The sequence below is a fragment of the Tabrizicola flagellatus genome (genome assembly GCF_008271465.1).
Taxonomy (GTDB): Bacteria; Pseudomonadota; Alphaproteobacteria; order Rhodobacterales; family Rhodobacteraceae; genus Tabrizicola; species Tabrizicola flagellata.
Genome location: NZ_VMDU01000001.1, coordinates 390345 through 448015, shown reverse-complemented (window position 1 = coordinate 448015; position 57671 = coordinate 390345). Strand labels below are relative to the sequence as shown.

At 67.2% G+C, this 57671-nt stretch carries 47 protein-coding genes, 2 tRNA genes, 2 pseudogenes and 1 other annotated feature (1 of these 52 only partly in view); of the genes and pseudogenes, 27 read left to right on the top strand and 24 right to left on the bottom strand.

Features of this window, described 5'->3' with window-relative positions; genetic code table 11:
* Window positions 1–38 precede the first annotated feature (38 nt).
* Window positions 39–254, bottom strand: coding sequence for a hypothetical protein (locus tag FL625_RS02145; protein ID WP_149586974.1), 216 nt, complete (start codon window positions 252–254; stop codon window positions 39–41).
* Between the two features lie 144 nt (window positions 255–398).
* Here FL625_RS02145 and FL625_RS02140 point away from each other — a divergent pair, with 144 nt between their 5' ends.
* Window positions 399–653, top strand: a complete 255-nt coding sequence (locus FL625_RS02140; protein ID WP_149586973.1) for a DUF2312 domain-containing protein — start codon at window positions 399–401, stop codon at window positions 651–653.
* Here the strand turns inward: FL625_RS02140 and FL625_RS02135 are convergent, their stop codons facing one another.
* Window positions 654–1526, bottom strand: a complete 873-nt coding sequence (locus tag FL625_RS02135) for a hypothetical protein (protein ID WP_149586972.1) — start codon at window positions 1524–1526, stop codon at window positions 654–656. It abuts the gene before it with no gap.
* A 99-nt stretch (window positions 1527–1625) separates the two neighbouring features.
* Here FL625_RS02135 and FL625_RS02130 point away from each other — a divergent pair, with 99 nt between their 5' ends.
* The 3 genes and pseudogenes from FL625_RS02130 to FL625_RS18635 all read left to right on the top strand — a co-directional run.
* The gene (locus FL625_RS02130; RefSeq protein ID WP_149586971.1) at window positions 1626–3284 is read left to right on the top strand and encodes an ABC transporter permease; all 1659 of its coding nucleotides are present in this window, start codon (window positions 1626–1628) and stop codon (window positions 3282–3284) included.
* A gap of 42 nt (window positions 3285–3326) precedes the next feature.
* Window positions 3327–3402, top strand: a tRNA-Thr gene (locus FL625_RS02125).
* 43 nt (window positions 3403–3445) lie between these two features.
* Window positions 3446–3556: pseudogene (locus tag FL625_RS18635) on the top strand (DUF6538 domain-containing protein); the annotation flags it as partial.
* On the opposite strand, the pseudogene FL625_RS02120 reads toward FL625_RS18635, so the two are convergent.
* Window positions 3514–4850 (bottom strand): annotated as a pseudogene (locus tag FL625_RS02120) (IS3 family transposase). The pseudogenes FL625_RS18635 and FL625_RS02120 overlap by 43 nt on opposite strands.
* Window positions 4411–4568, bottom strand: a sequence feature (AL1L pseudoknot). Its footprint overlaps the pseudogene before it by 158 nt.
* A gap of 444 nt (window positions 4851–5294) precedes the next feature.
* On the opposite strand from FL625_RS02120, the gene FL625_RS02115 reads away from it, so the two are divergent.
* The 6 genes from FL625_RS02115 (at window position 5295) to FL625_RS02090 (ending at window position 20520) form a co-directional block, all read left to right on the top strand.
* Window positions 5295–5537, top strand: coding sequence for a hypothetical protein (locus FL625_RS02115; RefSeq protein WP_149586970.1), 243 nt, complete (start codon window positions 5295–5297; stop codon window positions 5535–5537).
* 96 nt (window positions 5538–5633) lie between these two features.
* Window positions 5634–12404 (top strand): DUF7507 domain-containing protein, encoded by a 6771-nt coding sequence (locus FL625_RS02110; protein WP_354001244.1) that lies wholly within the window; start codon window positions 5634–5636, stop codon window positions 12402–12404.
* 10 nt (window positions 12405–12414) lie between these two features.
* Entirely contained in the window at window positions 12415–15993 is a 3579-nt protein-coding gene (locus FL625_RS02105; RefSeq protein ID WP_149586968.1) for a transporter, read from the top strand.
* 259 nt (window positions 15994–16252) lie between these two features.
* Complete coding sequence (locus FL625_RS02100) at window positions 16253–16969, top strand: ABC transporter ATP-binding protein (RefSeq protein ID WP_149586967.1); 717 nt, start codon at window positions 16253–16255, stop codon at window positions 16967–16969.
* Window positions 16963–19329 (top strand): ABC transporter permease, encoded by a 2367-nt coding sequence (locus FL625_RS02095; protein ID WP_200833853.1) that lies wholly within the window; start codon window positions 16963–16965, stop codon window positions 19327–19329. Before FL625_RS02100 ends, FL625_RS02095 begins: the two co-directional genes overlap by 7 nt.
* Window positions 19330–19332: 3 nt before the next feature.
* Window positions 19333–20520 carry an efflux RND transporter periplasmic adaptor subunit gene (locus FL625_RS02090; protein WP_149586966.1) on the top strand — a complete coding sequence of 396 codons (1188 nt, stop codon included), beginning with the start codon at window positions 19333–19335 and terminating at the stop codon, window positions 20518–20520.
* A gap of 70 nt (window positions 20521–20590) precedes the next feature.
* Here the strand turns inward: FL625_RS02090 and FL625_RS02085 are convergent, their stop codons facing one another.
* Both FL625_RS02085 and FL625_RS02080 read right to left on the bottom strand, forming a co-directional pair.
* Complete coding sequence (locus FL625_RS02085) at window positions 20591–22309, bottom strand: cation:proton antiporter (RefSeq protein ID WP_200833852.1); 1719 nt, start codon at window positions 22307–22309, stop codon at window positions 20591–20593.
* The gene (locus FL625_RS02080; protein ID WP_235019279.1) at window positions 22300–22587 is read right to left on the bottom strand and encodes a helix-turn-helix domain-containing protein; all 288 of its coding nucleotides are present in this window, start codon (window positions 22585–22587) and stop codon (window positions 22300–22302) included. Before FL625_RS02080 ends, FL625_RS02085 begins: the two co-directional genes overlap by 10 nt.
* 107 nt (window positions 22588–22694) lie before the next feature.
* On the opposite strand from FL625_RS02080, the gene FL625_RS02075 reads away from it, so the two are divergent.
* Window positions 22695–23531, top strand: a complete 837-nt coding sequence (locus FL625_RS02075; RefSeq protein ID WP_149586965.1) for a universal stress protein — start codon at window positions 22695–22697, stop codon at window positions 23529–23531.
* 9 nt (window positions 23532–23540) lie between these two features.
* Here the strand turns inward: FL625_RS02075 and FL625_RS02070 are convergent, their stop codons facing one another.
* Together FL625_RS02070 and FL625_RS18465 are read right to left on the bottom strand one after the other, a co-directional pair.
* Entirely contained in the window at window positions 23541–23879 is a 339-nt protein-coding gene (locus FL625_RS02070; RefSeq protein WP_149586964.1) for a TfoX/Sxy family protein, read from the bottom strand.
* An 80-nt stretch (window positions 23880–23959) separates the two neighbouring features.
* Complete coding sequence (locus FL625_RS18465) at window positions 23960–24091, bottom strand: hypothetical protein (RefSeq protein WP_268815753.1); 132 nt, start codon at window positions 24089–24091, stop codon at window positions 23960–23962.
* A gap of 208 nt (window positions 24092–24299) precedes the next feature.
* Between FL625_RS18465 and FL625_RS02065 the strand changes: the two genes are divergently transcribed.
* The 5 genes from FL625_RS02065 to FL625_RS02045 all read left to right on the top strand — a co-directional run bounded on the left by FL625_RS02065 (window position 24300) and on the right by FL625_RS02045 (window position 32824).
* Window positions 24300–25466: a M20 aminoacylase family protein gene (locus FL625_RS02065; protein ID WP_149586963.1), complete on the top strand. Its 1167-nt coding sequence runs from the start codon at window positions 24300–24302 to the stop codon at window positions 25464–25466.
* Complete coding sequence (locus tag FL625_RS02060) at window positions 25463–25822, top strand: DUF1304 domain-containing protein (RefSeq protein ID WP_149586962.1); 360 nt, start codon at window positions 25463–25465, stop codon at window positions 25820–25822. Before FL625_RS02065 ends, FL625_RS02060 begins: the two co-directional genes overlap by 4 nt.
* A gap of 86 nt (window positions 25823–25908) precedes the next feature.
* On the top strand, window positions 25909–27576 hold the full coding sequence (locus FL625_RS02055) for a DUF1800 domain-containing protein (protein ID WP_149586961.1): 1668 nt from the start codon (window positions 25909–25911) through the stop codon (window positions 27574–27576).
* Window positions 27577–27584: 8 nt separating this feature from the next.
* A complete protein-coding gene (locus FL625_RS02050) occupies window positions 27585–28739 on the top strand; it encodes a DUF1501 domain-containing protein (protein ID WP_149586960.1) in 1155 nt (384 codons plus the stop codon).
* A gap of 101 nt (window positions 28740–28840) precedes the next feature.
* Complete coding sequence (locus FL625_RS02045; protein ID WP_160147712.1) at window positions 28841–32824, top strand: PAS domain-containing protein; 3984 nt, start codon at window positions 28841–28843, stop codon at window positions 32822–32824.
* Between the two features lie 12 nt (window positions 32825–32836).
* Here FL625_RS02045 and rsmA read toward each other — a convergent pair whose 3' ends face one another.
* The 7 genes from rsmA to FL625_RS02015 form a co-directional block, all read right to left on the bottom strand.
* On the bottom strand, window positions 32837–33679 hold the full coding sequence (gene rsmA, locus FL625_RS02040; RefSeq protein ID WP_149586958.1) for a 16S rRNA (adenine(1518)-N(6)/adenine(1519)-N(6))-dimethyltransferase RsmA: 843 nt from the start codon (window positions 33677–33679) through the stop codon (window positions 32837–32839).
* A gap of 60 nt (window positions 33680–33739) precedes the next feature.
* Window positions 33740–34426 (bottom strand): M48 family metallopeptidase, encoded by a 687-nt coding sequence (locus tag FL625_RS02035; RefSeq protein ID WP_149586957.1) that lies wholly within the window; start codon window positions 34424–34426, stop codon window positions 33740–33742.
* A gap of 13 nt (window positions 34427–34439) precedes the next feature.
* Window positions 34440–35054 carry a DedA family protein gene (locus tag FL625_RS02030; protein WP_149586956.1) on the bottom strand — a complete coding sequence of 205 codons (615 nt, stop codon included), beginning with the start codon at window positions 35052–35054 and terminating at the stop codon, window positions 34440–34442.
* Window positions 35051–35404 (bottom strand): hypothetical protein, encoded by a 354-nt coding sequence (locus FL625_RS02025; protein WP_149586955.1) that lies wholly within the window; start codon window positions 35402–35404, stop codon window positions 35051–35053. Before FL625_RS02025 ends, FL625_RS02030 begins: the two co-directional genes overlap by 4 nt.
* Window positions 35401–36582 (bottom strand): vWA domain-containing protein, encoded by a 1182-nt coding sequence (locus FL625_RS02020; protein WP_149586954.1) that lies wholly within the window; start codon window positions 36580–36582, stop codon window positions 35401–35403. Before FL625_RS02020 ends, FL625_RS02025 begins: the two co-directional genes overlap by 4 nt.
* 92 nt (window positions 36583–36674) lie before the next feature.
* Window positions 36675–36845: a hypothetical protein gene (locus FL625_RS18190; RefSeq protein WP_200833851.1), complete on the bottom strand. Its 171-nt coding sequence runs from the start codon at window positions 36843–36845 to the stop codon at window positions 36675–36677.
* Window positions 36846–36884: 39 nt separating this feature from the next.
* A complete protein-coding gene (locus FL625_RS02015) occupies window positions 36885–38201 on the bottom strand; it encodes a DUF2927 domain-containing protein (protein WP_149586953.1) in 1317 nt (438 codons plus the stop codon).
* A gap of 287 nt (window positions 38202–38488) precedes the next feature.
* Between FL625_RS02015 and FL625_RS02010 the strand changes: the two genes are divergently transcribed.
* The 4 genes from FL625_RS02010 to FL625_RS01995 are packed head-to-tail and all read left to right on the top strand — an operon-like array spanning window position 38489 to window position 40422.
* Window positions 38489–38833: an ArsR/SmtB family transcription factor gene (locus FL625_RS02010; protein WP_149586952.1), complete on the top strand. Its 345-nt coding sequence runs from the start codon at window positions 38489–38491 to the stop codon at window positions 38831–38833.
* On the top strand, window positions 38820–39365 hold the full coding sequence (locus FL625_RS02005) for an SRPBCC family protein (protein WP_149586951.1): 546 nt from the start codon (window positions 38820–38822) through the stop codon (window positions 39363–39365). Before FL625_RS02010 ends, FL625_RS02005 begins: the two co-directional genes overlap by 14 nt.
* Entirely contained in the window at window positions 39362–39907 is a 546-nt protein-coding gene (locus tag FL625_RS02000; RefSeq protein ID WP_149586950.1) for an SRPBCC family protein, read from the top strand. The genes FL625_RS02005 and FL625_RS02000 overlap by 4 nt, the downstream gene beginning before the upstream one ends.
* Window positions 39904–40422, top strand: a complete 519-nt coding sequence (locus tag FL625_RS01995) for a GyrI-like domain-containing protein (RefSeq protein ID WP_149586949.1) — start codon at window positions 39904–39906, stop codon at window positions 40420–40422. The genes FL625_RS02000 and FL625_RS01995 overlap by 4 nt, the downstream gene beginning before the upstream one ends.
* Here the strand turns inward: FL625_RS01995 and FL625_RS01990 are convergent.
* Window positions 40419–41258, bottom strand: a complete 840-nt coding sequence (locus FL625_RS01990) for an AAA family ATPase (RefSeq protein WP_149586948.1) — start codon at window positions 41256–41258, stop codon at window positions 40419–40421. The genes FL625_RS01995 and FL625_RS01990 overlap by 4 nt on opposite strands.
* 173 nt (window positions 41259–41431) lie before the next feature.
* Between FL625_RS01990 and dksA the strand changes: the two genes are divergently transcribed.
* Window positions 41432–41854 (top strand): RNA polymerase-binding protein DksA, encoded by a 423-nt coding sequence (gene dksA, locus FL625_RS01985; RefSeq protein ID WP_200833862.1) that lies wholly within the window; start codon window positions 41432–41434, stop codon window positions 41852–41854.
* Between the two features lie 67 nt (window positions 41855–41921).
* Window positions 41922–43112 carry an FAD-dependent monooxygenase gene (locus FL625_RS01980; protein ID WP_149586946.1) on the top strand — a complete coding sequence of 397 codons (1191 nt, stop codon included), beginning with the start codon at window positions 41922–41924 and terminating at the stop codon, window positions 43110–43112.
* A 281-nt stretch (window positions 43113–43393) separates the two neighbouring features.
* Here FL625_RS01980 and xth read toward each other — a convergent pair whose 3' ends face one another.
* From xth to FL625_RS01965, 3 genes are all read right to left on the bottom strand, one after another.
* Window positions 43394–44173, bottom strand: coding sequence for an exodeoxyribonuclease III (gene xth / locus FL625_RS01975; RefSeq protein ID WP_149586945.1), 780 nt, complete (start codon window positions 44171–44173; stop codon window positions 43394–43396).
* Between the two features lie 48 nt (window positions 44174–44221).
* Window positions 44222–44938 (bottom strand): hypothetical protein, encoded by a 717-nt coding sequence (locus FL625_RS01970; RefSeq protein ID WP_149586944.1) that lies wholly within the window; start codon window positions 44936–44938, stop codon window positions 44222–44224.
* A 62-nt stretch (window positions 44939–45000) separates the two neighbouring features.
* Window positions 45001–45333, bottom strand: a complete 333-nt coding sequence (locus FL625_RS01965) for a HesB/IscA family protein (protein WP_149586943.1) — start codon at window positions 45331–45333, stop codon at window positions 45001–45003.
* 70 nt (window positions 45334–45403) lie between these two features.
* Between FL625_RS01965 and FL625_RS01960 the strand changes: the two genes are divergently transcribed.
* A complete protein-coding gene (locus FL625_RS01960) occupies window positions 45404–46585 on the top strand; it encodes a deoxyguanosinetriphosphate triphosphohydrolase (protein ID WP_149586942.1) in 1182 nt (393 codons plus the stop codon).
* 90 nt (window positions 46586–46675) lie between these two features.
* On the opposite strand, the gene FL625_RS01955 is transcribed toward FL625_RS01960, so the two are convergent.
* A complete protein-coding gene (locus FL625_RS01955) occupies window positions 46676–47137 on the bottom strand; it encodes a disulfide bond formation protein B (RefSeq protein ID WP_149587155.1) in 462 nt (153 codons plus the stop codon).
* Window positions 47138–47391: 254 nt separating this feature from the next.
* Here FL625_RS01955 and ypfJ point away from each other — a divergent pair, with 254 nt between their 5' ends.
* The 4 genes from ypfJ to FL625_RS01935 all read left to right on the top strand — a co-directional run bounded on the left by ypfJ (window position 47392) and on the right by FL625_RS01935 (window position 52083).
* Window positions 47392–48249, top strand: coding sequence for a KPN_02809 family neutral zinc metallopeptidase (gene ypfJ, locus FL625_RS01950; protein WP_149586941.1), 858 nt, complete (start codon window positions 47392–47394; stop codon window positions 48247–48249).
* A 44-nt stretch (window positions 48250–48293) separates the two neighbouring features.
* Window positions 48294–48377 (top strand) — tRNA-Leu (locus FL625_RS01945).
* A gap of 462 nt (window positions 48378–48839) precedes the next feature.
* Window positions 48840–49490 carry a Hint domain-containing protein gene (locus FL625_RS01940; RefSeq protein WP_149586940.1) on the top strand — a complete coding sequence of 217 codons (651 nt, stop codon included), beginning with the start codon at window positions 48840–48842 and terminating at the stop codon, window positions 49488–49490.
* A 166-nt stretch (window positions 49491–49656) separates the two neighbouring features.
* On the top strand, window positions 49657–52083 hold the full coding sequence (locus FL625_RS01935) for a Hint domain-containing protein (protein ID WP_149586939.1): 2427 nt from the start codon (window positions 49657–49659) through the stop codon (window positions 52081–52083).
* Here FL625_RS01935 and FL625_RS01930 read toward each other — a convergent pair whose 3' ends face one another.
* From FL625_RS01930 to FL625_RS01910, 5 genes are all read right to left on the bottom strand, one after another.
* Complete coding sequence (locus FL625_RS01930) at window positions 52084–52695, bottom strand: nucleotidyltransferase family protein (RefSeq protein ID WP_149586938.1); 612 nt, start codon at window positions 52693–52695, stop codon at window positions 52084–52086.
* A gap of 42 nt (window positions 52696–52737) precedes the next feature.
* The gene (locus tag FL625_RS01925; RefSeq protein ID WP_149586937.1) at window positions 52738–55158 is read right to left on the bottom strand and encodes a GcvT family protein; all 2421 of its coding nucleotides are present in this window, start codon (window positions 55156–55158) and stop codon (window positions 52738–52740) included.
* Window positions 55159–55270: 112 nt separating this feature from the next.
* Window positions 55271–56575 carry a branched-chain amino acid ABC transporter permease gene (locus FL625_RS01920; RefSeq protein WP_149586936.1) on the bottom strand — a complete coding sequence of 435 codons (1305 nt, stop codon included), beginning with the start codon at window positions 56573–56575 and terminating at the stop codon, window positions 55271–55273.
* Window position 56576: 1 nt separating this feature from the next.
* Window positions 56577–57581 carry a branched-chain amino acid ABC transporter permease gene (locus FL625_RS01915; protein WP_149586935.1) on the bottom strand — a complete coding sequence of 335 codons (1005 nt, stop codon included), beginning with the start codon at window positions 57579–57581 and terminating at the stop codon, window positions 56577–56579.
* A gap of 38 nt (window positions 57582–57619) precedes the next feature.
* Window positions 57620–57671, bottom strand: partial view of a hypothetical protein gene (locus FL625_RS01910; RefSeq protein WP_149586934.1) — the 3' end only. 314 nt of this gene lie beyond the right edge of the window; 52 of the gene's 366 nt are visible here — the last part of the coding sequence; its start codon lies beyond the right edge, outside the window; it ends in the stop codon at window positions 57620–57622.

Here is a 57671-nt window from a genome sequence, read left to right as displayed (position 1 = left end):
TCCGGTCACCCCGGCGACCGCGGCTCCGGGGGTGCGCCTCAGCCCAGCAGGATCCCGGCGATCACCGCCGCAAGCCCCAGCGCCGACACGCCGACCGCCGCCAGGTTCAGCGTGACCACCCGCTGCAAGGCAGCGCGCATCGCCGCGTCGTCCAGCCCCGCCCGGCGCGCCCTGGTCGCGGCCAGGATACAATAGCCCAGCCCCGCGACCCCCAGAAGTGTCAGCGCCGCCCCTGCCCAGATCAGACCCTGCATGCCTGTCCCCTTCCTTGTATCCGCGCTAGCTAGCCGCATCCCGCCGGTCGCGCAAGCAAGGCGCGCGCCGGCGCCGATCGCGCCTTGAACCCCGGGGCCGGGGCAGGGTAGGAACGCCCGACCCATCCCGACCCGGAGAGACCCATGGCCGACGCGACCGATCCCTATGCCGTCACCGCCGACGAGCTGCGCCAGTTCATCGAACGCTACGAGCAGCTGGAAGCCGAAAAGAAGGACGTGACCGAGCAGCAGAAGGAGCTGATGGCCGAGGCCAAGGGGCGTGGCTACGACACCAAGGTAATGCGCAAGCTGATCGCGCTGCGCAAGCGCAAGCCTGACGAACTGGCCGAGGAAGAAGCCGTGCTGGAGGTCTACAAGTCCGCCCTTGGCATGGCGTGATCAGGCCTCCAGAAGCCGCACCCCCGGCATCTGGGCGATGCGTTCGACATCGGCCAGATAGGCCTGGGTCAGCTCTTCGACCAGTTCTCCGGTCCAGCCCGGGATCTCGATCGGCATTTCGATCTGCTCGGGCCGGCCGAACTTTTCGAGGAAGGCCGTGACGATCCGGCGGCGCTGCGAAACGGACTGCGGCGGATGCTCGCGGCAGTAGGCGTGAAAGCGCGCCAGACCGATGTCGGTCAGCAAGAGGCCCAGAAGCTCGTCGGCATCCTCCAGCACCGTGCCGGTCGCGTGCCCCGAGACCACCGCCAGCACCTCGGGCCAGATCAGCGGCGTGTCCTCGTCGCACCAGACCGTCAGCGGCACGCCGGGGTTGTGATCCAGGATCCCGCGCACCGCCCGTGACCAGCGCAGGGTCAGCGGATCGACGCCATCCAGAATGTCCTCGTGCCCCTTCTGCCGGGCGCGCGCGCGCAGGTCGGGCAGGAAGGTCGCGGGGTTGCGGATCGCCAGGCAGAACTCTGCCTCGATGTCCGGGAAGATCCGGGTGAAGGCGCGCAGCCTCTCGCCGCCCTGGGCGTACAGGCCGCCCGACAAGGCATAGGCAGGAAAGCTGAGGAAGCTGCTCCAGGACAGGATCAGCCGGTCGGCGGCGGGCTCGTCCATGATCTGGTCGAGGATCATCGCCTCGGTCTCCTCCGAGGCGGCCGCACCCCGAAGCTGTGTCGCCGTGTCCCGCAAAAGCTTGCGATACCGGGTGGGGGCGGGCACCACGATTCCCTGTTCGGCCAACCTGGCCCGGTTCTTCAGAAGGCAGCGGACCAGCCGGTCGTCATCGGTGCAATGGGCACCAAGGTGGTAGACAATGCGCATCGGTCCTGACTTTGCGGCGCGGGCAACCCTCGCCCGACGGCGCGACTATACGGGCTTTTCTGGACAGTTAAACCGCTTTCCTGTAACCGCCACATCAGGATGTCCGACCGTTTCGCTCAACTTGACTTTCGCCGCTTCCGGCTGGTCCCGGACCGCTGGACGCTGGGCGCGCTTGCCATTGCGGCGATCGTGCTGGCGCCGATCCTCTCGATCCTGTGGCTGGCGCTGACGGCCACCGGCAACATCTGGCCGCATCTGATGGCGACGGTGCTCCCGCGCTATCTGGGCACGACGCTGGTGCTGATGGCCGGCGTCGCCGTCCTGACCGCTGCGATGGGGACCGGCGCGGCCTGGCTGGTCAGCCAGTACCGCTTTCCGGGCCGCGACTGGCTTGCGCATGCGCTGCTGTTTCCCCTGGCCATCCCGGCCTTCGTGGCGGCCTATGCGCTGGTGGACCTGACGGACTATGCCGGCCCGGTCCAGTCGGCCCTGCGCGCGACCTTCGGCTGGACCTCGGCACGCGACTACTGGTTTCCGCAGATGCGCTCGCTGCCCGGCGCGATCCTGGTCCTGTCCTTTGCGTTGTATCCCTATGTCTACCTTCTCGCCCGCGCGGCCTACCGCGAACAGTCGGGCCGCGCCTACGAGGTTGCGCGCTCGCTGGGCTGCGGGCCCTGGGGGCTGTTCCTGCGGCTCGGCTGGCCGCTGGCCCGCCCGGCGATCGCGGCCGGGGTGGCGCTGGCGCTGATGGAGACGGTGGCCGACTACGGCACTGTCCTGCATTTCGGCGTGCAGACCCTGACCACGGGGGTGTTCTCGACCTGGCTCAACGGCGGCAATGCCGGGGGGGCAGCGCAGATCGCTCTGGTGATTCTGGCCTTGATCCTGCTTCTGGTCGGACTCGAGCGGGCAGGGCGCGGTGGCGCCCGGTTCCACCGGCTTGGCCGGGCAGCCCAGAGCGTCGAACCCCATCCGATCGCCGGTCGCAAGCGCTGGTACGCGACGATCCTGTGCCTGATCCCGTTCGCCGGAGGCTTCGTGCTGCCCGTCACGGTTATGCTGGTCCATGCCGCAGCCGCGCCCGCGGGCTGGCTGGCGCCGGGCCTGTTCGAGGCGCTGCGGAACACGCTGGTCGTTGCCGGCCTCGCGGCGCTGGCCACGGTGTCGGCGGCGGTGTTCCTCGTCTATGCGCTGCGCATGAAGGGCTCGCGCGGGGCGCAATGGCTCTTGCCCCTGACCTTGATCGGCTATGCCGCGCCGGGGGCGGTGCTGGCGCTGGGACTGCTTCTGCCGCTGGCGGCACTGGACCACCGGCTGGCCGACGGGATCCTGGCACTGACCGGCTGGGACCCGGGGCTGATGATCACCGGTACCGCCTTTGCCCTTGGCCTGGCCTACATGGTGCGTTTCTTCGGCATCGCGCAGGGTGCGGTCGATGCGGCCTTCGGGCGCGTCTCGCCAAGCCTGGCCATGGCCGCCCGTTCGCTGGGCCGCTCGGCTGCCGGGACGCTGGGTGCGGTCTATCTGCCGCTGATCCGGGGGTCGGTCCTGACGGCGCTCCTGGTCGTCTTCGTCGATTGCGTGAAGGAACTGCCTGCGACACTCCTCTTGCGGCCGTTCAACTACAACACGCTTTCGACCCGCGTCTTCGAGCTTGCCAGCCTGGAACGCCTGTCCGAGGCAGCCCCGGCCGCGCTGTTGGTGATGGCGGTGGGGCTTGTCGCCGTCGCGATCCTGGCCCGGGACCAGCGGGACTGAACCCTTGCACCGCCCCGTCGTCGCCTGTATCTGAAGGGCGTGGCCCCTATAGCTCAGCTGGTAGAGCATCTGATTTGTAATCAGAGGGTCGGGGGTTCGAGTCCCTCTGGGGGCACCACGCCGTCAGTCAAGCCATTGAATAGCCTCAGCCTTATCGAAGGATGGAGCTGGCGCAGAACATGGCGGAGAAAAAGGCTGCACCGCACTTATTTGTGAAGGACGGCATCTACTACTTCTGCAGGCGCGTCCCGAATGACCTGCGGCACCACCTTGAACCGACCCGGGTTTGCCGGAGACTTAACTCTTTAAGTCGCGCGGCCATGGGTTCAGTTTCCAGAGTGACGCCGACGCTGGCCTCGACCTCTGCCGGCGGGATGTTCCCGATGGGCTCGAGGAGCCGTCGGTTGCTGAACCAGTCGACCCATTCCAGCGTTGCATAATCGACAACCTCGAGGCTGCGTCATGGGCCATGGCGGTGGATGACCTCTGCCTTGAACAGTCCATTGATCGTCTCGGCCAAGGCATTGTCATAACTGTCGCCGACGCTGCCGACCGAGGGTTCGATACCTGCGTCTGCGAGGCGTTCCGTGTAACGGATGGACAGATACTGGCTGCCCCTGTCGCTATGGTGAACCAGTCCCATGCCCTTTCCAGGGCGGCGATCATGCACCGCCTGTTCCAAGGCATCGAGGACGAAACCCGCATGGGCCGAAGTGCTGACCCGCCAGCCCACGATGTGTCGGGCATAGGCGTCGATGACGAAGCCTCTCCAGGTGGCGACATAGGTGAAGTCGCTGACCCACAGCCTGTTCGGCGCAGGCACCCGGAACTGGCGGTTCACCTTGTCCAGCGGGTACGGTGCCTTGTTGTCCGGGATCGTCCTCCGGTGCGGCTTTCCCCGGATAACACCCTGAATCCCCATGCTCTTCATCAGCCGCGCCACCCTGCATCGCGCGACATCGAAGCCCTCGCGGCAAAGCTGCCGCCAGATCTTCCGGACGCCATAGACCCGCCAGTTCTCTTCGAAGACCCGAAGGATCTCGGGGCGCAGGGCCTCGTCCCGGCGCGCATGATCCGACAGCCGCGCCGGATCGGCCCTCTTGGCCAGATGTTCATGATAGGTGGACGGGGCGATCGGCAGCACGCCGCAGATCGGCCTTCGCCATCGGGCTCGAACCGGTGGCGCCGCGATGGGTCAGACCCGTGCGCATCGCGATGCGCGTCGATGAAACCCACCATCACTTCGACCGGCGGTCGAGCTCCGCCATCGCAAAAAAATACGCTGAAGCCTTGCGAAGGATCTCGTTGGCCTGGCGCAACTCGTGGTTCTCCCGCTCGAGCGCCTTCATCCTCTCGGCCATCTCGGTCGGAATGCCCGCTCGCTTGCCACTATCCACCTCCGCCTTCTTCACCCACTCGTTCAGCGTCTGGGCAGAACAGCCGATCTTCGCGGAAATCGACACGATTGCCTGCCAGCGCGACCCATGCTGACCCACGCTATCGAACACCAGCCGCACTGCACGTTCACGCACTTCAGGGGTAAAACTCGTTCGTGGTATTGCTCATGATGCTCCATCCTGCTCAAGAGCCGGAGCCTCCGGCAAACCCGGAGCGGTTCATTACCACCCCTACCAGTTGTGTGGCTTGCCGGGCACATTCGGCAGATTTCGTGCGGAAATCCGAAGCGATCCGAGTTGTCCAGATGAAATAATCTTGATCGGCGCGTGACCTGTAATCCAAATGCGGGAAAAAATGGGGCTTCGGACATACTGCCCCTCAGCCGCAGTCCATGTGTCCTTTCCCTGCGAGGGCAACGTGTGTCCTGATGCACTGGGGGCGGCAAGCGGTCGGGAACCCATCACAACAAGGACGAGCCGAGGCGCGCTGAGAAGCGCCGTAGCCGCGAGTGTGGAGCGTGTTATGATTTCGAGTGACGGTGCAGTAGGCGAGCGCTTCAATCGGACGGATGCATCTCTCAGGTCCTGCAAGCCGCAGCGGCGTCTCGGAGCAGTGGTCGCCTTTCTGGCCATGCTGCTTGTGGCGAGTCTGGGCGCAAGCCAGGCAACTGCACAGGATCTGCTGGTTAACATCACGGACGCAGGGTCCGATCCGACGCCGGCAGGTGGCACCATCAGCTACACGGTGGCGGTGTCGAACAACGATTTCGTCACGTCTTCGCCCGCAACGACTCTGACGCTGACGGTCAATGCCGGAACGACGCTGACGAGTGCGACCGGAACGATCACGGGCTGAACGCCGGTTCCGGCTGCCGGCCCTGCGACGGTGACCTGTGCCGTGCCTCCCCTGGCGGCAGGCGCGTCGGCATCGCTGGTGGCGCTGGTACGGACAATGGCTTCGGGCCTCTACGACTTCGGCGCTTCCGTGCCGGTGCTTCCTGGAGATACCGACCCGGCAAACAACAGCTTGACAGAGTCAACCACGGTCACGGCCGGAGCGGACATGTCGTTGAGCCTCAGCGGGCCGATGACAGCTGCAGCGGGGTCTGTGATCTCCTACACTTTCGCGGCCACCAACAACGGCCCTGATCCGGTGTCGAATGTGGTGGTGCAGTTCCCTGTGCCGACCGGGATCATCAATGTCGTGCCGCCCGCCGGATGCGTTCTGAGCGGCAGCGTCTACAACTGCACCGTAGCTGGTCCCGTCGCCGTCGGAGCGAGCGTCCCCCTGATCTTCGAGGGGCAGATCTCGGCTGGGTCAGGGTCGACCATATCGGCTGTCGGGTCGGTTGGCGGCGGAACGCCTGTCGATCCGATTTCGACCAATAACAGTGCAACACTCAGCACGGCCGTGACTGCGGGCAGCGATCTGAGGATCACGAAGGCACGCAGCCCGTCGGGTTCCCTTCTGGTCGGAAATTCCGTGACCTTCACGCTGACCCCGACCTACACCGGGGACTCGCCCAGCGGCATCGTCGTGCGCGATACGATCCCGGCGAATTATTCCTTCACGCTTGCCAATGTCACGGCACCGGGCTGGACCTGCACGGTCACGGGCCAGGTACTCGAATGCACCCGGCCGAGCGGCAGCGGATCGGGTGCGAACGTGCCGCTCGGACCGATCACCATCGCCACGACCGTCGCCTCGTCGGGCAGCCCGACGAACACCGCCGAAATTTCGGCTGCCGGTCCGGTGGATCCGAATCCCGGCAACAATATCGCGACCGACGGCGGCGCGACCATTCTCGACCCGACCATCGACCTGCGGGCGAACAAGAGCGGGCCGGTTCCGCCGCTGGCCGTGGTTGGAAATACCTACAGCTTCTCGATCAGCACCTCGAACATCGGCAATGCCGCCTTCTTCGGCACGGTCGTGATGACCGACACCCTGCCCGCCGGCCTGGAGGTCACATCCTACGGCCTGAACGGATGGAGCTGTTCTCCCGCAGCGCCTGTCGTCGGGCCGGCATCCATCACCTGTACGCGCGACTACACGGCAGCGGCTCCATTGGCTGCCGGGGCGACGACGCCAGCGGTCGTCCTGACGACGCGGGTGACTGCGGCCGGGTCGATCGTGAACGGACTGGAAGTCGGTTCGCCGAACCCGAACCTGCCGGACCTGAACCTGCCGAACAACGTGATCACCTATGGTGTCACGGGCAGCGACCCGACCGACTCGGCCGATATCTCGGTGTCGAAATCGGCCAGCCTCGCGACGGTCCCTGCGGGCGAGGTGCAGACGTTTACCCTCGAGGTCAGGAATGCCGGACCGACGACATCAACCAATGTGACCCTGACCGACAACCTTCTGAGCCTCATCAACAGCGGTGTCGGGCCGACCGGATCGGGTCTGGTCAGCGTGGTTGCCACTCCGAACTCCGCGACCGGGCTCAGCTGTTCCTCGGCACCGTCGAGCGGGACCAGCCGGCTCCTGACCTGCACGATCGACAGCCTTCCGGTCTGCACGCCGGGCAGCACTTGCCCGGTGATCACGGTCCAGGTCCGCCCGGGTGGCGAGGCAGGAACGCGGAGCAATACGGCTTCGGCCATCTCTGGATCGACCGCCGATCCGAACCTGACCAACAACTCCGGCACCATTACCTACGGCGTCGAGGCGCGGGCGGATGTCACGGTCACCAAGGCCGACAGCGCCGATCCGGTCGCGGCGGGTCAGAACCTGACCTATGTCATCACTGCCCGGAACCCGGCCAATGGCCTGTCCTCGGCGGCGGGTGTGACGATCAGCGATACGTTGCCGTCTGATGTCACCTTCCTTTCGGCCAGTCCATCTTCGGGTAGCTGCACGACGGCACCTACGGCGGGAAGCACGACCGGTCCGGGCAACAACAGCCTCGTCTGCAACCTCGGCACCATCGCGAACGGCGCGCAGCAGACCGTGACCGTCGTCGTCCGGCCAAATCTCGCCACCCGCGGCACGACCTTGACGAACAGCGTCACCGTCTCGACCACGACCACCGAGACCGACACGACCAACAACAGCGCAACCCAGACCACGGCTGTCGGCAACCCGGCCATCGATCTTCTGATCAACAAGGACGACTCGGTCGATCCTCTGACGGTCGGAGACGACACGGTCTATTCGGTCACGGTGACGAACCTCGGCCCTTCGGCGGCGGAAAACGTTGTTGTCACGGACGACATGCCGCCGAGCCGGATCACCTACCGGTCGCATGTCGTGCCTGCGGACGGCTCCTGTGGCACCGTGCCGGCGGTGGATTCGCTCGGGCAGCAGCTGATCTGCAGCTTCCCCGTCATCCCGGCGGGCGATAGCCGGGTGATCCTGATCACCGGTCGCGGCGTCGCCAAGGGCAGCGCGCTCAACAGCGCACGCGTGGCTTCGGATGAAACCGCCCTGGGCTTCGAGACGAACACCGGGAACAACCTGGCGACCGAGACGACTTCGGTCCGCACCCGGGTCGATCTGGAAGTCGCCAGCAAGGTTGCGACGCCGGCCACCGTCAACCTGCGCGAGCCCTTCACCTTCCTTGTCACCGTGCGCAACAACACCGGACCGGGACGGGCGGAGGCGGATGACACCGTCGTTTCCGACAGCCTGCCGGCTGGTATGGAACTGACCGGGACGCCCACGGTCGCGGTGACTTCGGGCACGACGACGGCGTCGAGCTGCACCGGAGCCGCGGGCGCGACCTCGTTCACCTGCAGCCTCGGGACATTCAGCCTCGGCGGCGTGGTCGAGATCACGGTCCCCGTTCGCGTCGTGTCGGTCACCGCTGCGGGACAGGTCTTCACCAACACCGCGAGCGTCTCGACCAGTTCCTTCGACGAGGTTCCGGCCAACAACTCGAACTCGGGACCGGTGACGGTCAACTCCTCCTCGATTGCGGGCACGGTTTTCCGCGATTTCGCTGATGACGGGGCTCTGACCGCTGGCGACACCGGCATTTCCGGCGTCACGATGACGCTGACCGGAACCGCCTTCGATGGCACTCCGATCACGCGCACGGTCACGACCGGGCCGGGGGGAACCTACAGCTTCAGCCTGCTCCCCGCGGGCACCTACACGATCACGCAAGGCAGCATTTCCGAGGCCTACCTCACCGATGGACAGACGGCTGCGGGCAGCGTGGGCGGAACGGTTGCACCGACGGTGATTTCTGCCATCTCGCTGCCGGGTAACACGGCCGCCACCGGGTATCTGTTCCCGAAGATTCCCCAGGCCCGGGTTGCCATTGCCAAGACCGTGCAGGCAGGACCGACCATCAACGCCGATGGCAGTTTCTCGGTCACCTTCCGGCTGAACGTGCAGAATTTCAGCCTGGAGGCGCTGACCGCTGTCGAGGTGACCGATGCGCTTCAGGGGGCTGCGCCGCTGTTCGGCACCCATGTCGGCAGCACGCCGACCGCGCCGGGCACCTACACGATGGCCGCAGCCCCGACCGGAAGCTGCGGCGGCCTGAACGCCGCCTACAATGGCGCCGCGGACCAGGTTGTCGCCTCCGGCTTCGGCATGGCCGCGACCAGCACCTGCTTCATCGACCTGCAGCTGCGGGTGATGCCCAGCAATCCGCTGCCGCCCCTGCTGACCGGTGGTGCGCGTTATCTGAACCAGGCCGAGGTCGAAGCCACCGGTGCGATCTCCGGCCAGACCTCTGCCACGAACCCGCAACTGACCGATCTGTCGGACAACGGCACCAGCCCGGACCCCAATGGCAACGGACGGGGCAACGAGGCCGGTGAGAACGACCCGACGCCTGTGCCGCTGGACCTGACCGCGGGCATCCGGCTGGTGAGGTCGCTGTCGGCTCTGGCAGACACCAACGGCAGCGGTCGGGTCGATCCGGGTGACACAGCCACCTACAGTTTCGCAGTGACGAATACCGGGCAGCTTCTTCTGGCGAATGTCACGGTGACCGATCCGCTGGTCACCGTCTCGGGCGGGCCGATCACCCTCGCCGTTGGAGAAACGAACAGCACAGCCCTCACCGCAAGCTATGTGCTGACCCAGGCTGACATCGACCGGGGCTATGTCGAGAATACGGCCCTTGCGACGGGCGACGCGGTGGCCGCCGACGGCAGCCCGATCCTTGACGATCTCGGCAACCCGGTGACGGTCAGCGATGTCTCGGACAGCGGCACCGATGCCACGGGCGGGCCTGTGGTCAGCCCGGAAACCACGGAAACCCCGGATGGAACCGGCGGCACGGACGGAGATCCGACGAACGACCCGACCGTGATCGTCCTGTCGCAGACGCCGGGCATCGTGCTGGAAAAGCGGCTCGTTTCGCTGACCGACACGACGGGCGACGGCCTGATCGGGGCAGGGGATACCGCCGCCTATGCCTTCACGGTGACCAACACCGGTCTCGTGCGCCTGATCGACGTTACCGTGACGGACCCGCTGGTGACGATGTCCGGCGGCCCGATCAGCCTGGCCGTCGGGGCCAGCGACAGCACCAGCTTCACCGCGACCTATGTGATCACGCAGGCCGATGTGGACCGTGGCTTTGTCGACAATTCGGCCACGGTAACCGGGACTGCCGCGACCAGCGCGGGCGATCCGATCCTGGGACCCGGCGGCACGCCGATCACCGTGAGCGATGTGTCCGACACGGGTACCGCGCCGGACGGCAGCGCAGTGACCGACCCGGCGACGACCGAGACGCCTTCGGCCGGCGGTGTGACCGATGGCGATCCGACGAACGATCCGACCTCGTTCCCGCTGTCGCCGCAGGCGCGTATCCAGCTGGTCAAGCGGATTACCGGCACGACCGATGTCAATGGCAACGGCATCGTCGATCTGGGCGATATCGTGAACTACGTCTTCGAGGTGACTAACACCGGCAACGTCACTCTGGCCGGGATCACCGTGACCGACCCTATCGTGACTGTGACGGGCGGGCCGATCACGCTTGCACCCGGCGCATCTGATGGCACCACCTTCGCGGCAAGCTACACGATTGTCGCGGACGACATCACCCGGACCTATGTCCAGAACACGGCGACGGTAACCGGCAATGCCGTGACACTCGTCGGCGATCCGATCCTCGGGCCGGGAGGTAGCCCGCTGACGGCTACCGACATCTCGGACACCGGCACCGCCCCGGACGGCAGCACCGTGACCGATCCCGGCACGACGGAGACACCGGATGCGCTTGGCGGCACGGATGGCGATCCGACCAATGACCCCACGGTGATCCGCGTCGGCATTCCCGAGATCGAACTCGATATCGAGATTGCCGATATCCTTGACACCAACGGCAATGGCATCATCGATGCGGGCGACACGATCGTCTACACCTTCACGGTGACGAACACCGGCACAGTGCCGCTGACCGATGTCAACATGGACCCGGCATCGCTGAGCCTGCCGCTCGACCTTGTCTGCACGCCGATCTCCCTGGCGGTGGGCGAGACCCAGACCCTTGTCTGCACGGGCAACACCTATGTGATCACTGACGCGGATCAGGCGGCGGGAACCGTTACGCTCAGTGGGACCGCAACCGGGGACTCGCCGTCCGGTGTCGTGGTCTCGGATGATGACAGTGTGGTTTCGCCCGTCTTGGGCCTTGGCGGACTGGCGATCACCAAGACCGTCGATCGCAGCCGGGTCAATCCGGGCGAACTCGTGACCTACACGATCACGGTCAGCAACACCTCGGATACCTTGACGACCGTCACGAACATCGTCGATGTCCTCCCGTCCGGTTTCATCTACCAGGCCGGAACAGGTGCTCTGGACGGGGCAGCCGTCGAACCGGCAGTGTCGGGCCGTACTTTGACTTGGTCCGGGGTCAGCCTGCCGCCGGGCGGCAGTGCGGTGGTCACGCTTCAGGTCCTGGTCAGTGCGAGCGCCGGATCGGGTGATCACGACAACATCGCGCGCGCGATCAGCCCCACCACGGGGATTGCCGTGACAGCGGATGCCCGTGCGACGGTGCGCGTCATTGCCGACCCGGTCTTCGGTTGCTCGACCGTCATCGGGCGGGTCTTCGACGACCTCAATCAGGACGGCTACTACAACTACAACCCCGCCCCGGTCGAGGAAGGCGCTGCGATCACCGATCAGACCTACTACGCCGACAAGTACGAGACGCCGGCGGAGGACCAGGGCGGCCCGGATGCTGCAGAAGATGGTCCTGGCCCGGAACGCGGCATTCCCGGCGTCCGTCTGGTGGCTCCGAACGGACTTTCGGTGACAACCGACGCATTCGGCCGCTACAGCCTGCCCTGCGCGGCGCTGCCCGCTGCCGATATCGGGTCGAACTTCATGTTGAAGCTGGACACGCGGACGCTGCCCTCAGGCTACCGGCTGACGACCGAAAACCCGCGTGTGGTGCGTGTCACGCCCGGCATGATGACGAAGATGAACTTCGGGGCCACGATCAGCCGCGTGGTGCGGATCGACTTGTCGGATCGTGCCTTCGGCTCGGGTGACCAGGGCAGGGCGCCGCGTGCCGAGCTTGTCGACGGGCTCAAGGCCATGGTGGCCGAGATTGCCAGCACGCCGGCGATGCTGCGGATCAGCTATCAGCTGGCCGAGGGCGAAAGCGAGCGGCTTGCCAGGCAGCGTATGCGCGAAGTGGAGCGTTTGCTGCGGAAGTTGTGGCCAGCGAACGGTCGGTATCAGTTGAACGTGGAGACGGTGATCCAACGCCGTGCCACCAGGTCAGTGAACGAGTGAGGGCGCGGTGATGGAACTCAGGAACAGGTTCAAGGGCTTCGGTATCGCGCATCTTGCAGGCAGCACCGCACTGGCGATTGTTCTGGCGGGCGCGGCCATGGCGGAAGACCGGGTTCAGGGCTGCGTGCTGGTGGACGGTCGGATCCCTGCGGGCTGCTATCAGGCAAATGAAGGCCAGTTGGTTGTGCGGGAAACCGGCGCCAATACCGAGGCGGATGGAAGCTCGCCCGTCGGCGATCTGGGCTTTTCGATCTCCATCGATCCGGTCAGCCCCGGCGGGCCGCGGCAGAACATTGCCGGGGATCCCGTGGCCGTGGGCGATACCCGCGAGGTCGACCGCACGCTCGACGATCTGGGCATACAGCTGACCTACGATGGACTGGGGGCCAGGCCCAGACTGAACATCTCGACCGAGGACATGCGTCGCAGCTATGTCGCCGGCGATACCGTCACCTTCCGCGCCTCTTCCAACTATCCGGCCTGGATTGCACGGGCCGAGGTCCGGATCCGCGACCGTCAGGGCAAGGTGACGACCGTGCCGATCCAGCCGAACGGGACGGCAGAGTGGGTCATGCCCGCTGAGGGCGATGCGGATCTCGACTATGTCCTGCGGGTCTATGACGCACAGGGCCGCTATGACGAGACGGCTGCACTGCCCCTGAGACGGACGGAAACCCGGATGGACGACCCCGACCTTGACGGCCCGATCGTGGCCGCGGGCGAAGGCGAGGATCGGACCGCCCGGCGCCGGATTCCGGTGCGGGGCGGGGCCGTCACCATCTCGGGTCTCGACGTCCCGGCCGGCACCGAGATCAACGTGATGGGTGAGCCGGTCATTCTCGACGTCCGGCGCGGGTTCGTCATCCAGCGCATCCTGCCGCCGGGCACGCATGGGGTCCAGATCGGCGCCGGTGCCCGCAGCGAGACGCGCGACGTCACCATACCGGAGCGCGAGGTCTTCGCCACCGGGATCATCGACGTCACGATCGGCCGCGACCTCGTCAGTGACGAGACGTGGAACCGCGGGCGCATCTCGGGCTTCGTGGACGGAGTCACCGGGAACAGGACCCGGTTCACCGCCTCTGTCGATACCCGCGAGGACGAACTGAAGGATCTCTTCCGCGACTTCGGCCGCAAGCATCCCGACCAGATGCTGCGGGGCATCGAAGCCGACGAGGTCTGGGTCACCACCGGCGACGATTCCGTGGTCGAGGATCTGGCTCCGACCTCGGGCAAGTTCTTCGCCCGGATCGAACGGGACGGCAGCTATCTGCAGTGGGGCGATTTCAAGCCGGTCGGGGATCTTGACCGGATCGTCAGGTCGGACCGGACGCTCTATGGCCTGATTGGCGAATGGCAATCCGGCGAAACCATGCCGAACGGCGAACAGCGGCTGCGCTTCACCGGCTATGCTGCCCAGCCTGACAGTCTCGTCCAGCGCGACGTCTTCCGGGGCACCGGCGGCAGCGCATACTTCCTGTCGCGCCGCGACATCCAGGTCGGCAGCGAGACGCTGATCGTCGAGCTGCGCGACCCGGTCAGCAGCCGGGTCATCAGCGCGCGGCGCCTTGTCGAGGGGCGGGATTACCGCATCGATCACGTCCAGGGCGTGGTGATCCTGACCGCGCCCCTGATGCCCTCGTCCGGTGGCAGCGGGCTGATCACCGACCGTCCGCTGGGCGACTATGACGTCAACCTGGTGGTCCAGTATGAATACGTCCCGACCACCGGAGACGTCGACGGTCTTTCGGCCGGTGGCCGGGCCGAGGGCTGGGTGACGGACCAACTGCGCGTCGGCCTCTCTGCTGTGCGCGAAACGACCGGCATCGCCGATACCACGCTGATCGGAGCGGATGTCCTGTTCCGCTACAGTGAAGGCACGCATCTCGGCTTCGAAGTGGCCCGGAGCGAGGGCCCCGGCTTCGGGACGACCCTGTCGCTCAATGGCGGGCTCGAGATCGACCCGACCACGCCAAGCGCTGGCGTCGTTGGTGCCCCCGCCATGGGATACCGTTTCGAGGCGCGAGCCGATCTTGCCGATTTCGGCGGCAGGGGCTTCGTCTCGGCCTATTTCGACGACCGCGAGGCGGGGTTCTCCTCTCCCGACCTCGATATCGCCACGGCACAGACCACCTGGGGCTTTGACGGCGAGGTCGGTGTGGGTGAGCGGTTGGCGCTGACCTTCGGCGGTGACCGCTTCGAGAACGCTGCGGCGAAGGAACGGACAGACTTCCGGCTGGGCGTCGTCTACGACATGAACGAGCGTCTGACCCTGGAAGTGGAAGGCGAGGAAACCGACCGCACCAGCCCGGGCAGCACGCTGGCCGAAGACAACGGCAGTCGCACGGTCCTTGGCGCGAAGCTGACCTGGAAGCGGGATGACGACCTGTCGCTCTGGGTATTCGGGCAAGGCACCCTGCGCAGCGGTGGCGGTCTTGGCAACAATGACAGGTTGGGCGTCGGCGTCGAAACCCGCCTTTCCGACGCGCTGACATTCGCGGCCGAGGCATCGGATGGCACACTTGGGGCCGGTGGACGGGCCGAACTTGCCTGGGCTCCGAATGCAGATTCGACATACACGCTCGGCTACCGGCTTGATCCTCTCCGCATCCGGGAAAGCAGCACGGTGACCGGCACCGACAAGGGGACGCTGGTCTTCGGCGCACAGTCCCGGATCAATGACACCTGGTTCCACACGGCCGAACACAGCTATAGCGCCTTCGGGTCGGAACCGGCGCTGACGACGACCTATGGCGTGGCCTATACGCCATCGGAAACCTGGCGCTATGACCTTGGCCTTCTATCTGGCGAAAACACCGAAGCCGACGGCACGACGATCACCCGCCGCGGCCTCTCGCTCGGTGCCCGCTACTCTGGCGGCGAAGGTTACTCGGCCGGGCTCCGTGGCGAGTTCCGGGTCGAGGACAGCGACAATCCCGCCAGGGTCCAGGATCGCGACACTCTGCTCCTGTCAGGGTATTTCGAGCGCAAGACCAGCGATGACTGGCGCCTGATCGGCAACCTTGACGCGGTCCTTTCCGATGCCGACACCGACAACATCCGTGACGGTCGCTATGTCGAGCTCAAGCTTGGATATGCCTATCGTCCGGTCCGGAATGACCGGCTGAATGCGCTGTTCAGCTATACCTACCTCTACGACCTGCCGGGCGCGGATCAGGTGAATGTGGACGGCGATGCAAACGGGCCGAAGCAGCGCAGCCATATCCTGAACATGGCGCTGAGCTACGATCTGAACCAGCAGTTCACCCTGGGCGCCAAATACGGCTTCCGGTTCCGCGAGGAAGCGCCGCGCGGCTCGGATACTTTCGTCAGTTCGACCGCACATCTCGGCATCCTGCGGCTGGACTATCACATCGTGCACAACTGGGACATCATGGCCGAAGGCCGCGCCATCCTTTACCCCAAGGCCGACACGACCGATTTCGGCGCGCTTCTGGGCGTTTATCGCGATTTCGGTGACAGCCTCAGGCTTGGTGCGGGTTATGCCTGGGGGGGCGTCTCAGACGACCTGCGCAGTCTGGAAAAGGATCGCGAAGGCGTGTTCGTCAATCTCATCGGCAAGTTCTGACAAAGTCTGAACTGTCGACAGCCGGGGTTCTGCGCGCAACCTGAATCGCTGGCGCAGGGGCCCGGTCGTGGTCAGGCTCCGAAAGGACTGGCTCGACGGGTGGTCGAGCCGACCCGCCTGCGATCTGCCTTGGCGGCGGCCTATGCCGCGCGATGCGAAGGACAGGGCACGACGGTCCGGTTCCGGCCCGGTTGATCTTGGTCATTGTCCTGTTCCGCGCTGGCGTTACTCTGTTCCGGTCAATGCCGGAAGGGGCACCATGGACCGTTTCCCCGATGCCGTCCTGCTTACCCGGGGCCTGACCAAGGTCTACCGTTCCGGCGAGCAGACGGTGAACGCGCTGCGTGGCATCGACTTCCGGGCGCGGCGCGGCGAGTTCGTCGTGATCCTCGGGCCATCCGGGTCCGGGAAATCGACCTTCCTCAACATCATCGGCGGACTCGACACCGCAACGGCGGGCGAGGTCTGGTTCGAAGACCACCAGCTGACCGCCCTAAGCGAACGCGCGCTCACCCGGTATCGCCGCGACCATGTGGGCTTCGTGTTCCAGTTCTACAACCTGGTGCCCAGCCTGACCGCACGCGAGAACGTGCAACTTGTCACCGAGATCGCCCGCCGGCCGATGCCCGTGGACGAGGCGCTGGACCTCGTGGGCCTGGCTGACCGGGCCGACCATTTCCCGGCACAACTGTCCGGCGGCGAGCAGCAGCGGGTCGCCATCGCGCGTGCCATCGCCAAGACCCCCGAGCTGCTGCTCTGCGACGAGCCGACCGGCGCGCTGGACAGTGCGACCGGCATCAGGGTGCTGGAGGCCCTGACCCGGGTGAACCGGACCGTGGGGGCGACCACCCTTGTCATCACCCACAACGCCGCGATCCGCGACATTGCCGACCGCGTGATCCGTTTTGCCGACGGGCGGATCGTGGAAGAAACCGTCAACGCGGTGAAGAAGGCACCCTCGGAGGTCGCATGGTGATCTCGCCGCTGCGCCGCAAGGTCCTGCGCGATCTGCGCCGGCTCTGGGCCCAGGTTCTTGCCATCGCTCTGGTGCTGGCCGCGGGCGTCGCGACGCTGATCCTCGGCAACGGTGCCTATGCCTCGCTGCACGAGACGCGGGCGCGGTATTACGAGGAGAACCGTTTCGCCGATGTCTTTGCCGACCTCGTGCGCGCGCCCCTCGCCCTGATGGGCGAGATCGAGGCGATCGAAGGGGTGCTTGCCGCCGAGGCGCGGATCGTCAAGCTGGGGCTTCTGGACCTGGACACGATGACCGAGCCGGGCTCGGTGCTCTTCGTCTCGCTTCCGGGCGGCAACGGGGCCGGGTTGAACCGGCTCTACCTGCGGCAGGGCCGGTTGCCCGATCCGCAATCCGCGCAGGAAATCGTGGTCTCGGAAGGGTTTGCTGCGGCGCACCGGCTGGGCCCTGGAAGTCGGCTTCCGGTCCTGATGAACGGCAAGCGGCGCGAGCTGCTGATCACCGGCGTGGCGCTCTCGCCCGAGTTCATCTACGCGCTCGCCCCCGGCCAGATGATGCCGGACCCGCGCCGCTTCGGCATCGTCTGGGCCCCGCGCGCCAGCCTCGAGGCCGCCTTCGACCTGGCGGGTGCGTTTTCCAACGTGGTGCTGAAGCTTGCGCCCGGAACCGATGCGGACCGGGTGATCGAGGCGCTGGACCGGCTGACCGCGCGCTACGGCGGCATCGGCGCGACGGCACGGGCGGATCAGGTCTCGCACGCGTTTCTGGATGCCGAGCTGAAGCAGCTCTCCGCCATGGTCAAGGTGCTGCCGCCAATCTTCCTTCTGGTCGCGGCGATGCTGGTGAACATGACGCTGTCGCGGCTGATCGTGCTGGAACGCGAACAGATCGGGCTGCTCAAGGCCATCGGCTATCCGTCGCGCGCGGTGGCGCAGCATTATGTCGAGTTCGTGCTGATGATCGCCGGGGTCGGCATCCTGATCGGCTTTGCCGCAGGGGCATGGCTTGGGGCTGGGCTAGCGCAGATGTATGCGCGGTTCTTCTCGTTTCCCTACCTTGTCTTCGCCCGGGATCCGCAACTTTACGGTCTTGCCGCCGTCATCACACTGACGGCGGCCCTTGGGGGCGCGCTGTATGCGGTGCGATCGGTCGTGACCCTGCCACCCGCCGTCGCCATGGCGCCCCCGGCCCCTGTCGCCTACCGGCAGCGCATGGGGTGGCTGCGTGGGGTCCTTGCCCTGCGCCAGACCGGGGTGATGGTGGCCCGTCACCTGTTGCGCTGGCCCTTCCGCACCCTGTCGTCGATGCTGGGCGTCGCGATGGCCGTGGCGATCCTCGTGGCGTCGCTCTGGTCGTTCGGCTCGATCAACCACATGATCGACATCACCTTCTTCCGCTCCGAACGCCACGACGCGCAGATCGTGTTCGGGTCCCCCGAGCCGATCGGCGCCGTCCATGCCGCGCGCGCGCTGCCCGGCGTCATGGTGGCCGAGCCGTTCCGGTCGGTCAGCGCCCGGATCAGCCACCGCAACATGTCGAAGAAGCTGGGGATTATCGGCCGCCCTGCCGAACCGCAGCTTTCCCGCGTGCTCGCCCCCGACCTGCGTCCCATGGCGATGCCCGAGGCGGGCATCCTGTTGTCCGAGGCGCTCGCCTCGGCCCTTCAGGTCAGGACCGGAGACCGCGTGACCGTCGAGGTCCTGGAAGGCGCGCGTCCGACGGTCACGCTGCCGGTCAGCGGGATCTCGCTGGGCTATGTCGGCCTTGGCGCCGCGATGGAGATCGGGGCCCTGAACCGGTTGATGGGTGAAGGCGCGATGGTGTCGGGTGTCAGCCTGCAACTCGACCGGTCGCTGGACACGGAATTCTACGGCGCCGCCAAGGCGGCGCCCAAGACCGACCTGGTCAGCGTGACGACCCTGATGCTGGCGCGGTTCCGCGACACGCTGGCCGAGAACATCACCGTCATGGTCACGGTCTATGTCGTCCTTGCGGGCATCATCGCGGTCGGCGTCGTCTACAATTTCTCTCGCATCGCCCTGTCGGAACAGGGGCGCGAACTCGCTAGCCTGCGCGTCCTTGGATTCACCAACCGCGAGGTCTCGGGCGTCCTCTTCGGCGAGCTCGGCATCGTCGTCCTGCTGGCGCAGCCCCTGGGCTGGATCATCGGCTACGGCATCGCGGTGGCCATGGTCGCGGCCTTTTCCTCCGACCTCTACCGCGTGCCGCTTGTGGTGGGGCGCGAGGTTTTCGCGACCGCCAGCCTGATCGTCTGCCTCGCCGCCCTGGTCTCGGCCATCGCCATCCGGGGCCGGATCAACAATCTCGACATGATCGAAGTCCTCAAGACACGGGAGTGACCCATGCGCCGCCTTGTCCCCGTCCTTGCCGCCGTCGCCGGCATCGCCCTCGTGATCTGGGCCTTCCTGCCGCGCCCGGTTGCGGTGGAACTGGCGACGGTCGAGCCGCGCGTGCTGGAGGTGACGATCGAGGAACAGGGCGAGGCGCGGATCCGCGAGGTATTCACCATTTCGGCGACGACCTCCGGCAGGCTGGAACGGATCAACCTGCACGCGGGCGATCAGGTGACGAAGGGCGAGACGGTCGTCGCCTCCATCGGCCCGGCCGCCCCGGTCCTTCTGGACAGCCGCTCGCGCGCCGTTGCCGAAGCCACCGCCGCTGCGGCGCAGGCTGCCGTGGACCTGGCCCGCGCCCAGCTCGAACAGGCCGAGGCAACGCTGGACTTCAGGACCACCGAGGCCAACCGCATGATCGCGCTGCTTCAGCGCGGGGCGGTGTCGCAGCGGGCGCATGACACGGCTCTTCTCGAACAGAAGACGGCAAGGGCGGCGGTTTCCAGCGCGCTTGCCAATCTTGCGGTGCGTGAAAAGGAACTGGAAAGCGCGCTGGCGGTGCTGCGGGCGGACCGCAACGGCGACGAGGCCCGCTGCTGCGTCGAGATCGTCGCCCCGGTCTCGGGCCGGGTGCTGCGGGTGCTGACCGAAAGCGCGCAGGTGGTCCAGGCCGGCATGCCGCTGATGGAGATCGGCGACCCCGGCAATCTGGAGATCGTGGTGGACCTCCTGTCCCGCGACGTGGTGCGGGTGCGGGAAGGCGCCGATGCGACCGTCACCGGCTGGGGCGGGCCAGAGATCCCCGCTCGCGTGGAACGGATCGAGCCTTCGGCCGTCACCCGGACCTCGGCGCTTGGGATCGACGAACAGCGGGTCAAGGTGATCCTCGGCCTGGCGGGCTCGCCTGCCGACTGGCAGGGGCTGGGCCACGGCTTCCGGGTGATTGCCCGCATTGCGCTCTGGCGGGCGGAGGATGTGCTGACGATCCCGGTGGGGGCGCTGTTCCGGGATGGGTCGGACTGGGCGACCTATGTGGTGCGCGACGGCCGCGCCCGGATACAGCGCCTTGCGCTGGGGGAAAGGAACGAGGCCCTCGCACAGGTTCTGGACGGGCTTCAGGCCGGGGACCGGGTGATCCTGCACCCCGGAGACACGATTGCCGACGGCGTGTCGGTGGTAGCTGACGCGGCGCCCTAGATCGATGCAGGGCGGCTCCAGCCTCCCCCCGCAAGTGCAGGCGCCGCCGGGCCTCGGCCGACCGGTGGCGTCATGCGGTCTCTCGACCTTCCGAAGCGATCTCGGGAAACTCGGTCCGTTCTTCCTCGGCCGCGCCGCACAGCAGCGCCACCGCACGGTCTGCCGCGTCCTGGAACGGCTCCAGAACCAGATCGGCGCCCGCACTGGCCAGAACCGCCGCATCGGCCGCCCCATGGGCCGCAGCGGCAATGCGACCGGTGAAACCTGCGGCGCCCGCCAGCTGGATCAGGGTGCGGCGCATGTCCTCGTGGCTGAGCCCGGTCGGGTGGATGGGCACGGTGGATACCAGCCAGTCCAGCCCCCGCAAGGGCAGGCCGGCGACGAACTCGGGGTCGCCCGCATCGCCGAATTCGGCCTCCAGCCCCAGTTCACGCCAGCGCCGCACCGCCTGCGGGTTGAAGTCCACCCCAAGAACCCGGATGCCCCGCCTCTTCAGCCGCAGCCCGATCGCGGTGCCAAAGCGTCCGAGCCCGAACAGGATCACATCGTAGCCGCCCGTGTCGTGTGCCCCGGCCTCGGACGGCTCGCGCGGGGTGCCCTTGCGCTCGAAGACGCCCAGCACGGGCTCGACCAGTGCATAAAGCTGGTGCGACCAGGTTATCATGTAGGTCGAGGCGGCGATGGTCACCAGACCGACCATGGTCACCAGCCCCAGCGCGTCCTCGGAGACATGGCCGAGCGACACGCCCATGGCGACGAAGATCAGCGAGAATTCGCTGATCTGCGCCACCGTCAGCCCTGCCAGGAACCCGGTGCGCTTGCGGTAGCCCATCGCCCCCATGATTGCCAGAACGATCAACGGGTTGCCGATCAGCACGAACAGCGAGAAGACCATGGCGCCGACGAGGTGGGCCCCCAGAAGCGACAGGTCCAGCGTCGCACCCAGTGCGATGAAGAAGAACAGGAGCAGGAAATCCCGCAGCGGAGCCAGGCGCGCCGCGATCGTCTCGCGGTAGGGGGTCGAGGCCAGCGCCACCCCGGCCATCAGCCCGCCGACCTCCTTGCCAAGACCGACAGCATCGCCGATCGCGGCGAACATCGCCGCCAGCGCGATGGCGAAGATCACCAGCAGCTCGGGCGCGCGGGCAAGCCGCTCGGTCAGGGGATCGGCCGCATGGCGCACGAACAGCACCACCGCCGCGATCAGCGCGAGGCCCGAAGCCAGCACCGTCAGCACTGACCCGCCCGCCTGCCCGCCATGGCCCGGGGCGCCGATGCCGATGGCCGACAGGACGATCATCGCCAGCACCACCACCAGGTCCTGCACGATCAGGAAGCCCAGCGCGATCTGGCCGTGCAGGGCGTCGATCTCGCGCTTGTCGGACAACAGCTTGACGATGATGATGGTCGAGGAGAACGTCAGCGCCACCGCGACATACAGGCTGGTGACAGGGTCGAGCCCCAGCGCGAGCCCGATGATATAGCCGAAGACCGCGGTAAAACCGACCTGACCCAGCCCGGTCAGCACCGAGACCACGCCCAGCGACCGGATCAGCTTCACATCCAGCTTGATGCCGACCAGGAACAGCAGCACCGCGATCCCAAGCTCGGACAAGAGGGCGATCTGCGCATCCGACCGCACCAGATCCAGCGCAGACGGTCCGGCGATCAGTCCCACCGCGATGAAGCTGACGATCAGCGGCTGCCGTGCCAGCGTGCCGATCAGCCCGACACCGGCCGCCATCACCAGCAGCAGCGCAACCTCGGCAAAGGGAGTCGTCAGCGGCATCCCGTCGCCCCGGGACCGGACGCCGCGCCCGTGCCGCTCCCGTGCCGTCGCGGCGCGGTCTCATGGGCCCGCAGGAAATCCTCCAGGTCGGCATCCGCAATCCGCCAGCCCTTGCCGACGTCGATCGCGCGCAGGTGGCCGTTCCGGATCCAGTGCCGGACCGTCGCCTCGGCGACCTTGAGGCGGTCGGCGATGTCCTTCACGGTCTGATACTGATCCTTGGGCATCGTGCAGCGCCGGTGTTGATGGTTTGGTGAAGAATAGCGAAGAATGGTCATGTTCGTTTGACCTCAATCAAACGATCTCCCGTCAGGACATGATCCTGTTGCCTCATGACCCGGGGAACCCGGAGTGCCTGCCCGACGCCGCAAAAGGAGACGCCGCCATGCCGGACCGTACCGCCTACATTCCCCTGAATACCTACCCCGAGCCGGCCTCGGATGCCGCGATCCTTGCCGCCGTCGATCTGGCGGCCAGCCTCTGCCACGGCATGCAGGTCGCGACCTTCGCGGTGGACATCCCGCCCGTCGCCTCGCCCATCGGGGGCTTTCTTGTCAACGTCGATGGCATGGCGCGTGCCGCCGAGGACCGCAGCCGGGCGGAATGCGACCGGCTGCGCGCCCTGATCTCGGCGCGCCCGGGTGGAGCCGACAGGATCCGGTTCGTCCAGCACCGGCCGCTCCTCGGCGGTGCACTTGGCATGGCCACTGCGGCGGCGCGCTATTTCGATCTGGCGCTGGTGCCGTGGTCGCCCGACACGCAGGCCGCGCAGGACATGGCCGAGGCGTTGGTCTTCGGCTCGGGTGTCCCGGTCATCCTCGTGCCGCCCTCCGCCCGGGGGGATCGCGTCGATCACATCGCCATCGCCTGGGACGAAAGCCGGGTGGCTGCCCGCGCGCTTGGCGATGCGCTGCGGCTGCTGCCAGAGGGCGGGCGGGTGACGGTGCTGACGGTGCAGGACGAGAAGGCGCTCAGCGGGACCGGCATCGCCGACCGTCTCGCCGCCTCGCTGACCGAGCGCGGCTACCAGGCGGGCGCGGCAAGTCTGGCGCTGGAGGGCAGGGGGATCGCCGCGGCGCTGCAGGATGCGGCACTGGCCGCGGGCGCGCAGATGCTGGCGATGGGCGGTTTCGGCCATTCCCGTCTGCGCGAGTTCGTGCTTGGCGGGGCGACGAAGGGGGTCATGTCCGACCTGCGCCTGCCGGTGCTCCTCGCGCATTGAGGCGGTCGGTCAGCCGCGCTCGACTACGCCCAGGAAACTGAGCATCTGCTCGACATCCGCGCGCAGCTTGGCGTCCGACCGATTGAACCCTGCGCAGAGCGCATCAAAGCGTTTGCGCAGGGCCTTTTTCTCATTGCCCTTGCAGTCGTTCCAGGGCCGGCCCTGCAACCCCATAACCAGCACATAGTAGCCGATGAAATGCGGCCGCGTGCCGCTGTCCAGCAGCCGGCGATAGGCCGCGTCGGCGCCCAGTTCGCGCAGCTGCTCGGCCGTGGTGATGCCGGCACGGGCAAAGGCCGCCTCCGAGGCGGGGCCGAGGTTCGGGATGGAAGAGACGGGGGCGGACATCGCGGGACGCAGGACGAGAACAAACCACGCACAACGTCGCGGCTGGCCCGGGGTTTGTCAAGCCGCGATCCGGGGCAGGCTCAGATCGACGCCCAGTCGCGGAAGATCGGCTGCCCGGCCTGCTGGGTGGATCCGCCAGCCTGCTGGCCCTGCTGCTGCGGGCTGGGGCTCGCGGCGCAGCCTTGCTGCGGCTGGGTCGGGGTCTTGGCCATCTGACTGCTCCGTTCTCAGGCTCTTTCTCCCATATTGCGCGGGTCTCGGGCCGCAACAAGCCGGGTTCATGACGTTTTTGCGACGCTTTGTCGGAAATGTGCGGCATTCGCAACAGGTCTTCGATCACATTCCGGTTTTCCCCACCTATCCGGCGGGGCTTGCCGTTTCCGGGCAACGGGTTCACCCTGCCCGAGAAGGAGACCATACATGCCCGTCAAGAACCGTTTCGCCGAACTTCTGCCCGAAATCACCGCCTGGCGCCGTGACTTCCACGCTCATCCCGAGCTTCTGTTCGACGTCCACCGCACCGCCGCCAAGGTGGCCGAGCTCTGCCGGTCCTTCGGCTGCGACGAGGTGGTGGAAGGCATCGGCCGCACCGGCGTCGTCGCCGTGATCCGTGGGCGCACCGACACGAAGGGCCGCGTCGTGGGCCTGCGCGCCGACATGGACGCGCTGCCGATCACCGAACAGACCGGGGTGCCCTATGCCTCGACCGTGCCCGGCAAGATGCATGCCTGCGGCCATGACGGGCATACCGCGATGCTGCTGGGCGCGACGAAATATCTCGCCGAGACGCGGAATTTCGATGGCACCGTGGTCTGCATCTTCCAGCCCGCCGAAGAGGGCGGCGGCGGCGGGCGCGAGATGGTCAAGGACGGGATGCTCGACCGCTGGAAGGTGCAGGAGGTTTACGGGATGCACAACATGCCCGGCATCCCCGTCGGCCATTTCGCCATCCGACCCGGCGCGATGATGGCCGCGGCCGACCAGTTCGAGATCGTGGTCACGGGCAAGGGCGGCCATGCCGCCAAGCCGCACGACTGCGTCGACACGACCGTGGTCAGCGCGCATATCATCGTGGCGCTCCAGACCATCGCCAGCCGCAACGTGGACCCGCTGAAACAGGTCGTCGTCTCCGTCTGCACGGTGGAAACCGACTCCACCGCGCACAACGTCATTCCCCAGGTCGTGAAGATGAAGGGCACGGTCCGCACCATGGACCCCAAGGTGCAGGACCAGGTCGAAGCGCGCATCGCCCAGATCGTCGAGGGCACCGCTCTCGCGCTCGGCGCCCGGGCCGAGGTCCATTACCAGCGCGGCTATCCGGTCACGATCAACACGCCCGAGAACACCGCCTTCGCCGCCGAGGTGGCGCGGAAGGTCTCGGGCCATGTCGATACCGACACCGCGCCGCTGATGGGGGCCGAGGATTTCAGCTTCATGCTGAACGAACGCCCCGGCGCCTACATCTTCCTCGGCAATGGCGATACCGCGATGGTCCACCATCCGGCCTACAACTTCGACGATGCCGCCATCCCCTTCGGCTCCTCCTGGTATGCCGAGATGGCCGAGACCCGGATGCCCGCCGCATGATCGCAACCGCCCTCGTCGCCCTGGTGGCCGTGATCCATCTCGCCATCATGGCGATGGAGATGGTCCTGTGGGAGACGAGGCCGGTCCGCGCCCTGTTCGGCATCTCGCCCGATTTTGCCGCCAACACCCGGGCGATGGCGGCGAACCAGGGGCTCTACAACGGCTTTCTCGCCGCCGGTCTGCTGCTGGCGCTCTGGCGCGGCCTGCCGGGACCGGGGGCCGAGCTGGCGAATTTCATCCTCGCCTGCGTCATCGTCGCGGGGCTTTACGGTGCGGCCACCGCCTCGCGGCGCATCCTCTTCGTCCAGGCCGTGCCGGCGCTCCTGGCCCTCCTCGCGGTCCTGACCGGGATCTAGGCGGCAAGGTTCCGCTGGCCGCGCCCCGGGGGCGATAGCGGAATCGGGGCGCCTCGTGGCAGGCTCGTTCCGCGGAGGGCACGCCCATGCTGACACGGCGCATGTTCCATACCCGGCTCGTCGCGGCCCTGGCCGCCGGCACGCTGCCCTTTGCCACGGGGGCGCGGGCCGCGGCACCTGCCACCGACGACCTATGGCTGAATCGTCTGACATTCGGCGCCTCGCCCGCCGCGCGGGCCGAGATCGCCGAACTCGGGCGCGAGGCCTGGCTGGAGCAGCAACTGACCCTGCGCCCCGAGGACGACACCGCCCTGGCCGACCGGCTGGCCAGGGCGCGTCTCCGAATTGCCTATGACGCCGGCGAGGACGACATCGGACGCTGGGAGGCGCGGGACGAGCTGCGCCCGCTTTCCTTCCTGTCCGCCGAACCCGAGGCGATCGTGCCGCTTCTGGAATGGCAGCCCGGCCGCGCGATGGAATATTCCGAACGCATGCGCCCCGCGCAGGAGGTCATCGCCGCCGCGCTGATCCGCGCCGTCCATGCCGAGGCGCAACTGCGCGAGATGGTCACCCAGTTCTGGCACGACCATTTCAACGTGAATTCCGAGAAGGACCATACGACTGCTGCCCCCTTCGCGCTTTACGACCGCAGCCTGCGCGCCCATGCGCTGGGGAACTTCCGCAGCCTTCTGGGCGAAGTAGCGGCGGCCCCGGCCATGCTCTACTACCTCAACAACGCCGACAGCCGCGCCTCGCCCGCCAACGAGAATTTCGCGCGCGAGCTTCTGGAACTCCACACGCTCGGCGCCGGCAACTACCTGAACGACCGCTTCTCCGACTGGCGCGAGGTGCCCGGCGCGACCGAGGGGCTGGCGGCGGGCTATCTCGACCTCGATGTTTACGAGGTGGCACGCGCCTTCACCGGCTGGTCGGTCGGCGACGGGCGCTGGCTGGCCGAGGGCGAGGAGGCCCCGCGCACCGGACGGCTGCATTATGTCGCGCGCTGGCACGACCCCTATCAGAAGCGCGTGCTCGGGCGCGAGTTCCCGCCCAATCGCGGCCCGCTCGCCGATGGCGAGGAGGTGCTCGACATCCTCGCCCGCCACCCCGGCACCGCGCGCTTCGTCTGCGAGAAGCTGGCCCGCCGCTTTCTCTCCGACGATCCGCCCGCCGGCCTTGTGCAGCGGATGGCCGAAACCTTCCTCGCCCAGACCGAGGCGCCCGATCAGATCGCCCGGGTGATCCGCGTCCTGGTCCTGTCGCCGGAGTTCGCCGCTCCGCCATCCAAGTTGCGTCGGCCCTTCGAGTTTCTTGCGGCCATCTACCGTGCAACAGACGCCGAAGTGACAGCCAGTGAAAACGGTTTTCATTGGCAGCTTGGTCGGGCCGGATGGCGTCAGCACAGTTATGGCCCGCCGACCGGACATCCCGACCGGATCGGGGCGTGGACTGGCGCCAGCACGCTCAACCGCATGGTCGATCTGGCGATTTCGGGCTTCGAGGACTGGTTCGGAGCTGCCGCCGCCGACCTTGCGCGACCCGTCGGCGATGCGGCGACGGTCGGAGACTTCGCTGCGCAGCATGCCGATACGCTGGCGCCGGGGCAGGGGGAGGGCATCGCCGCCGACCTTGCGCGCGCCTTCGGGATCGACCCTTCCGCGCCGCTCGACGCGATTTCGCCCGAGGATCGCCGGGGCCTCGGCCAGTCGGCCGTGGCCTTCGCTGCGCTGACCCCCGAATTCCTCTTGCGATAGGTGCGCCCATGGCCCGCGATCCGATCCTGGTGGTGGTCTTCCTGCGCGGCGGGGCGGACGGGCTGGCGCTGGTCTCGCCAGCCTCGGACCCGGATTTCATCGCCGCCCGCCCCGAGGACCTGCGCGTCCTGCGCAAGGGCGACGGCGCGGGGCGGACCATCGCGCAGGACATCGCCGATGTGGATTTCCGCTTCCACCCGGCGGCCGCGGCCCTTGCCGACCTCTACGACGCAGGCGATCTGTCGCTGATCCATGCCGCCGGGCTTCCCGAGGCCACCCGCAGCCATTTCGACGCCGAGGCGCGGATCGAGCGCGGCATATTCGGCGCAGAGGCCTCGCTCAACGATGCCTCCGGCTGGCTCGGCCGCTGGCTGCGCGCCGTGGCACCGGGCGGCCCGATGCCGGCGCTGGCGGTCGGGGCGGTGCGCCCGGCCAGCCTGATCGGTGTGGATGCCGCGGTGGCCGAGACGCTGGCCGATCTGGTGCTGGCGCAGGGGCACTGGCTGTCCGACCTCCTCCAGCGGCGGCTCGCGACGGGTTTCGGCGCGCATGGCGCCCTGCAACGGCCGATTGCCGATCTGATCGGGCTGTCCGATCTGGTGCGGGGCAGGTTCTGGTCCACCGAGGATCAGGCGCTGCGGACCTATGCCGCAAGTGTCGAATACCCCGAGGGCAATCCCCTGTCCGGCCCGCTGATGACCGTGGCGCGGACGATCAAGGAGGATCTGGGCCTGCGCATCGCCACGGTGGATTTCCCCGGCTGGGACACGCATGTGAACCAGGCCGCCGATTTCCCCGCCCAGGTCGGCGCCCTGTCGCAGGCGCTCATGGCCTTCTGGCGCGATCTGGGGCCGTGGCAGCAGGATGTCTCGGTCGTGGTGATGAGCGAGTTCGGCCGCCGAATGGTCTCGAATTCCAGCGGGGGCACCGATCACGGGCGGGGCAACGTGATGCTGGTGCTTGGCCCGCAGGCGAAGGGCGGGCGGATGATCGGGCGCTGGCCGGGCCTGGCCAACGCGGATCTGGACGAAGGCGCCGATCTTGCAGTGGTGACGGATTACCGGGACGTGCTGTCCGAGCTGCTGACCGGACACCTGCGCCTTGCCGATCCGGGTCTCGTCTTTCCCGGCCATGCGCTGACCCCGCTCGGTCTCTGGGGCTGACATGGCCTCTGGTCGAGCAGGCTTGCGGGGCCTCAACTTCTGGCGGATAGTCGACGGGCTGGGATTGAGGACGCATGCACCATTCTGGGCAGCCTGAGGCCGTGACCGCCGAACCCGCGCGGCTGGAATTCCGCGCGGTCGAGCTGATGAACCGGCTGCTCGACGTCAGTGCCGACACCATGGACCGCGAGATCGACGCGGTGCTGGCCGAGATCGGCGCAGCCTTCGGCTTCGACCGCACCTTCCTGTTCCGCCATGACGATCGCAGCGGTTACAGCAACACCCACGAATGGGTTGCAGACGGTGTGCCGGCGCTGAAACCCTTCCTGCAGGGAAAGCCGGCCGACTGGAACCCGGACTGGCACCGCCAGTTCGTCGCCGGCCGCACCGTGATGGTGAGCGACCGCGACCAGTTGCCGGAAGGCTCGGCCGAGAGGGACTTCCTGATCGGCATCGGGGTGCGATCCACGCTCATGGTGCCCATGATGGACGGCTCGCGCCTTATCGGGGTAATCGGCTTCGACAGCGCCGAGCCAGACCGCGCGATGACCCGGGACGCGGTGTTGCTGCTGCGCTCGATCAGCCGGGCGGTATCCTCGGTTCTGATGCGCAGCGAAGCGGCTCGGGCCGAGGTCAACAGCCGCATCCACCTTGCCGCCACCCTGAACGCGCTGCCTGATCTGGTGATCGAGTTCGCCCCCAGCGGCGAGATTGTCGCCTGCCACAGCGACAAGCTGCCCTGGCTGTCCAGCCTCGTCCGTGCCGGCATTGGCTGCCCGGTGCACGAGATCCTGCCCGAGCCCCTGGCGAAGGTGCTGAAATCCGAGATTTTCCAGCCCCTGCCTGAGGACAGCGTCGTGACCCGCCGGGTGGGAATGACAACTCTGGTCACCCCGCACCGATACGAGGTCTCGATCGTGCGGATGCAAAGCGCCAGCAGCGACGGGCGGCCGGGCAACCTGCTGGCTGTGATCCGCGACATCTCGGCGGCCGACCGCTCCAGCGAGATGCTGTCGTTCCGCGAGGGCCAGTTCACCGCCTTCTTCGAGATGAGCCCGCATGCGATCCTGGTCAACGATTTCGACACCGCGCTGGTTCTGGACGGAAACCGCGCCTTCCGCGAGATCTTCGGGCTGGATCCGCAGGCCGGCGGTGATGTCGATGTGCGACGGATCCTGCCGCAGGAAAGTGCCTGGGTTATCGAACAGTCGGTGGCCTCGCTCAAGGCGACCAGCAGCTACGGTCCAGTCGAAGCACGGTTCCGCCGCGCCGATGGAACGGCCTTCCCTGCCATCGTACGCTGCTTTCTCAGCGTCGATCCAGACGGGCGGCGGCTGGTCTGGTCGCTGATCGAGGACGTGACCGAGGTGCGCGCAAAGGAGGCCGCGCTGCAGGCCGAAAGTCAGGCCCTTGCCGCGACGAAGGCGCGGCTCCTCGCTGCGATCGAGGCGCTCGACGACGGCTTTGCCATCTTCGATGCGGATGACCGGCTGGTCCTGTGGAACACGCCCTATGTCCGGGTGTTCAGCCGCATCGCCGACCTGATCTGCGAAGGCGCGCTGTATGACGACCTGCTGCGCGCTGCCATCGAGCGCGGCGTCTTCGGCGCGCCGGGCGAGCGCGACGACGAGAATCTCCAGCGACGTCTGAACCGGCCGCTGACCGAGGTCTGGGACAACGAGGATGCCTTCGCCGACGGCCGTCTGATCTGGGTGCGCGAGCGCGCGACGCCTGCGCGCGAGACGGTGGGGCTCTACGAGGACGTGACCGCGCGCCGCCTGTCCGACCGGCGCCTGCAGCAGGTGGTCGATGGCGGCGAGATCGCGGTCTGGGACTGGGACGCGGGGCAGGGCTTCAGCGCCATCAACGACCGCTGGGGCGCGATGCTGGGGCTGGACCAGACCGTGGGTCTCGACGCCCTCATCGAACTGATCCATCCCGAGGACCGTCAGGCCGTGGTGACGGTGCAGCGGCAGGTCTTCCTGGAGGGGCACGACGACTTTTCCCTGCGCTGCCGGATGCGGCACGCGAACGGAGGCTGGCTCTGGCTGCTGACGCGGGGCCATGTCGCGCTTCGCTGGGCCGATGGCAGCCCGCGCCGGATCTCGGGGATCACGCTGGATGTCTCGACCCAGGCCGAGGCCGAACTGAAGCTCAGCCAGGTGATCGACGGCACCCAGGTCGGCACCTGGGAACACGATCTGCGCACCGGCGTCACCCTGGTCAGCGACCGCTGGGCCGAGATCCTCGGCTATGAGGCGGTGGAGCTGAACCCGCTGCCGCTGGAAGGCTGGCTCGGCATGCTGCACCCCGATGATGCCAGGGATCTCATCGCCCACGAGCGGGACAGTTTCGATGCGGGCCAGTGGCAGGTCGAGCACGAGGTGCGCCTGCGGCACCGCTTCGGGCACTGGGTCTGGGTGCTGACCCGGACGCAGGTGTCCGAATGGGACGACGAGGGCCGGCCGGTCCGCACCAGCGGCATCAACCTCGACATCTCGCCGGCCAAGGCGCTGGAGGCGGCGCTGGCCCGCGAACGCGACACCCTGGCGCGCGTGATGGAGGCCTCGGTTTCGGGCATCGTGGTGGTGGACGGAACGGGCTGCGTGCTCTTCACCAATGCTGCTGCGGCCCGGGTCCTGGGGCGCACGGTCAATGCCGGAGACAGCCTGCTTGCGCTGCTCGACTCCGCCTCGGTCTGCGGCCTGGCGGGCGAACCTCTCGACCGTGCCGATCTTCCCGTGGTGCGCGCGCTGGCCGGACAGCCGGGCATGCACGAGCTGCGTCATCGCCTGATCTGGCCTTCGGGCGAAACCCGTTGCGTAGCGGTCACCTCGGCCCGGCTCTCCGCGGCGGATACCGATCTGGCCGTGGTCTGCACATTCACCGACATCACCGACGAGATGGAGGCCGAGGCCCGCCTGCGCGCCGCGATGACCGCCGCCGAAACCGCGAACCGCGCCAAGTCCGATTTCCTGGCCGCGATGAGCCACGAGATCCGCACGCCCCTGAACGGCGTGCTCGGCATGGCGGCGGTGCTGGCCGGCCGGCTGACCGATCCGACCGAACAGGCCATGGTCCGGGTCATCAGCGATTCCGGCGAGCATCTTCTGGGTGTCATCAACGACATTCTCGACCTCGCCAAGATCGAGGCGGGGCGCATGGTGCTGGACCCGCGGCCGATCCGACTGGCCGAGGTGCTGTTCCGTGTCACCGCCCTGCACCAGGTCGCCGCCGACGAAAGAGGTATCCGGCTCCAGGCGCGCTGCATCGGGGGATCGGCCGAGGAGATCCGGCTCGGCGACGAGAAGCGGCTGATCCAGATCCTGCACAACCTGATCGGCAATGCGCTGAAGTTCACTGACCGGGGCGAGGTCAGGGTCGAGATCGACTGCGCGGATCGCGACGCGATCGTCATCCGGGTCAGCGACACCGGAATCGGCATGTCGCAGGCCGAGATCGCCAGGGCCTTCGATGAATTCTCGCAGGGCATGGGTGGATCGCGTCGCAGCCATGTCGGAACCGGTCTCGGCCTGCCCATCGTGCGGCGGCTGGCGCGGCTGATGGGCGGGGACGTGGCACTGACCTCGGTTCAGGGGCAGGGCGTGACGGCCCGCGTCTGGCTGAAGGTCCCGGTCCTCGACCGCGCCGCAGAGCGCAGCGACGACAACGGCTCGCTGCGCCTTCCCGGAATCCGGGTGCTGGCGGCCGAGGACAATGCCACCAATCGCATCATCCTTCACAGCATGCTGCAGGCGCTGGGGGTGGAGGCCGTGATCGTGGAACACGGCTCCGAGGCGCTCGAACGCTTCCGGGGCGAGGATTTCGATGCCGTGCTGCTCGATATCGCGATGCCTGTCATGGATGGGATAGAGACCCTGCATGCGCTGAACGATCTTGCGCGCGCGCTTGGAAAACCCCTGCCACGCGCGGTTGCGGTGACGGCGAACGTGATGACTCATCAGGTCGAGGATTACCTCGGCCGCGGGTTCTCTGCAGTCGTTGCCAAGCCGATCCGGCTGGAAATGCTGGGCGCGGCGCTGGATCTCGGCCTTGCGGGGGGGGCGGCGCCGGGATCCGGCTAGGCCAATGGCCGCTCAATCCTCGGCCACCGCCCGCGCCAGGGCGCAGAATCCCTCAAGCCCGATTTCCTCGGCCCGAGCGGTCGGCGGGATGCCAACGCTGTCCAGAAGCGTCCCGATCTCGGGGTGCAGGCCTTTCAGGCTGGCGCGCAGCATCTTGCGGCGCTGGTTGAAGGCCATGGCGGTGATCCGTTGCAGCACCCCGAAATCGCAAGGGTATAGCGGCTGGGGCAGGGCGGTCAGCTGCACGACGGCGGAATGGACCTTGGGCGCGGGGGTAAAGGCCTCGGGCGGCAGGGTCATCACGATCCGCGCCTCGCAGCGATACTGGGCCAGAAGCGCCAGCCGCCCGTAATGCTCGGTCCGGGGCCTTGCGACGATGCGCTCGGCCACCTCCTTCTGGAACATCAGCGTCAGGCTGGACCACAGGGGCGGCCAGGTCTCGGGCGTCAGCCAGCGGATCAGGAGTTCCGTGCCCACGTTGTAGGGCAGGTTGGCGACGATCTTGACCGGGGGCGTCAGGTGTTGCGCCAGGTCCAGTTCCAGCGCGTCGCCATGCAGCACCGTCAGCCGCCCCGGACAGGCCGCCGCGATCTCGGCCAGGGCGGGCAGGGCGCGGGCGTCCTTCTCCACCGCCACCACGTGCCGTGCGCCCTCGGCCAGAAGCCCCCGCGTCAGGCCGCCGGGGCCGGGGCCGACCTCCAGCACGTCGCAGCCCGTCAGGTCGCCCGCCGCCCGCGCGATCTTGGCGGTCAGGTTCAGGTCCAGCAGGAAATTCTGCCCCAACTGCTTCTTCGCCACCAGGTCATGCGCCCGGATCACCTCGCGCAACGGCGGCAGCCCGTCGATCGTTCCCAAATCCAGCCCCCCGCAGCGGTCGCCCCGCCGTCCTACAGCCTGGGCCGGGCTTTGCCAATGTTACCCGAGCCAGCGCGCCTCGTTCGCCTCGATGGCGGCGATGCGCTCCTCGGTCCTGGGGTGGCTGAGGAGCCAGGCCGGGATGCCCTCGGCCCGGTTCTGCGTCAGCGCCTCGAGCTTGCGGAACAGGCTTTTCTGCGGCCCGGTGCCGATGCCCGACTTGATCAGAAGCGCACTGGCCCAGGCATCCGCCTCGAACTCGTCACGCCGCGACAGCCGCGCCATCAGTGCGGTCGAGATCAGGTTGGCGATCCATATGCCGATGAAGGGCAGGAAGCGGTTCAGAATCGCCGACAGCATCACGAAGACCGCGTTCTGCCCGGTGAAGTCGATCATCCGTCGCCGCATGTGGCCCTGCGCCACATGGCCCATCTCGTGCGCGATGACCGAGGCCAGTTCCTCGGGCGTCACCTCGCCCCGCGCCTTGCGGTTCAGGAACCCGCGCGTGAGGTAGATCCTCCCGTCCGGCGAGGCCAGGCCATTCACCGCGTCCACCTCGAAGACGTTGACCTCGATCCCGGGGATGCCCAGCGCCGCGGCCATCCGGTCGGCAAGCCGCGTTATCGAGGGGTCGGTCAGCGGCCGCGAGTTCTCTTCCAGCATCTTCCGCGTGCGCCAGACCGAAAAGCGCATCATCAGAAGCGCGTAGCCGACGACCAGGACCAGGGGGAGGAGGAGCTTGCTCATCGCCGCAATATAGTCAGCCGTTCCGGTCGCGCAAAGCCGCCTGTCCTGTGGCGGACCCGAAGAGCCAGTAGCCCAGCGCCACGACCGCGCCCGCGCCGCCGATCATGCCCAGCGCCGAGCCGATCGCCTGGTTCGCCGCTGCTATGTTTCCGGCGAAACCATAGCCCGTGCCGACGTAAAGGCCCGCCCAGACCGCCTCGCCCGCTACCCCCGCGAGGGAGAAGCGCATCCAGCCATAGCGCGCGGTGCCGGCGACCAGGTTGACGTAAGGCCCCAGAGGGCTGAGCAGCCATCGCGTCAGGAACACCGCGACCAGCCCCCTGCGGTCCATCATCGCATCGGCCCTGGCCAGCAGCCGGTCGCGCGCCGGATCTGCGCGCAGCCGCGACAGGACCGCCGCCCCGAGGCCCCGGCCTGCCCAATAGCCCAGCTGATCCCCCGCGATCCCCCCCGCCGCCGCCGCCGCGAAGGCCTGCCACAGCACCAGGTCGCCCGCCGCCGCGAAGCCCCCCGCCGTCAGCATCAGGATCGAGGCCGGAATCGGCAGCGCGAGGCAGGACAGGAAGGTCGTCGCCGCCAGCAGCCACAGCCCGTATTGTGGCACCAGGCCCAGCAGCCAGTCGGTCATTCCGTCGCCTCTTGCGCCTTCAGCCGGGCAATGGCCGCCTCGACCTCGGCGATCACCTCGGTCACCGGCACGCCGCGCGCCTTGGCGATCTCGGCCAGGGGCTGCGGGTGCCCCTTGACCTCGGGCGGGGGCAGGCCGGCCTCGGCGTCCAGCGCGCGCGGGTCCAGGCCCCAGGACCGCGCGACATAGCCCACGGTCATCCAGCCCTGCACCGGCACCTCGCGATGGGTGGCCCAATAGACGGTGAAAACCGTCAGTCGCCCGGCGAAGAACAGCGTCACCGCGCAGGCCATAAGGAAGGCCGAGCCCAGCACCGGCCGCGCGCGCCACAGGTCCAGAAACCGTTTCATCGCAACTCCCTGATCCCGCGCGCCAGCCCGTCCAGCGTCATCGGCACCATCCGTCCCTCGAAGATCTCTCGGATCAGTGCGGTGGACCGTGTATGGCCCCAGGCCCGCTCCTCGACCGGGTTGATCCACAGGTGATGCGGCCACTGTGCGCGCAGCCGGCGCAGCCAGACCTCGCCCGCCTCGCGGTTCCAGTGTTCATTCGCGCCGCCGGGATGGGTGATCTCGTAGGGCGACATGGCCGCGTCGCCGACGAGGATCAGCCGCCAGTCCGCGCCATAGGTGCGGATCACCTCCCAGGTCGGGGTCTGGTGGTCCCAGCGGCGGCGGTTGTCGCGCCAGAGCCCTTCATAGACGCAGTTGTGGAAGTAGAAGACCTCCAGATGCCGGAACTCGGCCTTCGCGGCGGTGAACAGCTCCTCCATCACCCGAACATGGGGGTCCATCGACCCGCCGATGTCGAGGAACAGGAGCACCTTCACCGCGTTCCGTCGTTCCGGCCGGGTCTGCACGTCCAGCCAGCCCTGTGCCGCCGTTGCGCGGATCGTGCCGTCGAGGTCCAGCTCCTCGGCCGCCCCCTCGCGCGCCCAGCGGCGCAGACGACGCAGGGCGAGCTTCATCGTGCGGGTGCCGATCTCGGCGTCGCCGTCGAGGTTGCGGAACTCGCGCCGGTCCCAGACCTTGACCGCGCGGCGGTGCCGGCTTTCCTCCTGCCCGATGCGCACGCCTTCGGGGTTGTAGCCCCAGGCGCCGAAGGGCGAGGTCCCGGCGGTGCCGATCCATTTCGAGCCGCCCTGGTGCCGGCCCTTCTGTTCGGCCAGACGCTGGCGCAGCGTCTCCATAAGCTTGTCGAACCCGCCCAGCGCCTTGATCGCCGCCCGTTCCTCGGCGCTCATATGCCGCTCGGCCAGCTTCTCCAGCCAGTCCGGCGGCAGGTCCAGCGCCGCCAGGACCTGTTCGGCCGTCACCGCCTCGAGCCCCGCGAAGGCGCGGGCGAAGGCCCGATCGAAACGGTCGATGTGGCGTTCGTCCTTGACCAGGGTCAGCCGGGCCAGGTGGTAGAAGCCCTCGGGGTCGTAGATCACCAGCCCCGCCGCCATGGCCTCGAGAAAGGACAGGAACTCGCGCAGCGAGACCGGCACCGCCTCTTCCCTGAGGGTCTGGAAGAACGGGAGGAACACCGCTCAGCCCCCGGTGCCTGCCAGGTCATCCGGCCGGGCCCTTTCCGGGCGCCTCGGTATTGGCCTTCGGACTGCCGCACCCCGCGCCGGCATCAGACCCGCAACATCCGGTCGAGGTAGATGGTCAGGAACAGGCCGATGATCGCGAAGATCAGCCCGTGGACGAAAGCGTATTGCAGGATGTCCGCCGGCTTTCCGCCCCGCGCCCTGGCCCGAAGACCGCCGCCGATTGCGCCAACAAGGAATCCGCCGATCACGAACATGCCGCCCCATTTCCAGGGCGCATGCCGTGTCGCGCCCTCTCAGCCCCGTTCGGCGCTTTCTGCCGCCGCTGCAACTTTGCGCATCCGGCTTTGCACCATGCCTTCCGAACCGAAGCCATAGCGCGCGTAGGGCGCGCTGTCCATGCGCAGCGCCGCCGCAGCGGCCGGGTTGCCGAGCGCCTCCAACGCCTCGGCCTTGACCAGCATCAGCGACGCGAGCAGCGCCGGATTGTCATGCCGCCGCACCACCGGAATTGCCCGGTCGGCAAGCCGCACGGCCTCTTCGGGCAGGCCGCCGGCAAGTGCCAGCACGGCAATCTGCATGTCGACATGGGCAAGGTGCAGCTCCGCGCCCGGCAGGCGGGAGTAGATACCGGCAGCGCGGCGGAAGGCGTCCTGCGCCCGCGCCGGATCGCTTGCGGCCATCAGGCGACCTAGCGCAAAGTGGCTGAAGGCCAGCCGGTTGTCCTGCCAGCCTGCCGCCTCGGCCAGCGCCAGCGCCCTGATGACGGCCGCCTTGCGCGCTGCGGGCGATCCGGTCCTACCCAGCGCCGTCTCGATCTCGCGGATCCAGTCCGGCGACGTTCCCGACCGCGCGACCGGCGCCGTGCCAAGTCGTGCTGCGACCTCGGCAAGGCTCATCCCGCTGGCGATCTGCGGCGAATAGGTCAGCCGCAGGATCGCCATGTCATAGCCGGTCAGGACCGAGTGGAAGTTGTCGTCGTTGAACACGCTGTCCGTCAGCCGGTAGAGGTCGTTCAGCGGGCCCAGCGCCTGGGCCAGTTCCTCGTGCAGGCAATCGCGGATCTCCTGCGGGCTGGTGTCGGCAGGAATGAAGATCGCCGCCCTCTCGCGCCGGGTGACCAGCGCCCAATCCACCGCGTCCGTGCCGCGCTTGCGGCGGAACTCGGCCAGCGAGCCGACGTTGGGCACGACGAAGCAGGCCGCCGTCGGCGCCAGCCGTCGCAGTTCGGAACGGCCGGTGAATTCTACGGTGATCGCGGCCGGGCCGGAAGTCTGGGCGATGTCGATCCCCGCCTCGGAGCGCAGCCTGCCAAGCAGGGCCGCCAGATCGCGGGACGCGGTTGCGGGAACGGACCCGGTCATGGCCACGGTCACCGGCCCCTCGAAGCGGCTGAAGGTCTGCAGCGACCGACCGCTTTCCATCGCAAAGGTCAGGTCCATGAAGTCGCGGGTCAGCGAACTGCCGGTGTCCGCCACCGGTGCCAGCCGATAGCCGCCCGGCGCACCGAAGCCGACGCCCATCTCCTCGGTCGGGCCACCTTTCGAGACCTGGGCGGGTTCGCCACAGGCTGCTACCGCGCAGAGCGCGGCAAGAAGAAGGGGCAGGCGCATCGGCAGGACCTGTCTGGCAGCACCCCGGGGCAGCTTCGGGGCACGTCAAGTGTCCGGTCGCGGACGGCTCGGAGTCAATTCGGCAAAAACCGATGATTTTCCGCCTACTACCCATCGCGGTTGAAGTTGTGCGAGCCGCAGGATTTATCCTTATCGCTCACGCATTGTTACAGGCATCACCGCCGCGGTGGGCCGGCGGCACAGAGATTTCCGCCGAGGAGGTGATTCGGCTTGCGCCGGATCGTCCAAAGTATTACCAAATAGAAATATAACCAATGGGAGATGGAATGAGCGATCCCCTGTCACGCACCTTCCTGGCGCTGGCCGATCCCACCCGTCGTGCCATCCTGTCCCAGATCGCCGAGGGTGCGCAGTCGGTGACGGCGCTGGTCGCCGCGAACCGGCTGTCGCAACCCGGGATTTCCAAGCACCTGAAGGTGCTGGAAGAGGCCGGCCTGATCCGGCGGGAGCGGGTGTCGCGGACCCGCCCGGTGCATCTGGATCCGCGGGGGCTGCAACTGGCCGGCGCCTGGATCGACCACTACCGCAAGTACTGGGAGGGCGCCTTCGACCGGATGGATGCGCTCATTGCCCGGCTGAACGAGGAGGCTGCGAAGAATGGACGACAATAGCGAAAATGCCCTGCGCCTGAGGCGCAGCTTCGCCGGCCCCCCTGGCCTGGTCTGGGCGATCTGGACCCGGCCCGAGCTGATCCGGCACTGGTTCGGCTCTTCCTTCGGGTTTCGCGCCCATGATGTCGCCGTCGATCTCCGTCCGGGCGGCAACTGGTCGCTGCGCAACGTCAATGGCGCGATCACCGAACATGTCTGCGGCACCTATCACGAGGTCCAACCGGCCCGCCGGCTGGTCTATTCCTACCACTTCCGCGGGACCGACTTCTTCTCGGTGATCTCGGTCGAACTCAGCCCCGAAGGCGAGGGCACGCGGGTCGATTTCCTGCAGACCGGCTTTCCCGACGCCCAGGCCCGCAGCGACCACGCCCGCGGCTGGCCGAACGCGCTCAAGGTCATGGGCGAGGCGCTGCTGGCGATGCACGGCGTCGGGACGATCTGGCCCAAGCTGCCGGAAAAGACCCACCTCGACGGTGTCGCCCGCGATCTTCAGGCCGCCCGCGCCCGCCTGTTCGAGGAGCCCGCCGAATGACCCACCCGAACCTTCTGGCGCTGGACCGCCATCTGGACGCCACCCCCGCATTCGCCTTCGCGCTCTGGTCCGACCCGCGCCTCGTCTCGGCCTGGTGGGGGCCGGAAGGCCACCACCTTGCCACCTGCGAGATCGACTTCCGCCCGGGCGGCACCTGGCGCTTCAACATGGAGAAGGACGGCCAGCCGCACTGGATCCACGGCACCTATCACGAGATCCTGCCGGACCACCGGCTCGTGCTTTCCTACCTCTTCCCGCAGTTCGGCGTGCAATCCGTCATTTCGCTGCGCTTCACGCCCGAAGGGCAGGGCACGCGCATGCAGTTTCTCCAGACCGGCTTCCCGGACGAGGAAAACTGGCGCGGCCACCAGGGCGGCTGGCTCTCCAGCTTCGCGATCCTTGAAGACCTGCTCCTGCGCCTGCATGGCATCGGCTCGGTCTATCCGACCCTGCCGCCCGCCCGGATCTCGGACGTCGCGCAAGACCTTGCCGAGGCCCGCCGCCGCCATGATGCCGATGCGCCGCGCGAGGCTGCGCCATGATGCCCGTCCGCGACCTCAGGGGCCGGATCACGCTGCCCCGCGTGGCCGCCTTTGCCGCCCAGCCGGTCCTTCTGCGCCGGGCCGACCTGACCATGGCCACCCTCGACAGCGAGGGCGCCGCGATCCTGGGCGAGGTGCTCCACAGCCTCACCCGCCACGGAATCGCCGAGACCGGCCCGGCCTTCTTCCGCTATGACGTGATCGACATGGAGGGCACCATGCGCATGTCCTTCGGGGCGCAGGTCGCCCCCGGCACGCCCGTCCCGCCGGGGCTCGAGGCCGACACCCTGCCCGCCGGGCGCTACATCACGCTGACCCACCAGGGCCACCCGGACGAGCTTTACGATGTCATGGTCATGCTGAACCTCTGGGCCCCGGTCCGCGGCCATGTCTGGGACATGGAGCCGATCCCCGAAGGCGACCGTTTCGCCGCGCGGCTGGAATTCTACCACGACGGGCCGGATACGCCCCCCGACGCCTGGACCACCGAGGTCCGGGTCCGCCTGAAGGACTAGCGCTGCCCCCGCGCCATGAAGGCCAGCCGCTCGAACAGCTGCACGTCCTGCTCGTTCTTCAGCAGCGCGCCATGCAGCCGGGGCAGGGCGCCTTTCGCATCCTTCCGCAGATCCTCCGGTGCCAGGTCCTCGGCCAGCAGGAGCCGAAGCCAGTCCAGCACCTCGGATGTCGAGGGTTTCTTCTTCAGCCCCGGCACCTCGCGGATCTCGTAGAACTGCGTCAGCGCCGCGGTCAGCAGCCGGTCCTTGATGTCGGGGAAATGCACCCGGACGATGGCCGCCAGCGTCTCGGGATCGGGAAAGCGGATGTAGTGGAAGAAGCAGCGCCGCAGGAAGGCATCCGGCAGCTCCTTCTCGTTGTTCGAGGTGATGATGACCACCGGCCGGGCCTTGGCGCGGATGGTCTCGCCCGTCTCGTAGACGTGGAACTCCATCCGGTCCAGTTCCTGCAACAGGTCGTTCGGGAACTCGATGTCGGCCTTGTCGATCTCGTCGATCAGAAGGACCACGCGGCCCTCGGCCTCGAAGGCCTGCCAGAGCTTGCCCTTGCGGATGTAGTTCCGGACGTCGTGCACGCGCGCCTCGCCCAGCTGGCTGTCGCGCAGCCGGCTGACCGCGTCGTATTCGTAAAGCCCCTGCTGCGCCTTGGTCGTGGACTTCACATGCCATTCGATCAGCGGCAGTCCCAGCGCCCCCGCCACCTGCCGCGCAAGCTCGGTCTTGCCCGTCCCCGGCTCGCCCTTGACCAGAAGCGGCCGCTCCAGCCTGACCGCCGCATTCACCGCCAGCGCCAGGTCGTCCGAGGCGACATAGCTTTCCGTCGAGGCAAATTTCATCGCGCTTTCAACATCCTGTTTCCGTGCCACCGGCAAACCCTACCCACGCCCAGAAAATGTCGCAACCGCTAGTGACAATCGTCCGGGCTTGCGATACATGCCCGCGCAACAGGAGCGCGTCCATGACAGAAGCCCACCTGTCGGAGCGATCCGGCACGAAGGAGAGAGTTTCGATGAAGGCCGAGGTTTTCCTGCCCGACGACTATCGTCCCGCCGAGGACGAGCCGTTCATGAACGAGCGTCAGCTGGAATATTTCCGCCGCAAGCTGCTGACCTGGAAGCAGGAACTTCTGGAACAGTCGGCCGAGACCATCGACAGCCTGCAGGAGTCGGCCCGCAACGTGCCCGACATCGCCGACCGCGCATCGGAAGAGACCGATCGCGCGCTGGAACTGCGCACCCGCGACCGCCAGCGCAAGCTGGTCGCCAAGATCGACGCCGCGCTGCGCCGGATCGAGAACGGCGAGTTCGGCTATTGCGAGGTGACCGGGGAACCGATCAGCCTCAAGCGGCTCGATGCGCGCCCGATCGCCACGATGACGCTGGAAGCCCAGGAAAAGCATGAACGGCGCGAGAAGGTCCATCGCGACGACTGATGCATCGCGACGTTTGCGCACTTGACGCCGGGCCCATGGTCCGGCGTTGTCATGTCGGGGGTGAACGATGTCCTTGATCGGCCAATCCGCAACCGTTGTCGGGGCCGGCGTTGCCGGGCTGGCCGTGGCGCGGGCGCTGGCGCTGCACGGGGCGCAGGTGACCGTCCTCGAACAGGCTGACGCGATCCGCGAGGTGGGGGCGGGTCTCCAGGTCTCGCCGAACGGCGCTTGCGTCCTGCGCGCCCTTGGCCTCCAGGCCGAACTCGACGCACATTCGATCCGCGCCGAGGCGGTTCAACTGATCGACGGGCCCACGGGCGAGCCCGTCACCCGTCTTGACCTTGCGCGCCTGCGGCCCGGACAGGGCTACCACTTCCTGCATCGCGCCGACCTGATCGCCCTGCTTCTGGCCGCCGCGCAGGAGGCGGGCGTCACCCTGCGGCTGCTGTCCCGGATCGAGGCGGTCGAGCTGTCCGCCGCCCGGCCGGTCGTGGTGCTGGAAGGGGGCGAGCGGATCGAGACGCCGCTGCTGATCGGGGCCGATGGCCTGCACTCGCGGATCCGCGCGGCGCTGAACGGTCCCGAGACGCCCTTCTTCACCCGCCAGGTCGCCTGGCGCGCCGTGATCCCCGGCGACCCAGGCGCCGCGCCTGTGGCCGAGGTTCACATGGGGCCGGGCCGGCACCTCGTCAGCTATCCGCTGCGCGGCGGTGCCCTGCGCAACATCGTCGCCGTGGAAGAACGCGCGAAATGGGCCGAGGAAAGCTGGACCCTGCGCGACGATCCGATGGACCTGCGGCTTGCCTTCGCCGGCTTTTCTCCGCGGGTCCGCGCCTGGCTCGACCGGGTGGAGGACCCCTGGCTCTGGGGCCTCTTCCGCCATGAGGTCGCCGCAACCTGGGTCAGGCCGATGGGGCAGGGCGGGGTAGCGATCCTCGGCGATGCCGCGCATCCGACGCTGCCCTTCCTCGCGCAGGGGGCCAGCATGGGGCTCGAGGATGCCTGGGTTCTCGCCGACAGCCTCGCCCGCCACGACACCCCCGCCGCCGCGCTGGCCGCCTACCAGGCCGCGCGCAAGCCCCGCACCAGCCGCATCGTCGCCGCCGCCAACGCCAATGCCCGCGCCTATCACCTGTCGGGCCTGCCCCGGTTGATCGGCCACGCCGGCCTCAGGCTCTTCGGGCGGGTCTCCCCCGGCGCGATGCTCGCCCGGTTCGACTGGCTTTACGGCCACGACGTGACGCAAAGCACCGCTTAGGCCCGGGTTCGCCTCTACTTCCCCCCATCCCGGCCCTCAACGCTCCCTCTTGCCCCTTCAAAAATACTCTCGGGGTGCCGGGGGCGAAGCACCCACGCGGCCCGAGCCGGTTGGCGTTCGCGCCAGAGGCGAGACAAAAGCATTGCGCCGAAGGCGTTCAGTTCGACACGGGCCCGCCACCCGAACAGCGGACCGGAAACCTTTCCAATTCCCTGACGTCCGCAACCAAGGCATTGATAACAGGCGTGCAACGGGCTCTGTCCACCGTGGACACGCTCCGCTCAGGCTGCGATCTCCACCCAGACCGGCACATGGTCGCTCGGCTTGTCCCTCCCCCGCACCGCCCTGTCGATGCCCGCCCCCTCCAGCCGGTCCGCCGCCTGCGGAGAGCACATCACGTGGTCGATCCGGATGCCGTTGTTCCGCTCCCATGCGCCGGCCTGGTAGTCCCAGAAGGTGTAGAGCCCCGGCGCTGCATCGCGCACCCGCACGGCATCCGTCAGCCCCAGATGCGCGATCCGGCGGAACGCCGCCCGGCTGTCCGGCAGGAACAGCGCGTCCGTCTCCCAGGCTTCCGGCTTCGCCGCATCCACCGCCTGCGGGATCACGTTGTAGTCCCCGAGGCAGACGAACGGCTCTTCCGCCGCCAGCAGCTCGCGCACCCGCGCCTCCATCCGCGCCATCCAGGCCAGCTTGTAGTCGAACTTCGGCCCCGGTGCCGGGTTCCCGTTCGGCAGGTAGAGCCCGCAGACCCTGAGCGGTCGCCCGACCTCCACCACCGCCTCGATCCAGCGCGCCTGCTCGTCGCTCTCGTCCCCAGGCAAGCCCCGCCGCACGTCCGACAGCGGCAGCTTCGACAGGATCGCCACCCCGTTGAACGACTTCTGCCCGTGCGTCTCGACCCGGTAGCCCAGACCCTCGAACAGATCGCGCGGGAAGGCTTCGTCCACCGACTTGATCTCCTGCAGGCAGACGACATCCGGCGCGGCTTCATCCAGCCAGAGCTGCAAGGCCTCGATCCGCGCCTTGATCCCGTTGATGTTGAACGTCGCCAGCTTCATGCCCGGATCCTCCGACTCCTGCGACCCTAGGCTCCCTCTGCGCCCGGCTCAAGCCGTCCGGCGCAGCGGCACCGCGGCTGCTTGCAGCCACAGCGCATCCAGCCGGTCCAGTTCGGCCACGTCGAACCGTTCCTCCTCCTCCCAGTAGCGCCCCGAGGCCACCAGGTAGCCCAGCTCCGCCTCGCGCCGCAACGCCGCCTCCACTATCGGCTCATCGCCTTGCATCGGTCGCGCATCAGGCAACCTGGCCCGGTTGAGGCGGGGAAACACCAGCCGCGCTGGCCCGGTGGACAGGTTGACCATCGCGCACCCTTGCCGCGCCGCCAGCAGCATCAGCCGAGCCGCCTTCGCCTCCAGGCAGCGCAGCGTCACATCCTGCCGCAACGGGTCGGGCGTCCCCGAGCCATAGAAATGCGTCGGCCCCGAGGCCGGGTACTGCATGTCGCAGCCGAATACCGCGATGACCTCCGGCTTCAGCGCGTGCAATGCCCAGTAAGCGGCTGTGAACGCCATTGTTGCGCCAGCGTAAACAAAACCGCCGTATTCATTCTGCGCCGGCACGAACTCGGCTTCGGTCACGATGCGCTGGCCCGGTCCCGCAACCGCCTGCCGCTCTGCCGGAAAGTCATACGGATGGATCGCCACGTCCCAGTCCGACCGGATCCGCCAGGCATTGTTGATCGCCAGCACCAGGTCGAACGGCTCGCGCGGCCAGCGCGCCGCCTCTGCCGCCATGGGCGCCGAGCCCAGCATCAGTACTCGCATGATCGTCCCTCGCGCCGTGAGAGCGCTGAACCTAGCGCGATGCGGCAGCGCGGCGAGGGGCGCTAAAGCGAAAAACTGGTTCCGCAGCCGCAGCTGGACTTGGCGTTGGGGTTTTCCACGACGAAGCGCGCACCGATCAGTTCGTCGGTGAAGTCGATCACGGCATTCGCAAGGAAGGGCAGGCTGACCTGGTCCACCAGCACGCGCTGGCCGTCCTTTTCCAGGACAAGGTCGTCGGCCGCGGGATCGTCCAGGGTGATCGAATACTGGAACCCCGAACATCCGCCGCCGTCCACCGCTACCCGCAGGGGGCGCGCCTCGCCCGTGGCCGCGGCAATCTCGGCCAACCGGGCGAAGGCCCGGTCGGTCACCCTGGGAGGAAGCGTGAGTTCCATGGCTGTTCCCGTATCCATCGGCATCCGCTCCGAATATATGGAACCTGACCGTGCCTCACAAGGACAGCCCATGCTCGCCCCCTTCGCCTGCCAGCCCGATCAAAGCCGTGGGCGTCAGTGGCCCGAGCGGCTCTCTTCCTTCCGGTCGCCCTATCAGCGGGACCGCGACCGGATCATCCATTCCTCGGCCTTCCGGCGGCTGAAACACAAGACCCAGGTCTTCGTCGAACACGAAGGCGACTACTACCGCACCCGTCTGACCCATACGATCGAGGTGGCGCAGGTCGCGCGCACCATCGCCGGGGTCCTCGGCCTGAACACGGATCTCGCCGAGGCGATCGCGCTGGCACATGACCTTGGCCATACGCCCTTCGGCCATACCGGAGAGGACGCCATGGAACGGCTCATGGCGCCCTATGGCGGCTTCGACCACAACGCCCAGGCACTGCGCATCGTGACCCGGCTGGAACGGCACTACGCCGATTTCGACGGGTTGAACCTCAGCTGGGAAACCCTTGAAGGCATTGCAAAACACAACGGGCCCGTCACTGGCCCCAATGCCGACCGCAAGCATGACGGACCGCTGCCCTATGCGCTGGCCGAGGTGAACGCCCAGTGGGATCTCGAACTTGACACCCATGCCAGCGCCGAGGCGCAGGTCGCCGCCATCGCCGACGACGTGGCCTATTCGCACCACGACCTGCACGACGGCCTGCGTTCGGGCCTCTTCACCGAGGCAGACCTGGTGGAGCTTCCCGTCACCGGCCCCGCCTTCGAGGAGGTGGACCGCCTCTATCCGGGGCTCGAGAAGATGCGCCGCCGGCACGAGGCGCTGCGCCGCGTCTTCGGGCGCATGGTCGAGGATGTGATCGCCGTGGCCCAGAACCGGCTGGCCAGTGCGCAGCCCAGGTCGGTGGACGAGATCCGCCACATGGGCACGACGGTGATCCGCTTCTCCAAACCCCTCTACCAGGACCTCAAGGCGGTGCGCAGCTTCCTGTTCCACCGCATGTATCGCGCGCCTTCCGTCATGCAGGAACGCGCGCGGGTCACCCGGATGATCGACGATCTCTTCCCGCTGTTCCTGCGCCAGCCCGGGCTCCTGCCGCCCGAATGGCAGGCCGATGTCGCCGCCGCGACCGACGAAACCCGGCTGGCCCGCGTGGTCGCCGACTATGTCGCCGGCATGACCGACCGTTTCGCGATCCAGGAACACGCCCGACTCTGTGCCGGGCCGGCCGCGTCGGACTAGATCAGGATCGCCGCAGAACCCCCTCTGCGGCTTGCCCTTTTCCAAATACTCTCGGGGGGTGCGGGGGGCGAAGCGCCCCCGCTTCCGGCCTCAGCCCCGGCGTGCCGCCAGGATCCATGTCGCAGCAAGGCCCAGCGACAGGATAACGTTCCATCCCGCCATCGAGATGCCGAACAGCGACCAGGCGATCTCGTCGCAGCGCACCACCGCCGCAACATCCTTGCTGGGATCCAGAAGGTCGGCGGTCGGGATGCCGGTGATCGACCCCGCGGTGCAGGTTGCCAGCCCATCCCACCATAACTGTTCCACGCCGACGTGAAACACCCCGATCGCCGCCGTCGCCAGCGCCGCCAGCGCGCCGGCCCAGGCCAGGCTTCGCCAGCCCGTCGCCAAGGCCGCGATCCCGATCAGGATCGCCGCCGCATGCGGCCAGCGCTGGTAAAGGCACAGCTGGCAGGGGGCGAGCCCGCCGATGTACTGGAACGCGAAGGCGCCGCCAAGCATGGCCGCAGAGCCGAGGGTGGCGATCAGGATCAGGGTCGGACGGGTCAGGGTCATGCGTCTGCTCTTCACGGATGCGCCGCGACCATAGGTGCGGGGCGCAGAAAGGGAAAGGGGCTTGCCTCCCGTCGCACGCAAGCGTGCATTCGCGCTTCCGAACCGACGGAGCTGCGGATAGGATTTGTGCCGGGGTCCCGGGGAACCTGGTTGAGGAATCATGAACGGCCGCGGGCAACCTGCTGATTCTTATTGGGTAAGCCGGATGGTCCACTGTGGACACATCGGCTGCGGGAAGGGGTGACGACATGGAATGGCGCGGGCGCAGGGGCAGCAGCAACATCGAGGACCGGCGCCGGATGGGCGGCGGCAGGGCTGGCCAGGTTGCCGGGATCGGCGGAGGCGGGGCCATCATCGTCTTTCTCATCGCCATGTTCCTAGGGGTCGATCCCAGTCAGCTCCTGGGCACGGGTGACCCGTCCTCCGCAGGCGGCGCCCCGGTCGAGATGACTGCAGAGGACCAGGCCGAGGGCGAGTTCGTGTCGGTCGTGCTCGGCGACACCGAGGAAATCTGGACCCGCCTCTTCAAGGAACAGCTCGGCCGGACCTACCAGCCCGCGACGCTGGTCCTGTTCAAGGAGGCGACCCGTTCGGCCTGCGGCGGCGCCTCCGAGGCGACGGGGCCGTTCTACTGCCCGGCCGACAGGAAGGTCTACCTGGACACCGCCTTCTTCACGACCCTGCACCAGCGGCTTGGCGCCGGTGGCGACTTCGCGGCAGCCTATGTCGTCGCCCACGAAATCGGGCACCATGTCCAGAACGAGCTCGGCATCCTCGGCAAGGCCAACCAGATCCGCCAGCAGGGCAGCCAGGCGGAATCGAACGAGATCTCGGTCCGGATCGAGTTGCAGGCCGACTGCCTGTCCGGCATCTGGGCACGCGAGGCGGCGCAGACCCTGGGCGTGGTCGAGCGCGGCGACCTGGAAGAGGCGGTCAATGCGGCGCGCCAGATCGGGGACGACACGTTGCAGCGGAACGCCGGCCAGCGTCCGATGCCGCACACCTTCACCCACGGCACCTCGGAACAGCGGTCGCGCTGGTTCATGATCGGGCTGCAATCGGGCCAGATGGCTGATTGCGACACGTTCCAGACCGACAACCTGTGACGCGTTGACGGCGGCGGGCCGAGGCGATAGACCCGCATGCGGTGGCCCGAGTGGCGGAATGGTAGACGCAGGGGATTCAAAATCCTCCGCCGCAAGGTTTGCGAGTTCGAGTCTCGCCTCGGGCACCACAAGGAGCCACGTCCGGGATCTGCACCGATTCGATGGCGTTTTGCGCGGCTTGCTCCATTCTGCCTGGATCTGCTTTTTTGCGCGCCAAACTGGAAACACCGCATCGCGGGGGGATCGCTTGTCATCCTTCGATCCGGCATTCAACTGCCGATCAACAGACGGTTGAGCGGCACGATCTAGCGAACCCGGGGAGAGGGGGTCTTTCATACACGCCCAGATTGAAAGATGCGTGCCTATGGGGCTTTGCGACGTCTCGTTCAGGGTGCCATTCCGGACTTTCGATACCGCTTGCCGCCCTTCGCAGCGGCCAAGACGGATGGACCACACGCTTGGGTTGAATTCCGCCTGTGTTGCCCTTGTTTAACAACAATTTTCTGCTTTTCTCGTACCGGGGCCGGACAGTATGCAGGATGGACCGGCCCGCGGTCTACGCGGGTATCGTGTGACGGGAGCAGAGGGTCATGAAATCGGATGACGCTTTCCAGCCAGAGATCGATGTCCTGAGCGGGGAGCGAGCGCCACGTGCCACGCCGTGCTTCACCCCGGGCACGCTGATCACCACGCAGCGCGGCGAGGTCCCGGTGGAACTGATCTCGGTCGGAGATCGTGTCGTCACCCGCGACAACGGCATCCAGACCGTCCGCTGGGTCGGCAAGACCCAGATGTTCCTGCACGATTTCCAGGCCGATCCGCATCTGCTGCCGGTGTTCATCCAGCAGGGCTCGCTGGGCAAGGGCCTGCCGGAACGGGACATGATGGTGTCGCCGAACCACCGTGTCCTTGTCACCAACAGCCGGGTTTCCGTCCGCTACAGCGAGCGCGAGGTTCTCGTGGCGGCCAAGCATCTGGCCGCGCAAGGGGTGCATACCGTGCAGTCCAGCGGCACGACCTACATCCACTTCATGTGCGACCGGCACGAGGTGGTGCTGAGCAACGGCGTCTGGACTGAAACCTTCCATCCCGATGACACGTCGCTGAAAGGCATCGGCAATGCGCAGCGGCTGGAGATCCTGGAATTGTTTCCCGAGCTCAAAACCGCTGCAGGGCGAGCGGCATATGGCCAATCACGCCGCATCGTGACTGAGTCCGACCTTGTTGGGCTGGCTACATAATCGAAGATGCGATAAAGGAGCCGATAGTCGTTGTTGGTAAATCAAGCAACGATAGCCACGATTTCTCGAAACTTGCCCGGTCCTAGCAAAGTGCCGGCATGGTTTTGACAGAAAGCGGTCAAAAAAGATGGCTAGGGTGCTGTGCTGAGGCAGGGGGACGCAGCGTATGTCGACCATCTATGGGGGCGGTGGCGGTGAAAGCATCGTCGGCGACAACGATGGCAATTTCAACGATCTGTTCTATGGGAATGATGGCAGCGACACGCTTCGTGGCCTGACAGCGAACGACACGCTTTACGGCGGCAACGGAACGGATCTGCTGTACGGCAATGACGGTCTGGATGTCCTGTCGGGCGATGCCTTGTCCGATACCTTGTATGGTGGCAACGATGCCGATCTCCTGTACGGAGGCACCGGGGACGACACACTGTACGGCGATGCGGGCAACGACAGGGTTTTCGGAGACGATGGCGCCGACCGTTTGTTTGGCAACGACGGTCTGGACACCCTCTACGGAGGCGTCGGAGTCGATACGCTGTACGGGGGCAACGACGCCGATCTCCTGTATGGCGGCAACGACGGCGACACCCTCTACGGCGATGCCGGAAACGACACGGTCTATGGTGACGACGGCGCCGACAGGCTGTTCGGCAACGACGGCCTCGACACCCTCTATGGCGGCGTCGGCGTCGATACGCTGTATGGCGGCAATGACGCCGACCTGATTTCCGGTGGTAACGATGGCGATACGCTTTACGGCGATGCCGGAAGTGACACGATCTATGGTGACGACGGTGCTGACCGGCTGTTCGGCAACGACGGTCTGGACAGCCTCTTCGGGGGCATCGGTGTCGATACGCTGTATGGCGGCAATGACGCCGACCTGATTTTCGGCGGCAACGACTCCGACTCGCTCTTCGGTGATGCGGGCGCTGATACGCTTTACGGCGATGCCGGTGCGGACCAGCTGGAAGGCGGTGACGGGAACGATCGGCTGTTCGGCGGCGACGGGGTCGACACGCTGTACGGCGGGACGGGCAACGACACGCTGCAAGGCGGTGCGATCGCCGACCTGTTCTATGGCGGTCAGGGTCTCGATTACGTTGACTACTCCGACTCCGGGGTCGGAGTTAACGTCAGCCTGATCGGCGGTGCCCTGATCGGCGCCAACGGGACCGCTGCCGGCGACACCGGTTTTGGCGTCGACGGGATCATCGGCTCGGGTTTCGACGACACCCTCGTGGGCTTCGACAGCTTCAGCTTCGATCCGAACGACGCCTACACCAACATCATCTATGGTGGCGCCGGCAACGACTTCATCTCGGGCCAGGATGGACCCGACAGTCTGTATGGCGGGGCCGACAACGACACCATCTACGGCGACGAGAACAACGACTTCCTGTCGGGTGATGCGGGCCGCGACCTCCTGTATGGTGGCAGCGGCGCAGACACGCTTTATGGCGGCAATGACGCCGATACGCTTCACGGCGAGGATGGCGATGACGTGCAGGCCGGGAATGACGGCACCGATCTCCTGTACGGCGGCACCGGCAATGACACGCTCTTCGGTGGCAATGACGCCGATACGCTTTACGGCGATGCCGGCAACGACCAACTGACGGGCGACGGCGGCAATGACCTGCTCTACGGCGGGGACGGCAACGACACCCTGAGCGGCGGAACCGGTCGCGACGTGCTGTATGGCGGCATTGGCCGCGACGTCATGTATGGCGAGGATGACGAGGACCAGTTCTTCGTCGGCTTCAACACCGCCTACACCGGCAACCCCGCTCGCAACGATGTCGCGCTGAACGAAGCCGTCTTCGGCGGCAGTGGCGGTACCGACAATGACACGCTTACCGTCGACATCACCGGCTTCGGCTGGGCCCGGATCGAACTGACCTACGATCCGTTCAACCAGGAGAACGGGACGATCACCTTCTTCGGGCCCGACGGCGTGACCGTCGTCGGCACGCTGACCTTCACCGATATCGAGAACGTGGTGATCGTCTGCTTTACCGCCGGAACCCGGATCATGACCGAGCGGGGGCCGGTGGCGGTAGAGGATCTGCGCGTCGGCGATCTGGTCGTCACCCGGGACAACGGCTTGCAGCCGCTGCGATGGATCGGCCGGCGCAGCCTGTCCCGTGCGGAGTTGCAGGCGCTTCCCCACTTGCAGCCCGTGCGCATCGCGGCCGGGGCGCTTGGTGCTGCCGAGCCTGACCGGTCGATGCTGCTCTCGCCGCAGCACCGCCTGCTGATCGAAGGGGCGCGGGCCGAGATGTATTTCGGCGAGGCCGAGGTGCTGGTGCCGGCCAAGCATCTGGTCGGGTTGGCCGAGGTCAGCCGCGCGCTGCCGGCCGAAGGGGTAACTTACGTGCACATCCTGTTCGACCGGCACGAGATTGTGCTGTCCGACGGTATCTGGACGGAAAGCTTCCAGCCGGCCGAGCGCACCCTGTCCGCCCTCGACGCGGCGGCGCGGGAGGAAGTCCTGGATCTGTTCCCGGAACTCGCCGCGGGCGAGGATGTATTCCCGGCCGCGCGCCTGTCGCTGAAGGCGCACGAGGCGAAGGTCCTCCTGTCGCGCTGATCAGACCGGGCGGCCGAGATAGGCTGCCCAGTCCTCTGGCGTATCCAGATCGCGAAGGGCCATGACGCCAGGCAGGGGCAGCAGGCTGAGCCGGTCCCGGTGGGCGAGAAGGACCGACCGTCCCCCTTCGTCGCCCGTCACCTTCGCAAGCTCGGGCCAGAGATCGCGGGGAAAGATCGTCGGATGCCCCGGCTGACCCTCGGGCGTGCTTCCGCGCCAGATCTGCTGCGGTGCGGACCGAAACGCATGGATCAGCCCATCCAGCGCCTCGGTTGTGAAATCCGGCATGTCGGCCGGCAGGATCATCAGTCCGGCCGTGATCGCAGGCTCTTCGGCCATGATCGCCCCCAGGCCCCGCACCAGCGATCGGGACATGCCAAGCTGTGCATCCGGCACCGGCACGATGCGAACCGCCAGTCCGTCCAGCGCCGCCTGCCGCGTCCCGGCGTCGGAGGGCAGGGTGACCCAGACCGGCATCCCGGTCTTCAGTGCGGTCTCGGCGATCCGCCGCAGGATAGGCCGGTCGCCGATCGGCTGCATCAGCTTGTCCCGACCACGCATCCGGGTCGAGGCCCCGGCGGCTAGGATCAGAATGGCGACGGTGGGGTCCATGCCTGCATGCTTGGCACGGGCGCCCGGCATGTCAATGCGACCTCAGCCGCGCATCCGGCCGCCGTCGTCCCACAGCGGCGCGAGATGCACCCGCGCGGGGCGGCGTTCGCCGAGGATCTCGATCTCCAGCGCCAGCCCGTCCTGCACCCGGTCGGCCGGGATGAAGCCCTGCGCCACCGACTTGCCGGTCCAGTGACTGAAGCCCCCCGAGGTGCACCAGCCCACCACCGCCCCATCCAGCCAAATCGGCTCCCAGGCGACGACATCGGCGTCAGTGGCATCGACCACGATCGGCACCAGCCTGCGCTTCGGGCCTTCCGCCTTTTCCTTCAGCGCGGCGGCCTTGCCGATCCAGTCCACGGGCTTGTTCCAGGCGATGAAGCGGTCAAGGCCGGTCTCGGCGGGCGTGTAGTCGGGGCTGAACTCGCGCCCCCAGGAGCCGAACCACTTGTCCAGCCGCAGGGACATCATCGCCCGCATCCCGAAGGGGCGCAGACCCAGGTCCTTGCCGGCCGCCGTCAGCACGTCCCACAGGTGGCGGACCGACATGTGGTCGGTGAAGATTTCATAGCCCAGATCGGCGGTATAGCTCACGCGCTGCACGATGCAGTTGGCCATGCCCACGGTCATGCGCTTCACGTCCATGAACCGGAAGGCTTCGGCGCTGACATCCGACCGGGTGACGCGGGACAGAAGCTCGCGAGACTTGGGCCCCGCGATCTGGAATCCGGACCGGGAATCCGAGATATTCTCGACCGTTACGCCAGGTTCTGCATGTTGATCGAACCAGCGCATATGCCAGCCCTGCGCGCCGTAGCTGGCGGTCAGCTGGAATTCGGCCTCGCTGAGGCAGGACACGGTGAAATCGCCGATGATCTTGCCGCTTTCCGCCAGCATCGGCGTCAGCGACAGCCGCCCCGGCTGCGGGATGCGGCCCGCCATGATCCGGTCGAGCCAGGCCCGCGCGCCCGCGCCCGTGACCCGATACTTTCCGAAGTTCTGCACCTCGTTGATGCCGACGCCCTCGCGCACCGCCATCACCTCCTGCCGCGTCGCCTCCCAGGCGTTCGAGCGTTTGAAGGTCGGCGTCTCATAGCGCGGCTCGCCCGGGAGCGCGTGGTAGTTGACCACCTCCAGCCCGTATTGCTGGCCCCAGACCGCGTTCATGCCATCGAAGACCTGATACATCGGCGTGGTGCGGAACGGGCGGGCGGCGGGGCGTTCCTCGTTCGGGTAAGAGACGCTGAAGCGCATCTGGTAGTTCTCGATGACCTTCGGCACCGTGTAGCCGGGCGAGGTCCAGTTCCCGAAGCGCGCCACGTCGAAACCGCGCGGGTCGCGTTCGACCTCGCCGTGGATCATCCATTGCGCCAGCGCGAGGCCCATGCCGCCGCCCTGGCTGAAGCCCGCCATCACCGCGCAGGCCGACCAGTAGTTGCGCAGTCCCGGAACCGGCCCGATCAGCGGGTTGCCGTCCGGGGCAAAGGTGAAGGGCCCGTGGATCACCCGCTTCACGCCGGACCGTTCCAGCACCGGGAAGCGGCGGTAGGCGAAGTTGACCGAGTCCTCGATCTTGTCGAACTGCTCGTTCAGAAGCTCATGCCCGAAGTCCCAGGGCGTGCCGTCCACCGACCAGGGCTCGCAGGGTTTCTCGTAGAAGCCGATGCAGAGGCCGCGGCCTTCCTGCCGCAGATAGCTTTCCCCGCCCGGATCCATCACATGCGGGAACTCGCGGCCCGACTTCAGGATCTCCATGATCTCGGGGATGTCGTCCGTCACCAGGTATTGGTGCGCCATCGGCAACAAAGGCAAGTAAACCCCCGCCATTGCCCCGATTTCCCGTGCCCAGAGGCCGCCGGCATTCACCAGATGCTCGCAGGTGACGGTGCCCTTCTCGGTGACGACCTCCCAGCCCTCCCTGGTCGGGTTGGTCTCCAGCACCCGGTTGTGCAGCACGATCTCGGCCCCGCCCATCCGCGCGGCCTTGGCATAGGCATGAGTCGTCCCCGACGGGTCGAGGTGGCCGTCGAGCGGGTCGTACAGTCCGCCGAGGATGCCATCGACATTCACGAGCCCATCAGTCAGCTTGCGGATCTCCTCGGGTCCGAGGATTTCGGTATCAAGGCCCATGTAGCGATGCTTGGCGCGTTCGGCCTTCAGCATCTCGAACCGCGCCTCGTTGTCGGCGAGCGTCACGCCACCGACATGATGCAGGCCGCAGGACATGCCGGTGATGGCCTCCAGCTCCTTGTAGAGCCGGATGGTATAGCCCTGCAGGGCGGCCATGTTGGTGTCGCCGTTTATCGTGTGGAACCCGCCCGCCGCGTGCCAGGTCGATCCGCTGGTCAATTCGGACCGCTCGATCAGCATGACGTCGGACCAGCCCAGCTTGGTCAGGTGATACAGCACCGAGCAGCCGACAACGCCGCCGCCGATCACCACCACGCGCGCATGGGTTTTCATAGCTTGCCTCCCCGCATCCGGTTTTGCGCACCATGGCGGGGCGAGGCCCGGAAGGCATGAGGATTTGCGACAGGAAATGTCGCAGCCGGATCGTGGCCCGGCTGCGCTTGTGTCACTTCTCGGGGATCAGGCCCTTCGGCGCAAAGCGCAGGACCACCAGCAGCACGACGCCCAGCGTAAGAAGCCGCATATGCGACGCAGTGTCCTGAAGGTGGGTCTTCAGCGGCCCGGCCGGCAGTCCCGAGGTCAGGACCGCCATCACCTGCGGCCCAAGGAATTCGACTGCCAGATAAAGCCAGCCGATAAGCAGACCGCCGAGGATCGCGCCCCAGTTGTTGCCGGACCCGCCGACGATGACCATCACCCAGATCAGGAAGGTAAAGCGCAGGGGCAGGTAGGAGGGCGGGGTCAGCTGGCCCTCCATCGAAGTCATCATGGCCCCCGCCAACCCGACCACGGCCGAACCGATGATGAAGATCTGCAGATGGCGGAACTTCACGTCCTTGCCCATGGCCGCCGCGGAAACCTCGTTGTCGCGGATCGCGCGCACCATGCGGCCCCAGGGGCTGTTCAGGGCGCGCTCGCACCCCCAGACCAGCAGCGCCAGGACGATGCCGAACATGGTGGCGTAAAGCAGCTTGACGAAGATGGTGGATGCAGTGACCGGATCGAGGTTCATCGCTGCCACCGGCTCGAGGAACACTGGATTGAGCTGCAGGTCCACCTCTTTCGGCACCGGCCAGGGGCGGGGCAGGTCGATCAGGTTCTTCACCCCCCGGGCCAGCCAGTCCTCGTTGCGCAGCACGGTGACGATGATCTCGGCGATGCCCAGTGTCGCGATGGCCAGGTAATCCTCGCGCAGGCCAAGAGCGATCTTGCCGATCACCCAGGCGGCAGCGGCGGCCATCAGCGCGCCCACCGGCCAGGCGATGAGCGAGTTCAGCCCGAGCCCGCCGATGTTACCGGCCTGCGCGGGGTTGTTCGCCTCGACCGCGGTCACGGCCGGGTCCAGGATCATCCGGTAGATGAAGAAGGCGACCACCAGATACAGCGCCAGGCCCAGCGTGCGGCCGGTGCCGGGGGGCAGCTTCCGGTACATCCAGGTAGCCAGGCCGATGGCCAGTGCTGCAAAGGCCAGCGCCTCGACGATCTGCGGCCCGCCGGCCGCCCAGCCCTCCGGCACGGGCTTGGACGAGACCAGAACCACCGCCAGCCCCCCCAGCGCGACCGACCCGACGATGCCGGTCGAGAACAGGCCGGCATAGCCCCACTGGATGTTCACGCCGATTGCCATGATGCAGGACAACAGCGCGAGGTTCAGGATGTTCAGTGACAGGTTCCAGCTTTGCAGCATGCCCGTGAGGATGAACAGCATGGCCACGCCGGCGAACATCAGGACGTTGCGATAGCGCGCCATGTCACTTGCCTCCGAAGATGCCCTGCGGGCGGAACAGGAGCACGATGATCAGGATGCCGAACGAGACCGCGACCTTGTAGTCGGTTGACAGCGCCTGATAGAGCCCGTCTCCCAGCCAGTCCGGTGGTACCAGATAGCTGAAGATCTTGCGCCAGGCATTGGTGACGATCAGTTCCGAGAAGGCGACGATGAAGCTGCCGACAACGGCGCCGAGCGGGCTGCCGAGCCCGCCGACGATCGCCGCGGCGAACATCGGCATCAGCAGGCTGAAATAGACGACGCCGCGGTATGACTTGTCGAGGCCATAGAGCGTGCCCGCGATGCAGGCGAGCGCCCCCGCGACGATCCAGGTGATGGTCACCACGCGCTCGGGGTTGATGCCGGACAACAGCGCCAGGTCCTCGTTGTCGGCATAGGCGCGCATCGACTTGCCGGTGCGGGTGCGTTGCAGGAACCAGAAGAGCGCGACGCAGCAGATTGCCGCCGCCGCGACCGAGATCGCCTGCGTCGTCTTGATCGCCAGGGGTTCGGCCAGTCCGGTTGCGGCCCGGAAATCCTGCGGGTTCAGGAGCATGCGCGCCCCGTCGCTGAAATTCTGCTCCGAGGTTCCGATGATCATGCGGACAAGACCGTGCATGACGAACATCACCCCGGTCGAGACGATGACGACGATGATCGGCTTCGCCCGCTGCTTGCGGTAAAAGCGATAGACCACCCGGTCGGTCGCCAGGACCATCGCGATCGTGATCAGGATCCCCAGCGGCAGGGCCAGGAGCGCGGTCGGCAGAGGCCCTGCGGTGATGCCCATCGACTGGAACCACCAGGTGAAGAGGATCACGAAGGCGGTCCCGAAGGCCATCGTGTCGCCATGGGCGAAGTTCGAGAAGCGCAGCACGCTGAAGATCAGGGTGATGCCAAGCGCCCCCAGGGCCAACTGGCTGCCGTAGGCGAGGCCCGGCACCACGATGAAGTTGAGAAAGGCCGTAAGGGCGTTCAGAAGGTCCATCGGGTCACGCGGCAATCAGTGGAATTCTTGGTCATCGTTCAGCCGCCATCCGCCATGCAGGTGCCCGAGCCGGTGATGGCCACCGCGCTG

Excerpts from the sequence above, each read along its gene's own strand:
- FL625_RS02145 (WP_149586974.1), bottom strand. The coding sequence starts at position 254 with ATGCAGGGTCTGATCTGGGCAGGGGCGGCGCTGACACTTCTGGGGGTC.
- FL625_RS02140 (WP_149586973.1), top strand. The coding sequence starts at position 399 with ATGGCCGACGCGACCGATCCCTATGCCGTCACCGCCGACGAGCTGCGC.
- FL625_RS02135 (WP_149586972.1), bottom strand. The coding sequence starts at position 1,526 with ATGCGCATTGTCTACCACCTTGGTGCCCATTGCACCGATGACGACCGG.
- FL625_RS02130 (WP_149586971.1), top strand. The coding sequence starts at position 1,626 with ATGTCCGACCGTTTCGCTCAACTTGACTTTCGCCGCTTCCGGCTGGTC.
- FL625_RS02110 (WP_354001244.1), top strand. The coding sequence starts at position 5,634 with ATGGCTTCGGGCCTCTACGACTTCGGCGCTTCCGTGCCGGTGCTTCCT.
- FL625_RS02105 (WP_149586968.1), top strand. The coding sequence starts at position 12,415 with ATGGAACTCAGGAACAGGTTCAAGGGCTTCGGTATCGCGCATCTTGCA.
- FL625_RS02100 (WP_149586967.1), top strand. The coding sequence starts at position 16,253 with ATGGACCGTTTCCCCGATGCCGTCCTGCTTACCCGGGGCCTGACCAAG.
- FL625_RS02095 (WP_200833853.1), top strand. The coding sequence starts at position 16,963 with ATGGTGATCTCGCCGCTGCGCCGCAAGGTCCTGCGCGATCTGCGCCGG.
- FL625_RS02090 (WP_149586966.1), top strand. The coding sequence starts at position 19,333 with ATGCGCCGCCTTGTCCCCGTCCTTGCCGCCGTCGCCGGCATCGCCCTC.
- FL625_RS02085 (WP_200833852.1), bottom strand. The coding sequence starts at position 22,309 with ATGCCGCTGACGACTCCCTTTGCCGAGGTTGCGCTGCTGCTGGTGATG.
- FL625_RS02080 (WP_235019279.1), bottom strand. The coding sequence starts at position 22,587 with ATGACCATTCTTCGCTATTCTTCACCAAACCATCAACACCGGCGCTGC.
- FL625_RS02075 (WP_149586965.1), top strand. The coding sequence starts at position 22,695 with ATGCCGGACCGTACCGCCTACATTCCCCTGAATACCTACCCCGAGCCG.
- FL625_RS02070 (WP_149586964.1), bottom strand. The coding sequence starts at position 23,879 with ATGTCCGCCCCCGTCTCTTCCATCCCGAACCTCGGCCCCGCCTCGGAG.
- FL625_RS18465 (WP_268815753.1), bottom strand. The coding sequence starts at position 24,091 with ATGGCCAAGACCCCGACCCAGCCGCAGCAAGGCTGCGCCGCGAGCCCC.
- FL625_RS02065 (WP_149586963.1), top strand. The coding sequence starts at position 24,300 with ATGCCCGTCAAGAACCGTTTCGCCGAACTTCTGCCCGAAATCACCGCC.
- FL625_RS02060 (WP_149586962.1), top strand. The coding sequence starts at position 25,463 with ATGATCGCAACCGCCCTCGTCGCCCTGGTGGCCGTGATCCATCTCGCC.
- FL625_RS02055 (WP_149586961.1), top strand. The coding sequence starts at position 25,909 with ATGCTGACACGGCGCATGTTCCATACCCGGCTCGTCGCGGCCCTGGCC.
- FL625_RS02050 (WP_149586960.1), top strand. The coding sequence starts at position 27,585 with ATGGCCCGCGATCCGATCCTGGTGGTGGTCTTCCTGCGCGGCGGGGCG.
- FL625_RS02035 (WP_149586957.1), bottom strand. The coding sequence starts at position 34,426 with ATGAGCAAGCTCCTCCTCCCCCTGGTCCTGGTCGTCGGCTACGCGCTT.
- FL625_RS02030 (WP_149586956.1), bottom strand. The coding sequence starts at position 35,054 with ATGACCGACTGGCTGCTGGGCCTGGTGCCACAATACGGGCTGTGGCTG.
- FL625_RS02025 (WP_149586955.1), bottom strand. The coding sequence starts at position 35,404 with ATGAAACGGTTTCTGGACCTGTGGCGCGCGCGGCCGGTGCTGGGCTCG.
- FL625_RS18190 (WP_200833851.1), bottom strand. The coding sequence starts at position 36,845 with ATGTTCGTGATCGGCGGATTCCTTGTTGGCGCAATCGGCGGCGGTCTT.
- FL625_RS02015 (WP_149586953.1), bottom strand. The coding sequence starts at position 38,201 with ATGCGCCTGCCCCTTCTTCTTGCCGCGCTCTGCGCGGTAGCAGCCTGT.
- FL625_RS02010 (WP_149586952.1), top strand. The coding sequence starts at position 38,489 with ATGAGCGATCCCCTGTCACGCACCTTCCTGGCGCTGGCCGATCCCACC.
- FL625_RS02005 (WP_149586951.1), top strand. The coding sequence starts at position 38,820 with ATGGACGACAATAGCGAAAATGCCCTGCGCCTGAGGCGCAGCTTCGCC.
- FL625_RS02000 (WP_149586950.1), top strand. The coding sequence starts at position 39,362 with ATGACCCACCCGAACCTTCTGGCGCTGGACCGCCATCTGGACGCCACC.
- FL625_RS01995 (WP_149586949.1), top strand. The coding sequence starts at position 39,904 with ATGATGCCCGTCCGCGACCTCAGGGGCCGGATCACGCTGCCCCGCGTG.
- FL625_RS01990 (WP_149586948.1), bottom strand. The coding sequence starts at position 41,258 with ATGAAATTTGCCTCGACGGAAAGCTATGTCGCCTCGGACGACCTGGCG.
- dksA (WP_200833862.1), top strand. The coding sequence starts at position 41,432 with ATGAAGGCCGAGGTTTTCCTGCCCGACGACTATCGTCCCGCCGAGGAC.
- FL625_RS01980 (WP_149586946.1), top strand. The coding sequence starts at position 41,922 with ATGTCCTTGATCGGCCAATCCGCAACCGTTGTCGGGGCCGGCGTTGCC.
- xth (WP_149586945.1), bottom strand. The coding sequence starts at position 44,173 with ATGAAGCTGGCGACGTTCAACATCAACGGGATCAAGGCGCGGATCGAG.
- FL625_RS01970 (WP_149586944.1), bottom strand. The coding sequence starts at position 44,938 with ATGCGAGTACTGATGCTGGGCTCGGCGCCCATGGCGGCAGAGGCGGCG.
- FL625_RS01965 (WP_149586943.1), bottom strand. The coding sequence starts at position 45,333 with ATGGAACTCACGCTTCCTCCCAGGGTGACCGACCGGGCCTTCGCCCGG.
- FL625_RS01960 (WP_149586942.1), top strand. The coding sequence starts at position 45,404 with ATGCTCGCCCCCTTCGCCTGCCAGCCCGATCAAAGCCGTGGGCGTCAG.
- ypfJ (WP_149586941.1), top strand. The coding sequence starts at position 47,392 with ATGGAATGGCGCGGGCGCAGGGGCAGCAGCAACATCGAGGACCGGCGC.
- FL625_RS01940 (WP_149586940.1), top strand. The coding sequence starts at position 48,840 with ATGAAATCGGATGACGCTTTCCAGCCAGAGATCGATGTCCTGAGCGGG.
- FL625_RS01935 (WP_149586939.1), top strand. The coding sequence starts at position 49,657 with ATGTCGACCATCTATGGGGGCGGTGGCGGTGAAAGCATCGTCGGCGAC.
- FL625_RS01930 (WP_149586938.1), bottom strand. The coding sequence starts at position 52,695 with ATGGACCCCACCGTCGCCATTCTGATCCTAGCCGCCGGGGCCTCGACC.
- FL625_RS01925 (WP_149586937.1), bottom strand. The coding sequence starts at position 55,158 with ATGAAAACCCATGCGCGCGTGGTGGTGATCGGCGGCGGCGTTGTCGGC.
- FL625_RS01920 (WP_149586936.1), bottom strand. The coding sequence starts at position 56,575 with ATGGCGCGCTATCGCAACGTCCTGATGTTCGCCGGCGTGGCCATGCTG.
- FL625_RS01915 (WP_149586935.1), bottom strand. The coding sequence starts at position 57,581 with ATGGACCTTCTGAACGCCCTTACGGCCTTTCTCAACTTCATCGTGGTG.